The sequence below is a fragment of the Bacteroides sp. genome (assembly GCF_052357945.1).
Taxonomy (GTDB): domain Bacteria; phylum Bacteroidota; class Bacteroidia; order Bacteroidales; family Bacteroidaceae; genus Bacteroides.
Window position 1 is genome coordinate 9,952 of sequence record NZ_DAWCXD010000009.1, and the last position, 57,671, is coordinate 67,622.

Here is a 57,671-nt window from a genome sequence, read left to right on the forward strand (position 1 = left end):
GCAACCGTACAGCCGACAAGATATTCGACTTGCAGGAATCTACTTTCTGGATGACCGTGGACAATGTTCCTTATCCTCATCAGTTGGTGATTGATTTGAGTAAAGTAGAAACAGTAACTGGCTTCCGCTATCTGCCTCGTGCCGAAAAAGAATACCCGGGTATGATTAAAGAATATCGGGTATATGTGAAATCTGCAGATTTTGACTACTAAGCTGTTGATGGATAAGAATGAAACTGTTGGAGGACGAAACTTAAATTGTTGAAGAACAAAATTTGATTAATTGATAGACAAGCATTGAAATAATGATGAATATAAAGAAGAATATCACCCTTTTCGTACTTCTCTTCGTAGGAGTGTTGACTGGATATTGCCAGCAGTCTGCTTACCTGTTTGTTTACTTCACCGGCAATCGCATGAGTGAAGAAGCTGTCAGGATGGCTGTTAGTCTCGACGGATATAATTATAAAGCCCTGAATGGAAATCAACCGGTGCTTGATTCCCGTGTGATTAGTTCAACAGGCGGAGTGCGCGATCCCCATATTTTGCGTTGTGAAGACGGGAAGACATTTTATATGGTAGTTACAGACATGGTATCTGCCAATGGATGGAGCTCTAATCGCGCCATGGTATTGCTGAAATCGAAAGACCTTGTACACTGGACTTCCAATATCGTGAATATCCAGAAGAAATATCCCGATCAGGAAAACCTGAAACGTGTGTGGGCGCCACAAACGATTTATGACAAGGAGGCCGGGAAATACATGATCTATTGGTCCATGCAACATGGCAATGGTTCGGACATCATTTATTATGCTTATGCTAACAAGGATTTTACCGATATAGAAGGAGAATCAAAACCGCTGTTTCTTCCGAAAAACGAAAAGTCATGTATTGACGGAGATATCATTTATAAAGACGGGCTTTATCACCTGTTCTATAAAACGGAAGGGAATGGAAATGGCATTAAAAAGGCTGTTACTTCCTCTCTGACCTCTGGACTGTGGACGGAATCGGATGACTATAAGCAGCAGACAAAGGATGCAGTAGAAGGTGCGGGCATCTTTCCATTGATTGGATCGGATAAGTATATCTTGATGTATGATGTGTATATGAAAGGCAAATACCAGTTTACCGAGAGTTCCGATCTGGAACATTTCAAAGTGATTGACCATGCTATCAGTATGGATTTCCATCCACGCCACGGCACTGTCATACCGATTACCCAAAAAGAGTTGAAACGCCTCTTCAAGGTCTATGGTAAACCCGAAGGTTTCTGAACTAAAATATCTCGTGGGACAGGAGAAAAATACCTGTCCCTGATTTGTTAAACCAATTGTTTTTCAGGCGGGTAATCTTCGCTTCCCAGTGAGTATTCCCATCCTTTTGTTTTCTTTTGAGTTATTCTGATAAGATGGATTCAACTAGTTGTAATCCAGGAAAACAGTATACGATATGGGGAAAAGTGTATATTTTACCCTTGTTTACTTGTTTCTTATATATTTTTTAAGTGTATAATTACCAATTATTATATGAAACACGCTTGTTAGAATGATGAAAATCTTAACTTTGCGATTGATAATCTTAATGCAATATATACCATGAGAAAATTATTCCTCTTTTTAGTTGTCTTGTTTTTGTCGTTCCAGCAGCTCACTTTAGCTGCAATCAAAGAAATGACGAGTACACCCGATTCGGTTTATCTGTTTTCTTTTGCAACTTCCGGAGACGACGGACGCAGCGGACTCCGTTTTGCCTGGAGTACAGATAAAGAAAATTGGTTTGAAAGTGGCCGGAACTACGGATATCTCCGGTGCGATTATAGCCGCTGGGGATCACAGAAGAAAATGCTCGATCCTTATTTGAAACAATCGCCCGATGGCGAATGGATTTGTACCTGGAAACTGAATGACCATGATGGATACGGCCAGGCTACTTCCAAGGATTTAATCAACTGGACCAGTCAGAAATATCCCCGTACTACGCCGGATTTTGACGGAGTGAGAGTGAAAGCTATTGTTGCCGGAGAAGAGCAGAAAGGAAATATCAACCGGGTAGCTTGGACCTTGGTGGATGGATTGGATAAAAATTATGGCTGGAATCAATATCGGAACTCATTACATGGAGAACGTCCGGTACAGGATGGAGAACGTTTTGCCGGTTTGAAGCCTGTAAAAGCAACGGTCACTGTACAACCGGAAGGTGCAAAAGCCATTAGTGATGTATTGCTGGGCGCTTTTTTTGAAGACATCAATTATTCGGCAGACGGAGGACTCTATGCAGAACTTATCCAAAACCGCGACTTCGAGTACGACCCTTCGGACAGGGAAGGAGATAAGAACTGGAACAGCACTCATTCTTGGGCACTGAAAGGAGAGAAAACGACTTTCACTATTGATACTACCGACCCTATTCATATCAATAACCCACATTATGCCGTGCTGAATGTAGAACAACCGGGAGCTGCATTAGAAAATACAGGTTTTGATGGAATCGCACTGAACACCGGAGAGAAATATGATTTTTCCATCTTCGCCCGGGTTCCGCAGGGTAAATCAAATAAATTGCAGGTTCGTCTGGTAGATGGAAAAGGAAATGTGTGTGGAGAAACTTCTCTAACAGTGTCTTCCCGTCAATGGAAAACATATAAAGCGGTGATAACTGCTAAAGCTACTGCGGACACTCATCTCGAAATCATCCCTCAATCTGTTGGTGAATTGAATCTGGACATGATTTCCCTATTCCCGCAGAATACATTTAAAGGACGTAAGAACGGGCTTCGCAAAGATCTGGCTCAAGTGTTGGCTGATATTCATCCCCGTTTCATCCGTTTCCCCGGTGGCTGTGTGGCTCATGGTGATGGCTTGAAAAACATTTATCAATGGAAAAACACAGTCGGTCCGTTAGAAGCAAGAAAGGCGCAACGTAACCTTTGGGGTTATCATCAAAGCATGGGACTGGGATATTTTGAATATTTTCAATTCTGCGAAGATATTGGTGCGGAACCGCTTCCGGTATTGGCTGCTGGTGTTCCTTGCCAGAACTCTGCCTGTCACGGTGACTTGAGAGGCGGGCAGCAAGGCGGTATCCCAATGAGCGAAATGGGTGCTTATATTCAGGATATTCTTGATCTGATAGAATGGGCAAACGGCGACGCTAAGAAGACAAAGTGGGGAAAGGTACGTGCCGAAGCAGGCCATCCGAAACCTTTCAACCTGAAATACATCGGTATCGGAAATGAAGATCTCATCACCGATATCTTCGAAGAACGTTTTACAATGATATTTAATGCCATCAAAGAAAAATATCCGGAAATGATCGTTGTAGGTACAGTAGGACCGTTCAATGAAGGTACAGACTACGTAGAAGGATGGAAACTGGCCGACAAACTGGGTGTGCCGATGGTGGACGAACATTATTATCAGACTCCGGGATGGTTCCTGAACAATCAGGATTTCTACGATAAATACGACCGTTCGAAAAAGACAAAAGTATATCTGGGCGAATATGCGACTCATATCCCGGGACGAAAAGCGAATATCGAAACTGCACTGACGGAAGCTCTTTATCTTGCTGCCCTGGAACGCAATGGAGACGTTGTACACATGACTTCTTACGCTCCTCTTCTCGCCAAAGAAGGACATACCCAATGGAATCCGGATTTGATTTACTTCAATAACCGGGAAGTGAAACCGACCACCGGATATTATGTGCAGAAACTCTACGGACAGAATGCCGGAAACGAATATTTGCCGTCGAAGATCACTTTGGATAATAAAGACGATAAAGTGCAGAAACGTTTTGCTTCTTCCATTGTCCGCGATTCGGCAAGTGGAGATGTGATTGTGAAGTTGGTCAACTTACTTCCTGTAGAGGTGAATACTCATGTCGACCTTTCCGGAATCGGTGCGGTACAGCCTTCTGCAAAGAGAACCGTACTGACCGGTAAACCGGCAGATACTCCGCTACCTGTTGAAGATACGGTGGAAGTGGCAGAAAAGTTTGATTGCCAATTGCCTGCCTACTCTTTTACGGTGATCCGGATAAAAAAGGCAAATGAGAAATAACAGGAAATAAATGAAGAACATAATAACATGAATAATATGAAGAAGATAATAAGCGCTCTGATGGTGGCTGGTTGCTGTCTGACTTCGCTGATGGCACAAGACGTAGTCGTGAAAGGACCGGATGAAAAACTGCAATTGGTTGTCTTTACTTCCCCTACCGAAAAGCCAAGTTATTCCATTACCTATAATGGGAAAAACATGCTGGAGAAATCGCCTTTGGGTATGAACACGGATATCGGTGACTTTGCTAAAGGAATGAAACTGACAGGGCATACGGTCACCCCTATTGATACTGTCTACTATCAGGATCGTATTAAAACTTCACAAGTGCATTATCAGGCAAACGAGCTGAACTGTCATTTTGAGAACCCGAAAGGACAGAAAATGGATGTTGTCTTTCGTGTCAGCAACAATGATGTAGCTTTTCGTTATGCCCTGCCGCGTCAGGATGGAAAAGGAAGTGTAACGGTGACTGCCGAAGAAACCGGTTTCCGTTTTCCGCAACAGACTACTACTTTCTTGTGTCCGCAAAGCGATGCCATGATAGGATGGAAGCGTACAAAACCCAGTTATGAGGAAGAATACAAGGCAGATGCTCCGATGAGTGACCGTTCCCAGTACGGGCATGGTTACACATTCCCTTGCCTGTTCCGTATCGGTGACGATGGTTGGGTGCTGGTCAGCGAGACAGGAGTGGATAGTCGATATTGCGGCTCACGCTTGAGTGATGTGAGCGAAGGTAATTTGTATACGGTTGCTTTCCCAATGGCAGAAGAAAATAATGGCAACGGAACGGTTGCTCCGGCATTTGCCTTGCCGGGAGCTACTCCCTGGCGTACCATAACAGTTGGCGAAACTTTGAAACCGATTGTGGAAACAACTATTGCGTGGGATGTCGTGCGTCCTCTTTATGAAACAAAATATGACTACCGTTTCGGACGCGGCACATGGAGCTGGATTCTTTGGCAGGATGGTAGTATCAACTATGACGATCAGGTGCGATATATTGATTTTGCTGCCGCAATGGGGTATGAGTATGCGTTGATTGATAACTGGTGGGATACGAACATCGGTCGCGAACGCATGAAGTCTTTGGTAGAATACGCACGTAGTAAAGGCGTGGAACTCTTCTTATGGTATAGCTCTTCCGGTTATTGGAATGATATTGAGCAAGGACCGGTTAATCACATGGACAACGCCATTATCCGCAAACGGGAGATGAAATGGTTACAGAGTCTCGGAGTAAAAGGCATTAAAGTCGATTTCTTTGGTGGTGACAAGCAAGAGACGATGCGCCTGTATGAAGATATCTTGAGTGATGCCGACGATCACGGCCTGATGGTGATCTTCCACGGTTGTACAATCCCTCGCGGATGGGAACGCATGTATCCGAATTATGTTGGTAGTGAAGCCGTACTGGCATCCGAGAATATGGTATTCAACCAGCACTTCTGCGATAGAGAGGCTTTCAATGCTTGTCTGCATCCGTTTATCCGCAATACGGTGGGTAGCATGGAATTTGGCGGCTGTTTCCTGAACAAACGACTGAACCGCAACAATGACGGAGGAACTACGCGTCGCACTACTGATATATTCCAACTGGCCACTACTGTATTATTTCAGAATCCGGTACAAAACTTTGCACTTGCTCCCAACAACCTGGAAGATGTTTCTCCTGTTTGTATGAACTATATGAAAGCGGTTCCTACCACTTGGGACGAGACACGCTTCATTGATGGATATCCGGGGAAATATGTAGTCTTGGCACGTCGTCACGGTGACACTTGGTATGTGGCGGCCATTAATGCCGGGAAAGAAATAGTAAAGTTGAAACTGGATTTAGAAATGTTTGCCGGGAAAACGGTTTCCCTGTATAAGGATGATAAGAAAGGAGAACCGCAGCTTGTGCCGTTAAAAGTGAAAGAGAACGGTAAAGTGCAGCTGGAGATTCTTTCACAGGGAGCAGCTGTATTGGTAAACAATTAGTCTGCTAATGAAATTCATACTCTCTCGGAACGTTAAGTTTGGGATCGTTGGAAGGTTATAAAAGATGAATATCTAGCAAAAGTTTGGTAGAATCAATATTTATAGTGTAATTTGTGTAGCATAAAAAGTGCTACACAAATTACGCTATAAATAATTGCTTGAATATGAATGACGTAAATAACCCTTTTCTGATTTATGCCTATGCGGGACCTAAGTACTTCTGTGACCGGGTAGAAGACACAGAACGCCTTATTTCCGCTTTACGGAATGGAAGAAATGTGACCTTAATGAGTCCTCGCCGTATGGGTAAGACCGGATTGATACAGAACGCATTTTATCAGATCCGTCAGGATTATCCGGAGGCAGCCTGTTTTTATATGGATATTTTTTCTACTACATGTCTGGATGATTTTATCATTCAGTTCGGGCAGACTGTGATTGGTAAATTAGATAATTTATCGCAGAAGACGTTGGCGGCAATCAGCGGCTTTTTTAAAAGTTGCCGTTTAGTGTTTTCCCCGGATGTCTTAACGGGAGTGCCACAAGCAACTCTTGATTTTCAACCTTCCCAGGCACAAGCAACATTAAAAGAGATTTTTGATTACCTGGAACATTCGGGAAAGGAATGTTATATTGCTATTGATGAGTTTCAGCAGATCACTGAGTATCCGGAAAAAGGGGTAGAGGGCTTGTTACGTTTTTACATTCAGTTTTTACCTCATGTACATTTCATTTTTTCAGGAAGCAAACAGCATCTTATGGCAGAAATGTTTGGATCTGCAAAACGTCCTTTTTACCGGAGTACGGAAAAGATGAATCTGGCACCTATCCCTTTAGAACATTATTCCCTTTTTGCCATACGTTGGATGCAGGCAGGAGGAAAAGAATTGAGTGATGAACTTTTCCGGATGATTTACCAACGTTTTAATGGTTATACATGGTATATACAGTATGTGCTGAACCGGCTTTATGAACAAAGGGAAGCTATCTTGAATGAAACCATATTTGAGAAATGTTTGGCGGATATAGTTCGCTCCGAGGTGGATGAATATCAGCGTCTATATGGTATGTTGACCGAAAATCAGTCTACTTTGTTGCGTGCTATCGCCCGGGAGCAATTCGTCTCGGCCATTAATAGCTCTCTATTTATTAAGAAGTATGGATTGAAAGGATCGAGTAGTATTAATGCAGCTCTTAAATTTCTGATTAATAAGGAATATGTGTTTAAGGCAGAAGAGGGATATTGTGTGTACGATCGTTTTATGGAATTGTGGTTGCAGACATTGCCTTACGCTGGTATACTAAAATAATCATATTCAAGAAAAGACCCTTCACCTTTCACAATGCCCTGTTCATCGGCATTAGCGGGTGAAGGGCTGGCTTTCACCTTCCTTTCACCTTTCTACCCTGATTTTCACAGATTGTCTATTCTGCTAAATCCTTCATCTATCGTTGGCAGAAGAAGTGTTAATAGATAGTTTCCAAACTATTATAGGAAAACTTCTTTTCTATAAGGGATAAACTTCCTTTGTATAGGACCTAAACTTTTTTTGCATTATAAGAAAACTATAAATGCAAGCTTTGATTATATAAATGAAACTTTCATTTATATAATTGCAAGTTTTGTTTTTATAAACGCAACTTTCATTTATAGATTGCATTTAATGAAAAGTAAGTTTACATACTGGTAATAGGAAGTTTACCTATAATCAAAAGAAAGTTTGTTATTAATGAAAGAGAGGGCAGTTAGTAATGAATAAGGAAGCAGGTCAGGTGTGTCTTCAGTTGCATAGATAGATGTAGCGATGAATTAATTCAAATCCGTGAAAAACAAATAAGTAATAATGGCGTAGTGCGGTTCTCTTGATAGACAATAATCTAAAAACAGACAAAAAAGAATGATAATTCTCTCATTAAATAGATAAAAGTGTTTATTTTTGTTGCAATAAAACTACAAATCTACTATATGAAAAATAAACGATGCGTAAATATTGTTAATAGAAAGATTATACTTCTTTTATTTTTATTCTGCATGCAACCTTCTACTGCACTACTTGCATCAGGAGATAACCTTGTCGCCAATCTGAAATTCAAGCGGTTTCCTGCCTTGAATAATTTGCCATCGGACGAAATACAAAAAATATATCAGGATAAAGATGGATTTGTTTGGCTGGCAAGTCGTTATGGCTTCTATCAATATGACGGTTATGAAACTACTTTGTATAAATCAAACCTGTATACTCCCGGACTGCTGACTAATAATAATATCCTCTGTTTGGCGGACGACTATGACCATAACTTGTGGATAGGTACGCAGGAAGGTTTGAATATATTGGATAAGAAAACCGGAGAAATAAAGAAAATACTGTTTCCCGTCATTCCGAACAATGTGATATCTTGTCTGCTGGTGATGCGTGACCATTCCGTTTGGCTGGGTACGGATGCCGGATTGTGTAAGTACGATGCCGAAAATGGCACGTTTGTGGTTTATAACCGGGAACTGACCGGAGGAGTGTTGGATTATACCGCTATTAAATCATTGTTGGAAGATTCGGAGGGGGATTTGTGGATAGGTACCTGGTCGTCGGGGTTATATAGATATGTCCCTTCCACCGAAAAATTTTATGCTTATCCTACCATGAATGAACGTAATTCTGCACATGTCATTTATGAAGATACAAATAAGAATATTTGGGTAGGCAGTTGGGACTGTGGGCTTTTTAAACTTAACAACCCCAAAAATCTCCGGACGGTATCTTATGTGAACTATCGGCATAAAACAGGTGACAGTACAAGTTTATCCGATGATATTGTGTATGATATAAATGAAGACCTGAATACCGGGACATTATGGGTAGGGACCCGTAGCGGACTAAGTATTATGAGTAAAAATATCCCCGGCCGCTTCATTAATTATAAGTCCCGCAGTTCTTCCCATTACATCTTTTGTGATGAAATCAATACAATTCTGCGCGATAAGGCAGGAATGATGTGGATTGGTTCTATCGGTGGAGGCGTATTGGCGGTTGATACAAATCAACCGATGTTTGCTTTCCATAGTCTGGATTTTGCGGACAATGATATCCCCATTACTTCCGTACGTGCATTGTTTGCGGATTCAGAACGTAATATTTGGATGGGGATTGGTACGTATGGGTTGGCTTGCGTTGAATCTGTGACCGGTAAACTGAAGTCTCATTCACAAATGCCGGAATTTGCAGGCATAACTGTTCCGACCGTTTACTCTGTGATGCAACGGCGGAATAGCGGGGAAATCTGGTTTGGCACTTACGATGGGGGAATTTTTATTTATCAGAAGGGGGAGAAAGTCAGGAACCTGACGGTGGATAACTGTAAATTCTTGGGTAACTCCTGTGTCTTTGCACTTTATGAGGATGAACATGGAAACTGCTGGGTAGGAACTCGTGGCAGTTTGGGAGTATTGTTGGCTAATGGAAAGAGTTTTTTGTTCAGTAATATAACATTTACGGACAATACACGGCTTGACTGGTTTTATGTGCGCGACATCATCACCGACAGTGAGAATAGTGTGTGGATAGCGACTTCAAACTACGGGATAATTCATATTCAGGGGGATATTCAGCATCCTTCCACTTTAAAGTATAGCAATTACAGCTTTTATAACGGAGCCTTGACGACAAATAATGTGTTGTGTCTTTATGAAGACAAGGCCGGATGTTTGTGGGCAGGGACAGAAGGAGGAGGACTTTATCTTTACGACCGTAAAAATGACCGCTTTGATGGGAAAAATCAGGAATATAATATTCCCGGTGATATGGTCGGCAGTATTGAAGAAGATAAAACTGGAAATCTGTGGTTAGGTACCAATGCGGGGTTGGTGAAGTTGGGTGCACAACCGATAGAACGGGATGCAGTGGTTCGCGTATATACTGAAGTTGACGGGCTGCAAGGGAATTTCTTCATTTCCCAGTCTGCATGCAGCCGCGACGGAGAATTGTTTTTTGGAGGATACAGGGGATATAACTGTTTCTTTCCGGAGAATATGGAAGAGAAACAGAGAGAGGTGTCGCTTGCTATTACTGATATTAAGATATTCAACCGCTCCATAACTTTGTTGCCATTGGATATACAGCGAAAAATATCTAAGTTCACTCCGGCTTTCACTCAAAAAATAGAATTACCTTACCAATACAATAATTTTAGTATAGAGTTTGCCACACTTACCTATAAGAATCCGGAACTGAATCGATATGCCTATCAGTTGGAAGGATTTGATAAAGAATGGGTATACACGAATGCCGACCGACGTTTCGCTTACTATAATAATTTGGAAAGCGGAACTTATACATTCCGTCTGAAGGCAACCAATGAAAATGGAATATGGAGCGGTTATGTCCGAGAATTGACGGTTGTGGTACTTCCCCCGTTTTGGGCAACTTGGTGGGCGTACATCTTATATGTATTGTTGGTTGCCGGAGCAGTTTTCTGGCTGTTCCAAATCACGCGCAACCGCATTTTGTTGCGTAATGAGCTTCGGTTGCGCGAAATGGAAAAAATGAAGGCGGAGGAATTGAATCATGCCAAACTGCAATTCTTTACCAATATAACTCATGAATTACTGACACCGCTTACCATTATTTCTGCCACGGTGGACGAACTTAAAACTCAGGCTCCCTGGCATACCGACTTGTATGCGGTGATGCAGAGCAATATCCATCGGTTGATACGTTTGCTGCAACAAATTTTGGAATTTCGTAAGGCAGAAACAGGGAATTTAAAGCTTCGGGTCTCTCCCGGAGACATAGCCGCTTTCGTGAAAAAGGAAGCGGAAAGCTTTCAGCCTTTGATAAAGAAATCGAAAATACATTTCTCTGTATTGTGTAACCCGGAGTCAATCACAGGTTATTTTGATACGGACAAGTTGGATAAGATTCTATATAATTTACTGTCTAATGCGGCTAAATATACAGTAGAAGGCGGCTTTATACAAGTCACTCTGTCGTATGCGGAAGATAGAGACCATGTACTCCTGAAAGTGAAAGATAACGGAAAAGGAATTTCAAAAGAGAAGCAGACAACTCTTTTTCAACGTTTTTATGAAGGAGACTATCGCAAGTTCAACACGATTGGGACGGGAATCGGACTGTCGCTGACCAAAAATCTGGTAGAACTGCATGAAGGTACGATCTCTGTAGAGAGTGAAACCGGGCAAGGTGCGGAGTTTATTGTTTGTATTCCTATTGACCGCTCTTATTTCAGAGAAGACCAGATTGATGATGAAGCTATCGTGCCGATACAGAAAATGATGACTTACGCTGAAGAAGAAGATACGCAGCCAATGGATGATTCGGAGGTAGAGAAGAAGAAACATTCGGTGTTGGTGATAGAAGACAATGAAGAGTTACTGCAACTTATGACAAGACTGTTGAAACGTGAATATAATGTATTTACTGCGGAAAACGGGAAGGAAGGAATTTCCGTGTTGGAGAATGAGGACATAGATTTGATAGTGTCGGATGTGATGATGCCCGAAATGGACGGGATAGAGTTTTGCAAATATGTGAAAAGTAATCTGGAGATCAGTCATATACCTGTGATACTGTTGACTGCCAAGAATAAGGAAGAAGACCGGGCGGAAGCTTATGAAGTGGGGGCGGATGCTTTTATCAGCAAACCATTCAATCTGCCTGTGCTTTATGCACGTATCCGTAATCTGTTGAAATATAAGGAAGGAGTAGTACGCGACTTCAAACATCAGTTGGTATTCGAGTTGAAGGATTTGAATTATACAAGTCTGGATGAGGATTTTCTGCAAAGGGCTATTGATTGTGTGAATGGGCATTTGGAAGATGCTGAATTTGATCAGCCACAGTTCGCTGATGAAATGAAAACCAGTAAGTCTACCTTATATAAGAAACTTAAATCTTTGACAGGGCTGAATACGTCGGCCTTTATTCGTAATGTCCGCCTGAAATCTGCCTGTCGGATCATGGAGGAAAAAGGTAGTAATATCCGTATCTCCGAATTGGCTTATGCGGTGGGATTCAATGATCCCAAATATTTCAGTTCCTGCTTTAAGAAAGAGTTCGGAATGTTACCTTCAGAGTATATTGAACGCTTCTTGGCTGTTCCTGCCAAGTAAGAGGGAAGAATCTTCGTATTCACAGGTTGAATTATCATTCAATTTGGTAGAGTAATTAAAATTCACCCTAAGATAAGTATTATTGGAGCCCTGCTGATAGGAGGGTTCTTACATTTGCATTGGTTTTTCTACATGGATGATAGAATAACCATATAGTTCACTTAATGTTTAATCTTAATATTTATACTAAATGGAAAGACAAAAGCAATTCTATGAAGGACAAGCGGGAAAGAAATGTCGGCTATTGCCGATAGCACTCTCGTTGTTTTTGTTTCTTTTGATTCCTCTGAAAGGATATGGTGATGACAGGCCCATGTCAGAGGTAGTGCAACAACATTCCAAAGTGACAGGTACGGTGGTGGATGCCAATGGTGAGCCTGTGATTGGTGCTAATGTAACGTTAGTGGGAACGACGCTGGGGACCATTACCGATATAGACGGGCGTTTCTCTCTCAATGCGAATTCCGGTGCGAAAATTAAAGTTAGTTTTATCGGTTACAAGGAAAAAGTGGTAACCATTAAGAAAGGTATTAGTCTCAATATAGTTTTGGAAGAAGATGCACAGTCATTGGGAGAAGTTCAGGTAGTAGCTTATGGTGTACAGAAAAAGGTGTCCATCACGGGAGCTATTTCTTCTATGAAGGGAGATGATTTGCTGAAAACTCCGGCAGGGTCTTTATCCAATGTGTTGTCCGGGCAAATAACCGGTATTTCATCCGTACAGTATTCGGGTGAGCCGGGAGCGGATGCGGCAGATATTTATGTACGTGGTGTCGCTACATGGAACAATGCGAAGCCGTTGATTCAGGTAGATGGTGTAGAACGTGACTTTTCACAGATTGACCCGAATGAAATAGAGAGTGTGACTGTGTTGAAAGATGCTTCAGCTACAGCAGTATTCGGTGTGCGGGGTGCCAATGGCGTTATCTTGATTACTACCAAACGTGGTGCGGAAGGAAAGGCTAAGGTTTCTTTCTCCACATCGGCGGGTGTCAATGTGCGGACGAAAGATTTGGAGTTTGCCAATTCCTACCAGTACGCTTCCTATTATAATATGATGAAAGTCAATGATGGTGGAGTGGCTACTTTTAGCGACGAACAGTTGGAAACGTTCCGTAATCACTCTAATCCGTTGCTGTATCCGGATATTAACTGGATTGATTATTGTATGAATAAGGCTGCTTTTCAGTCTCAACATAATGTGAATATATCAGGTGGAACCAGTAATATGAAATATTTCGTCTCTGCCGGTTTGTTTACACAGGGTGGTATGTTCAAACAGTTTAATGCGACGGATGACTTTAATTTTGATTATAAGCGATACAATTATCGCGCTAATTTGGACTTTGATGTAACGAAGACGACCTTGCTTTCAGTGAATATTGGCGGTCGTATAGAAACCAAACGTACTCCGGAATCAGGTGAAGACCAGAACCAGTTGTTCCGTAAGCTTTATTGGGCGGTTCCTTTTGCGGGTGCAGGTATTGTAAACGGTGAACGGGTCGTATCTAATTCTGAGATTCTTCCTTTTACGGGAGTGGACGGATTGAGTTCTTATTATGGAAAAGGTTTTCAGACAAAGACGACAAATGTTCTGAATGTAGACCTTGCATTGAACCAGAAGTTGGACTTCATCACAAAAGGACTGTCCGTAAAACTGAAAGGTGCTTATAATTCAGAATATGCCAATACCAAAAAGGCAAGTTCATCCAAGGCTTATTATACGCCTGTTGCAAATGCGGATGGTTCTATTTCTCTTCGTAAATATGGAACTGATTCTCAATTAAGTTACGGGGAACCTGACAATGGCTTTTCTAAAGCACGTAACTGGTATATGGAGCTGGCTTTGAATTATGCCCGTAAGTTTGGTGACCATAATGTGACAGGATTGTTATTGTATAATCAGTCGAAGAAATATTATCCGTCAGAGTACTCCGACATACCTACCGGATATGTAGGTTTGGTAGGACGTGTGACCTATGATTGGAAAACCCGTTATATGGCAGAGTTTAATGCGGGCTATAATGGTTCGGAGAACTTCCGTCCGGGAAATCGGTATGGTTTCTTTCCGGCTGGTTCATTGGGGTGGGTTGTAAGTGAGGAGTCTTTCTTCCAGCCGATTAAGAGCGTAGTGAATTATTTAAAGTTGCGCGCCTCTGTAGGAATGGTGGGTAATGATGTATCACAACGATTCTTATATTTGCCCGATTCCTATCAATATGGTGATGGTGGATATTATTTTGGACAGAATGTTGGAAATAAAATGCCTGGTGCCAGTGAAGTCAGCCGTTCTAATCCGGATGCCAAGTGGGAGACTGCTATAAAGCAGAATTATGGAATGGATGCCACTTTCTTGGCAGAGCGTTTGACGGTTTCTTTAGATTACTTTAGGGAAGATCGTAGTGATATCTTATCTAAACCGGATTATTTGCCGGGTATTTTGGGAATGTCACTTCCTTCCGTGAACGTTGGAGAAACATTGAATAGAGGATTTGAAGTACAGTTGAAGTGGAATGAAACTCTGAAGAATGATTTCAGATACTGGGCAAATTTCAATATTTCTTTCTCAAGAAATAAAATCGTCTATAAAAATGAGGTAGAACAAAATGAACCTTGGATGTATGAGACAGGGCGTAGAATCGGTTCCCGTTCAATGTATAAGTTTTGGGGATTTTATGATGAAACGGCGGATATGCGTTATCAGGAAGAGTTTGGACATCCGATAGCTAATCATGGTATTACGTTGGTGCCTGGTGACTGTGTTTATGTGGACTTGAATGCCGATGGTGAAATAAATTCCAATGATGCTACGCGCGATATAGGATATACGGATATGCCGGAATATACTGCCGGATTGAATACCGGGTTCAGTTGGAAGAACTTCGATTTCTCTATGCAATGGACAGGAGCTTGGAATGTGGATCGCATGTTGGACGAATTCAGACGTCCGTTGGGTGATACGAATGAAAAGGGATTGTTGCTCTATCAGTATAATACGACGTGGCGTTCATCGGCTGATACATTCACTGCTAAATTCCCGCGTACTTCCAGTTTGCATGCTTCCAATAATTATGCTGGGTCTGACTTGTATCTGATTAATGCCAGCTATTTGCGTCTGAAAAGTGTGGAAATAGGCTATAATTTCAATTTCCCTTTCATGAAGAAATTGAAAATGGATAATTGCCGGTTATATGTAAATGGATATAATCTGATTACTATTACCGGATTCAAATGGGGAGACCCGGAATCTCGTCAGAGTTCTCGCCCTAATTATCCTTTGACACGTGTGTTTAATGTTGGATTGAAACTTGGATTCTAATGCTTTATGAATAATATGATGAAACATTTTAGTAAATGGTTTATAGCGGCATTTGTGGGAGTAGCTTTGTTTGTCTCTTCTTGTGTCGATCAGGTAAAATTTGGAGATAGCTTTCTGGAAAAAGCTCCAGGTGTGGCAGTAACGCAAGATACAATCTTCGGAAAAGCTACGTATGCCCGTGCTTTCTTGTGGGATACTTATAGCAAACTTTATTACGCACTCCCAGTATATTGGAATACGGTGGAGGGAAAAATGAATACCGGAATCTTTGAAATGATGTCCGATTGTTGGCATAGCCATACAGACTGGAATGGAATTAACCGGAAATACTATTCAGGCTCTTATAAGGCCGGAGATGAGGATAGTAGCGATGATACACGCTTCGGGTATACGAAAGAGAACTGTTGGGAGGCGATTCGCGCTGCGTTGCTTTTTGTGGAGAATGTAGGTCGAGTTCCGGATATGGAGGATGCAGAGAAAAAGCGTTTGGCGGCAGAGGCTAAGGTGATTGTCGCATCTCGTTACTTTGATTTATTTCGTCATTTTGGAGGACTTCCTTTAATCAAGGAAACTTATGACGTACAGCCTTCTTATGAATTGCCTCGCGCTACGGTGGAAGAAACAGTGAAGTATATGGTTGATCTTTTAGATGAGGCTGCTGCTACTCCCGAACTCCCGTGGGATTTGGGTACAGATGACACGAACTGGCAAGGACGTTTCACCAAAGCGGCCGCTATGGGACTAAAGTGTAAGATTCTTTTGTTTGCAGCCAGTCCGTTATTTAATGATGATGAACCTTATTGTACGGAACCGCCACAAGATGCTGTGACTAATCATCAGGTGTGGTATGGTGCTTATAAGCCGGAATTGTGGGAGCAGTGTTGGCAGGCTTGTGATGATTTTTTTAAGGAACTTCAAGCAAAAGGATATTATGAACTGACGCAGGCGACAGAAGCTACAGCAAAAGGTTACAGAGATGCCTACAATAAGGCTTATTTTACTCGTGAGAATAATAAAGAACTGTTGATTTCTACGCATATTTCCCGCTTTAGTAAATTTAATTCATGGGATGAATGGCAGTATATTTTTGTCAATAGCGGAAATGGTACGGTTATTACGGGTGGACTAACTCCTACATTAGAATTTATGGAGATGTTTCCAATGAGTAAGGGTGAACCTTTCCAGTTGAATTCTACCACAAATCCGTTTTATACGGACAATGATTATAACAAGCCGATTCGTGACCCGCGACTGTATGAGACGATGCTGGTGAATGGAACACAGTTTGGCGATCATGCTGCCGAATTATGGATTGGAGGACGTGACAACATCAATGATACGGAGAAAGAGACTGGTAAATATGCTACTGGATTCGGATGTTATAAATTCTATAAAGAAGGTGTCAACTCACTGAAAGATAAATATCTGCAATGGCCGTATCTGCGTCTAGCAGAAATGTATCTGATTTATGCGGAGGCATTGCTAAAGTCTAAGAATGATTTAACGGGGGCTATCGAGCAAGTAAATAAGGTACGTGCCCGTGTTGGGTTAGGTGACTTGGCGGCTTGCAATCCGGATAAGAATCTGACGAACGACGCTAACGCTTTATTGGAAGAGATTCTTAGAGAGCGTGCTTGCGAACTGGGATTGGAAGATGTACGCTTGTTTGATATGACACGATATAAAAGAGATGATCTTTTCAGAAAACAACTCCACGGATTGAAGATTTATAGAAACGATGGGGGAGGAAACACGCCTTGGTCAGGAAGTACCGGAAACAGCAGCACTTATCCCAAACCAACGCAATTCACTTATGAAGCTTTTCCTTTAGTGAATCCTTCTCGTGCATGGTGGAGTAATTTTAGTCCGAAGTGGTATTTGTCAGCATTTCCACCATCAGAGGTGAATAAGAAATACGGATTGACTCAAAATCCGGGATGGAACTAATGTGGAATAACTACGATTAATGATAAGAATACAATGAAAAAATATAAGATATTAGCTTTAGCGATGTTCGCTTGTGTCACCTTGAACGGATGGGCGCAAAGTGAAGATAATGTGACCGGAAGGGTGCTCGATAAAGAAGGGAAACCGGTAGCGGGAGCTTTAGTCTCAGTTGAAGAGAATCCGTTGGTACGGGTAGCTACAGATAAAAATGGACGTTTTGAAATCATCGCGGTGAAAGGAAATCGGTTGAAAGTACAGACCGGTGATGATGCAACGAAGGTAGTGAAAGTAAACGGCGGCTCGGAACTGACCGTTGTCATGGATTACTCTTCAGAGAAAGTAAACTACGGATTTGGTCTGCAGCAAACGAATGCGGAGTCTACCGGTGCCGTATCTACTGTATATGCGGAGGATATAGACAAAAGTTCGGCTTTTTCAATCGGGAATTCCTTATATGGCAATGTGTTGGGACTGACTACCATGCAAAGTACCGGTGTGGTATGGGAACAGATGCCGTCAATGTATATTCGCGGACTGAAGACACTGAATGGCAATAATGGAATCTTGTTGGTAGTGGACGGGCTTGAGCGGGATAATAATTGGCAGGCTTTGAAATATATCACTCCGGAAGAAGTGGAATCGGTCAGTGTCCTTCGTGATGCGGCAGCATTGGCTCTTTATGGCTATAGGGGAGTGAATGGTGTAGTCAATATTGTGACAAAACGCGGTAAATACAATACTCGTGAGATTAATTTCTCCTATGATCATGCTTTTAATTATATGACACGTAAGCCGGAAATGGCGGACGCTTATATGTATGCTTCTGCTTTGAATGAGGCATTGACAAATGATGGTAAGCAGGTGCGCTATTCTCAGAATGAACTGAATGCGTTTAAGAATGGCACCTCTCCTTATCTTTATCCGAATGTAAACTGGTGGGATGAGGTCTTTCGTGATCGTGGAGCGTCAGATATCGCGACATTGAGTTTTCGCGGAGGATCTACCAAGATGCGTTATTATACGATGATGAATTTGCAGAACAATCGTGGATTTATCAAGAATTTCGATACAAATGCTGACTATTCTACTCAGGAAAAGTATTCAAAAGCTAATTTCCGTACTAACTTGGATATTGATTTGTCTCCGAAAACAAAGATGCAGGCCAATATCATGGGGATTTTGAATGAATTCAGTCGTCCGGGTATGGGCAGCGATAATTTGATAGCCAAGTTGTACCAACTGCCTTCGGCAGCTTTCCCAATTCGTACGGAAAGTGGCTTGTGGGGAGGAAACACTACTTGGGGCGAAAACTGGAATCCGGTAGCGTTGACCGAAGGACGTGCATACTCAAAAGGACATACCCGTGGATTATATGCTGATATGTCTTTGCGACAGGACTTATCTTCTTTGACAAAAGGTCTGGGGGCTTCTGTCCGTATGGGATATGACAATCTCGCTTCTTACTGGGAGAATCATACAAAAGGATATAAATATGGTATGGTATCTGTCGCTTCCTGGGAAAACGGGCTGCCGGTAGCAGGTGAGGAAATAACCGGAGGAAAAGATACGGAAATGTCGGGCGACAGCAAACTTGACTGGCAATACCGTGCCTTTAACTTTCAATTGAATGTAGACTGGCAACGTCAGTTTGGTGCGCACAGTCTGTATTCCATGTTGCTCTATACCTATAAATATGATAATGCTAAAGGCATTAATAATACGTTCTACCGTCAGAATGCGGGTTGGTATACTCATTATGGTTTTAAGAACCGTTATTTTGCGGATTTCACATTGATGGCTTCTGCTTCCAACCTGTTGGCGCCTGATCATCGTTGGAATGTATCTCCTACAGTTGGGTTGGCATGGCTTATCTCTAATGAGAAGTTCATGCAAAGTCAGAATGTGGTGAATTTCCTGAAACTACGGGCTTCGTTCGGTATGCTGAATACTGATAATATTCCCGGTAACGGTTATTGGAATGAGACCGTAGGCGGTGGTAACGGTTATCCGATAAATAACAATTTTGGTGGTGACGGAGGCTGGCATGAAGGTCGTTTGGCTTCTGTTAATGGAACCACAGAGAAAGCCTATAAATATAATGTAGGCGTGGATGCTACCTTGTTCAAGGGGTTGACTTTGACGGTAGATGGGTTTTATGAAAGACGTTCGGATATTTGGGTTAGTTCAGACGGACAAAACTCGGCGGTGCTCGGCGCAACCAGTCCCTATGTAAATGCGGGTATCGTAGATAGTTGGGGTACGGAAATCGGTGCCAATTACTGCAAGAAGATTGGTAACGTGGAATTCAATCTGGGAGGAACGTTCACTTACAACCGAAGCAAAATCATAGAGATGCTGGAAGAACCTGCCGCTTATGACTATACTCGTTCTACGGGCAACCCGGTGGGACAGATCTTTGGATTGCAGGCTATTGGATATTTTGTGGATCAGGCGGATATAGATAATAGCTTGCCGCAGCAGTTTGGACCGGTAAAGGCCGGAGATATCAAATACAAGGACATGAACGGTGATAAAGTCATTAATTCGGATGACAGAGTAGCTATGGGATATAATAGTACGTGCCCTGAAACTTATTATTCGTTCAGTCTTGGTTTGGAATGGAAGGGATTAGGTTTTAGTGCTCAATTCCAGGGAGTGGGAAATTATACGGCGATTTTGTCAGGAACTTACTATCATCCTTTGGTGGATAATACGACAATTTCTAATTATGTTTTCCGGAATCGCTGGACACCGGAAACTCCGAACGCTCGTTTTCCAAGGTTGACAACGGAGACTGTTGATAACAACTTACAGACAAGTTCTTTGTGGCTGGCAGATCGTTCTTTCTTAAAGTTGCGCAATTGTGAAGTGTACTACAAGCTCCCTTCTTCTTGGTTGAACAAATTCTGGATGAAAAATGCGAAAGTATATGTAAGAGGAGTCGATTTGCTTTGCTTCGATAGTATTGACCAACTGGATCCGGAAGCGATGAGTACTTCTTATCCTGCTACTCGTTCTATTCATGTTGGTTTGTCGGTAGGATTTTAACGTTTAACGCTATAAAAAGAAAGAAACTATGAAATTGAAAAATATATGCTTAGGAATAGCTTGTATAGCGGTGGTGTCAGCTTGCAGCGATAAAATGGATTATCATGAATACACATCATACGATAAGGGCTATGTCTTTTCGGACTTTTCCCGTACGGCAGGATTTGTGAATAATATCTATAGTTATCTGGATTCTGATTTACCAAGTTATCAGTCAATGGCTTCCGCTTGTGATGAAGCAGAAATGGCTGTTACTTATTCATCCGTTCTCGACTATACGAATGGTGCTTGGAGTGCATTGAATCCTAAATCTCTATGGGGGTATTATTCTGGTATTCGCGCGGCTAATTATTATCTGGAAGAAAGTAAAGAACTGGATTTCTATGATCTACGCTATGCACAGGATTATGAGGCTCAAATGAATAGGTTCAACCGTTACCAATATGAAGTTCGTCTGCTACGGGCATATTACTATTTCTTGCTAGTGCGTGCGTATGGGGATGTGCCTTTTACACAGAATGTATTGACAGAGAAAGAAGCCAATTCTCTTTCACGTACTCCGGCATCAGAAATATTTGATTTTATTATCAGTGAATGTGAGGAAGTGGCACCGGAATTGCCTGTTTCTTATTCTGCTTTGGACAATGACGCTGCAGGTGGCTCCAATCCGGAGGCTGGTCGTGTCACACAGGGAACGGCTTTGGCTTTAAAAGCCCGTGCCACATTATATAGAGCAAGCAAGTTGTTCAGTGGTGGTGAAGATCGGAATTTATGGCGTGAAGCTGCTATGGCTAATAAGGCTGTTATTGATTATTGTACGGCTAACGGCATCCGGCTTGGAAAATATACGGATATTTGGGGTACTGATAATTATCAAGCTTCTGAAATGATTTTCGTTCGTCGTATCGGAGATACAAGTAGCCCGGAATATACAAACTTCCCGGTTGGTATGGAGAATGCCAATTCTGGTAATTGCCCGACACAAACATTGGTGGATGCTTATGAATCTAAGGCTAATGGAGATAAAGATCCTCGTTTCAGCATGACAATCGCTTGCAATGGTGACAAATGGCCGAATACGAATCCGAATCCGTTGGAAACATTTATTGGTGGTAAGAACGGCTTACCTCTTCCTTATGCTACCCCCACCGGTTATTATTTGAAGAAGTATTTGGATGCGTCTACTGATATCAGTGCGGAGAGTGGTAGTGGAGGTAAAAGGCATAACTGGGTCATTTTCCGTTTGGGAGAATTCTATCTGAATTACGCAGAGGCAATATTCCGCTATTTGGGCTCAGCCGGTGCCACAGACAATGAATTTAAAATGTCGGCTTGCGCAGCTGTCAATAAGGTGCGTCAGCGTTCGGATGTACAAATGCCGGATTTTCCTGATGATATTTCTAGAACTGATTTCTGGGAACGGTATAAAAAAGAAAGAATGGTAGAATTGGCTTTTGAACAACATCGTTTCTGGGATGTCCGTCGATGGAAAGAAGGTGGCTTCACTAATATCGGGCGTATGGAGATTACTAAAAATGCGGATGGGAGCTTCCGTTATAATCGAATAAATAAGCCATTGGTTTGGGATGATAAGATGTATTTCTTTCCGATTCCGGCTTCGGAAATGCGTAAGAATCCGAATTTGAATCAGAATCCGGGATGGTAAGTTTAGTTAATGAAAAAGATAAAAGCTATGAAATTGAATATTAAACATATGATTGCAGCCTTTACTTTTCTGGGAATGGTTGGTTGTGATAAGAATTTTGAAGAATTCGATATAGTAGGGGGAGGAGCTCCGGCAGCCGTTGAACTTTCGACTGTCATACCGGAGGCTTTACCGGGGCAGATAAAACTGTCATGGAAAGCACCGGAAGGAGATTATGCTTATATGCAGATTCGCTATTATGATCCTTTGCAAAAGAAAAATGTTTGTAAGATTGCTTCTAAGGGAACAACGGAAATGTTGATAGAGAATACTCGTGCACGTTTCGGAGACTATACGTTCTATTTGCAGACTTTTAATGCGGCTCATGAAGCTGGAACGGTTCAGGAATTAAAAGCGCGGTCGGGAGCGATGCCAGCATCGTATACGGAGAAATCTCGTGCACAAGTTAGCCTGACGGTAGACCAGTTATCTTGTAATTATCCGGATGCGTCTGAGGGATATTTCGATCGTCTGATAGACGGTAAAACGGCGGATCCTTCTTTCTTCCACACTAACTGGCATTCTCCGCAAGTCGATCTGCCGCATTATATACAGATTGATTTAAAGGAAGAACATGAAAATTTTGCATTTGAATACTATACACGGGATACCGGAAATTCGGATGGATTTCCTACTTCCGCGGAATTACAGATTAGTACGGATGGTGAACACTGGGAAACCGTTTCTACTTTGACCGGATTGCCTACAACACGTCAGACAAAATACGCTTCGGATTTTGTAATGCCTGGTAAGAAGTTTAAATATTTCCGTTTCAATGTGTTAACAAGTTCGCAGAATAAAAAGTATTTCCATATTGGAGAGATTGCCTTCTTTGATGCGGATATTGAAAAGTATGACCCGGAAACTGTTCCTTTGGATTAATTTAAAATGAAACGTATGATGAAAATGAATAAAATATGGATGGTCGCCTGTATGGCGACCGCCTTCATCGGTGGAGTGTATGGCTGCGACGATGATAAAGACTTTAGTTATGAAGGTCAACTGGATTTGAATTTGTTGAACCTGACGCAGGCCCGTGATGTGTGGGATGGTGCGGAGTGTAATGTGACTACGGCTTTACAGCAAAGTGAGGATGAGACGACCGTTAAAAACTTTACTTATAAGTTGAATTTGTCTCTTTATCAAGGACGTAAAGCTGAACAAGAAGCTAAAGTGAACTTAGTTGTAAATAAGGATACGTTAAATAAAGTACTGGCTAAGGTGCCCGAAGGAGGTATTTATGCAAAATATGACGGTGCGGAACTACTTCCGGAATCCTATTATCATTTATCTTCTCAGACATTGACATTACAGGCTGGTGAAACAAAATCGGATGCCGTATCAGTAACAGTCTATTCTAGTGAACTGATTACTGCTTGTCAAGAGGCAGAGAGAAATCTGCTGTATGTACTTCCGTTGACGATTGAGTCTTCATCATCTTATGGAGTTAATTCTAAAACAAATACATTGATGTTACTTTTTAATGTGACCTATGTAAAACCGGAGGAACCAGAAGACCAAGAAGCGTACATGCCCGACAAGGTGGGGATACCTGATGACCATGAACTGGAAAACGGAATGAAATTGTTATGGCATGACGAATTCAATGGGACGGGAGAGCCGAATCCGGATATTTGGCAGTTTGAAACAGGTTTTGTTCGTAATGAAGAAGATCAGTGGTATCAGAAAGAGAACGCAAAAATGAAGGATGGGGCTTTACTTATTGAAGGAAGAATAGAGGCTGTGAAGAATCCTAATTATCAGAAAGGTAGTAGTGATTGGAAAAAGAACCGTGAATATTCGGAATATACATCTTCATGTATCTTGACGAAACCTGGGTATGTGTTCAAATATGGTCGTATGGAAGTGCGCGCTAAGATACCTGTGGAACAGGGGGCGTGGCCTGCTATTTGGTCTACAGGAAACTGGTGGGAATGGCCGTTAGGCGGTGAAATAGATATGCTTGAGTTTTATAAAGAGAAGATTCATGCTAATGTTTGTTGGGGAGGTAATAAACGTTGGGAAGGAACATGGAATTCCAAGAACTATCCCATCACTAACTTCACTTCCAAAGATAAACAATGGCCTGACAAGTATCACTTGTGGGTGATGGATTGGGATAAGGATTTTATGCGAATTTATCTGGATGGCGAGTTACTGAATGAAACGGATTTGACTTTGACAGTGAATAAAGGTGACAATGGTGCCGGACAAGGTGGATACCAGAATCCTTATTCAAACGATTACGAGGGGTTTGGACAGCGTATGATGTTGAATCTTGCAATCGGTGGTATTAATGGAAGACCTGTGGATAACACTGCGTTCCCTTTGAAATACCATATAGACTATATACGTATCTATCAGTCTAAAAAATAAACGGTAGCAATATCCTGTATTGCTGGCTGATTTAGAATCGGGCAATGCAGGATTTGTTCAACTATAGACATCTATTGATAATGAAAAAGAATAATGTATATATACTATTGTTATTACTGTTAACCCTACCTTTGCTTGCAACTGCACGGAATGACGATTGGCGGCTGGTTTGGAGCGATGAATTTAATACAGAGGGGAGATTATCCCCTTCCGTATGGAATTATGAACAAGGTTATGTCCGCAACGAGGAGGCTCAGTGGTATCAGACGGATAATGCATTCTGCAAAGGGGGCTTTCTTGTCATTGAAGCCCGGAAGGAACAAGGTCGCCGAAATCCTCTTTATGTGTGTGGTAGTAACGATTGGCGCAAGAAACGGGAGTTTGTAGAATATACTTCTTCATCGGTGACGACTGCCGGAAAGAAGGAGTTTCTCTACGGACGCTTTGAAGTACGTGCTCGCATACCGGTGGCGAAAGGTGCATGGCCGGCTATCTGGACGTTAGGTAGTAATATGGAGTGGCCCTCATGTGGAGAGATAGATATCATGGAATATTACCAAATCAAAGGGACTCCTCATATTTTGGCAAATGCAGCGTGGGGCACGGACAAGCAATGGGGGGCTAAATGGAATAGTAAGGCTATACCTTATGTTTATTTTACGGAAAAAGATCCGAACTGGGCTTCTAAGTTTCACATTTGGCGGATGGATTGGGATGAAGAAGCCATCAAACTCTATTTGGATGATGAATTGTTGAATGAGATTCCTTTAAAGGATGCTGTAAACGGAAGTATCGGCAGGGGAACGAATCCTTTTATGAAACCGCAATATCTTTTGTTGAATTTGGCTATTGGCGGCATCAACGGTGGACCGATTGATGAGAGTGCTTTGCCGATGAAGTATGAGATAGATTATGTACGGGTTTATCAGAAAGAGAAAAATATTGTTTCTGGTAAAGTTTGGAGAGATACGGATGGAAATGTGATTAATGCTCATGGTGGAGGCGTTTTGTATCATGAAGGAAAATATTATTGGTTTGGTGAACATCGTCCCGAATCGGGCTTTGTGACCGAAAAAGGAATAAACTGCTATTCTTCTATTGATTTGTGCAAATGGAAGCCTGAAGGCATTGTCTTGGCTGTATCCGGCGAGGAAGGGGCTGATATTGAAAAAGGGTGCATCATGGAACGTCCGAAAGTGATATATAATAAGAAAACCGGGAAGTTTGTGATGTGGTTTCATTTGGAAAAGAAAGGGAATGGGTACGGTTCTGCATGTGCAGCCGTTGCTGTCAGTGACTCACCAACCGGATCATATAGGTTTATTCGTTCTGGTCGTGTCAATAAGGGTGTCTATCCGTTGAATATGGATACAAAGGAGCGGGAAATCGAATGGGACTTTTCTAAATATAAGGAATGGTGGACTCCGGAATGGTATAGTGCTATTGAAAAGGGATTGTTCCTGAAAAGAGATATGGAAGGCGGACAGATGTCCCGCGATATGACTTTGTTTGTGGATGATGATGGGAAAGCTTATCATATTTATTCTTCGGAAGATAACTTGACTTTGCAGATTGCTGAATTGTCTGATGATTATCTCGGTCATACAGGCAGGTATATACGCATTTTTCCCGGCGGACATAATGAAGCTCCCGCTATTTTCAAGAAAGACGGAACGTACTGGATGATAACTTCCGGTTGTACGGGATGGGAGCCTAATAAAGCCCGGTTATTAACTGCTACTTCGATTCTTGGAGAATGGAAACAACTTCCGAATCCATGCGTCGGAGAGAAAGCGGATAAGACGTTCGGGGGACAGGGTACATATAGCTTTCCTTTGCAAGGGAAGGAAGACCGGTTTGTTTTTATGGCAGATAGCTGGTGTCCGGAGAGTTTGTCGGATTCACGTTATATTTGGTTGCCTATTCAATTTAATGAAAAAGGGATACCTTTTATTGAATGGATTGATAGGTGGAAACTTTATTAATTTCGTATATATAACTGTCTCTGTATTAAATTTGGTCTTTAAGTATCCCTTTTTTGACATAAATTTGGACGTTATTCTTGTGAGTATAAAGTATCTTTGTAAATGAAAAACCTAAATAATATCATGATCTTGAATAGACATTACGTATTGTTATTGCTTATGGCAATCTTGATGATTCCGTCACAAGACTTGTCGGCAAAAAAAAAGAAACAAGTGAAAGAACCGACCGACCGAGAGTTATGGGCGGAAGTATTGTATCGTATGGCTGAACCGGTGCTTAGTAATATGAGTGAAGGCAAGCTGCAACAGAATATGTTGGTTGAGTTAAGTCCGACATGGGATGGAAGAAATAAAAAGGTTACTTATATGGAATGTTTCGGACGTTTGATGGCAGGACTGGCTCCCTGGATTTCATTGCCGGATGATGATACATCCGAAGGTATCTGGCGGAAACAACTGCGTGAATGGGCGCTCAAGAGTTATGCGCAGGCTGTCGATCCGGAAAGTCCCGATTATCTGTTGTGGAGAAAGGAAGGGCAAACTTTAGTGGATGCTGCTTATATCGCGGAAAGTTTCATAAGAGGATATGATGCTTTATGGCTTCCGTTGGATAGCGTGACGAAACAACGTTATATTACCGAGTTTACACAGCTTCGCCGGGTAGACCCTCCTTATACGAATTGGTTATTGTTCTCTGCTACCGTAGAAGCCTTTCTGCGGAAAGCGGGTGCGCCAAGTGATACTTACCGCATAGCTTCGGCGTTGCGCAAAGTGGAAGAATGGTATGTTGGTGATGGTTGGTATTCGGATGGAAAGGACTTTGCTTTCGACTATTACAATAGTTTTGTATTGCATCCCATGTATATAGAGCCACTGGAAATAATGACCAATGGCGGAAAGAATAAAGTTTGGAATATGCCTGAATGTGACTACAACCGTGCGGTAAAACGAATGCAACGTTTCGGAATGATTTTGGAACGGTTCATCTCTCCCGAAGGGACACTCCCTGTCTTTGGGCGTTCTATTACCTATCGTACAGGAACTTTGCAGCCTTTGGCATTGTTGGCATGGAGAGAATGGTTACCCAAGGAATTGCCCGACGGACAAGTGCGTGCAGCCATGACGGCAGTTATTAAACGAATGTTTGGAGATGACCGCAATTTCAATGAAAAAGGATTCCTTACTTTGGGTTTCAATGGCAAGCAACCGAATATATCCGATTGGTATACAAATAATGGTAGCTTATATATGGCATCACTTGCTTTCCTGCCGCTTGGACTTCCGGCTGACCATCCCTTCTGGACATCTCCTGCCGAAGACTGGACAAGTAAAAAAGCCTGGGAAGGGAATGACTTCCCGAAAGACCATGCTTTTCATTAATAATGAATTAACCAACAAATATTGATATATGACTAGACTATTATTACTGTTTGTAGCTTGCATAGGCTTGCTTCCAATATCCGTACAGGCTCAGAAGAATACGGCGTTTACCCCCGGACAAGTGTGGAAAGATACCGATGGAAATCCGATAAACGCTCATGGTGGCGGACTTCTTTATCATGATGGCACCTACTATTGGTATGGTGAATATAAGAAAGGAAAAACGATTTTGCCGGACTGGGCTACGTGGGAGTGTTATCGTACAGACGTGACCGGAGTTGGTTGTTACTCTTCTAAAGACTTGCTGAATTGGAAATTTGAAGGAATTGTGCTTCCGGCAGTCAAAGACGATCCGAATCATGACCTGCATCCGTCCAAAGTGTTGGAACGTCCGAAAGTCATCTTTAATAAGAAGACCGGTAAGTTTGTAATGTGGGCGCATGTGGAAAGTGCCGATTACAGTAAGGCTTGTGCCGGAGTGGCGGTAGCCGATTCTCCTGTCGGGCCGTTCGTTTATCAGGGAAGTTTTCGTCCGAACAATGCGATGAGCCGCGATCAGACTGTTTTTGTGGATGATGACGGACGTGCTTATCAGTTTTATTCTTCAGAAAATAATGAAACGATGTATATCAGCCTTCTGACTGATGATTATCTGAAACCGAGCGGACGTTTTACACGCAATTTCGTAAAAGAATCGAGAGAGGCTCCGGCAGTATTTAAATATAATGGTAAATATTATATGTTAAGCTCCGGTTGTACTGGTTGGGATCCTAATATAGCCGAGATCGCAGTAGCCGATTCTATTATGGGAACATGGAAGACAATCGGAAATCCTTGTACGGGACCGGATGCAGATAAAACGTTTTATGCCCAGAGTACTTATGTCCAGCCTGTTGTCGGAAAGAAGGATGTATATATTGCCATGTTCGACCGTTGGAAGAAGAAGGATTTGGAAGATTCCCGTTATGTATGGTTGCCTGTGTTGGTAAAAGAGGGGAAAATAACTATCCCTTGGTATGAAAAATGGAACCTTTCTATCTTTGACAAATAAAAAATAAATATGAAACGGATACTGTTACTACTTTGCGGAATAGTGCTCGTTCCCGTTATTGCCTGTTCCCAGCATTTGGTTGAAGTGGGAAAGGGGTATAGCTGTACTTCGGTCAATACGACGGTCTTTCGGAATAACTCGCTGGTTACACACGGTGATGAACAATATATCAGTTATTACGATAACGATGGCTATCTGGTACTTGGAAAGCGGAAACTGGATTCGGAACAATGGACATTACATCGCACCCAATATCAGGGAAATGTGAAGGATGCTCATAATATAATTAGTATGATGATAGATGGAGAAGGATACATACACGTATCTTTTGACCATCACGGACATCCATTGAATTACTGCCGGAGCATTGCTCCCGGTTCTTTGGAACTGGGGGATAAAATGCCCATGACCGGAGTTGACGAAGGAAATGTCACCTATCCGGAGTTCTATCCTTTATCCGGAGGAGATTTATTGTTTGTTTACCGCTCCGGTTCTTCGGGGCGTGGAAATCTGGTAATGAACCGTTATTCGCTGAAAGAACATAAATGGACTCGTGTGCAGGATATACTGATCGACGGGGAAAATAAACGGAATGCCTATTGGCAGTTATATGTTGATGAGAAAGGGACGATTCATCTTTCATGGGTATGGCGGGAGACCTGGCATGTGGAAACAAACCATGATATTTGTTATGCCCGTTCTTTTGATAATGGGGTAACCTGGTATAAGACGAGTGGAGAACGATATGAACTCCCTATCAAATTGTCCAATGCGGAGTATGCCTGTCGTTTACCTCAAAACTGTGAGTTGATTAATCAGACGAGTATGAGTGCCGATGCAGGAGGAAATCCGTATATAGCTACTTATTGGCGGGAATCCGATAGTGATGTTCCTCAATACCGCATCATCTGGAATGACGGGAAGGTGTGGCATCAACGGCAGATAACCGATCGCCGGACACCTTTTACCTTGAAGGGTGGAGGTACGAAAATGATCCCCATTGCCCGTCCGCGTATTGTGGTAGAAGGTGGAGAAGTCTTTTATATTTTCCGTGACGAAGAACGGGGAAGCCGTGTGTCGATGGCACATGCGACTGATGTGGGTACGAGTAAGTGGACAATAACGGATCTGACGGATTTTTCGGTGGATGCCTGGGAACCCTCTCATGATACGGAACTTTGGAAAAAGCATCGGAAACTGCATCTCTTTGTACAACACACCCGTCAGGGAGACGGTGAACGCACAGCGGAAATTGAGCCTCAAATGATATATGTATTGGAAATGAATATGGATACAAATAAATAAAGATATGAAGAAACTATATGCAACTCTTTTTTCTGCACTCTTTCTAGGCGGTACAATCTGTGCAAGTTGCACGGATAAGAAAGATGCTTCTGCTGAAGAAGTGATAAACACCATTCATAAAGTGAATAATTATTGGCAGACGAATCATCCGGAACACGGACGTTCTTTTTGGGATAATGCCGCTTATCACACCGGAAATATGGAAGCTTATTTTCTGACTAAGCAGCCGGAATATCTGGAATACTCGAAAGCCTGGGCGGAACATAATGAATGGAAAGGGGCAAAATCAGATCATAAGGAAAACTGGAAGTACAGTTACGGTGAAAGTGATGATTATGTGCTTTTCGGTGACTATCAGATTTGTTTCCAGACGTATGCCGATCTCTATAATCTGGAACCGGATACACAGAAAATAGCCCGTGCCCGCGAAGTGATGGAATATCAGATGAGTACCCCCAATCATGATTATTGGTGGTGGGCAGATGGCTTATATATGGTCATGCCGGTCATGACAAAGATGTATAACATAACTAAGAATCCGCTCTATTTGGAGAAACTGCATGAATACCTCGCCTATGCTGATAGTATTATGTATGATGAAGAGGCCGGACTTTATTACCGGGATGGAAAATACGTGTATCCTAAACACAAGAGTGTGAACGGCAAAAAGGATTTCTGGGCACGTGGAGACGGCTGGGTATTGGCCGGATTGGCAAAAGTCTTGAAAGAACTTCCTGAAACAGATAAGTATCGTCCGGAGTATATAGATCGTTTCCGTACCCTGGCTAAGTCGGTTGCTGCTTGTCAACAGCCGGAAGGCTACTGGACACGCAGTATGCTCGACCCGCTGCATGCACCGGGACCGGAAACCAGTGGAACAGCTTTCTTTACCTATGGTTTACAATGGGGAATCAATAACGGTTTCCTGGATGCAGCAGAATATCAGCCGGTGGTTGAAAAAGCATGGAAATATCTCTCAACAGTTGCTTTGCAGCCTGATGGCAAGATTGGATATGTGCAACCGATTGGTGAGAAAGCGATACCCGGTCAGGTGGTAGACGCAAACTCCACTTCGAATTTTGGAGTAGGTGCGTTTCTATTGGCAGCCTGCGAACGGGTTCGTTATTTGAATAAATAAATACAGGCACGGATTACACGGGTTTCACAGCTCTTAGAGGCATGCCTTAATATAAGTCAACAGCGTAATCCGTGTAATCCGTGCCTAAAATTTAATTCAGCATCAAGCTCATATATGGCTTTAACGACTGAAGTATTCTATTGGTTAATTCGCTAATATTCATTTGTATATGTGCACCGGGCAGTCGCTCGGTATTATACATACACTTTCCTTTGCACAGGTAATAATAGCCGTTATTTACGGACAATTGTTTGTCTGATAATTCCAACTGCATTTCATCTTCAGGAAAAGCCGCGGCATAGATTTGCAGCACTTCTTTGGCATTGATGATGCGTGCCATGCCCAACGGATGTTGAGGCTGTTGATCTTCAGGAGGTAAGAGTTGAACCATGCGCTTATACCCGGTGTGTTGCCTGATAGCATATAATAGGCTATATTCCACATCTTTATCTTCAGCGCAAAGTTCATTGATAATGATATGTTTGTCTCCTTTATATATAATAGTCACCCCCTTGATTTCGTTTTCTTGTCTGGCTACAAATAAGTATCCTCCGCTGATGGCAAGATCAGTCATAATAACCTGAAAGTCTTCCAGCGTGTGCTGAATACAGCAAGCCCGTTCGGAAAGCTTCTTATTCAAATAAGAATAGATCTCCTCCTGAAACTCTGATACCACATTGACCACTATCTCTTTGGCAGGAATAAACTCCGGCAAAACAATCTCTTTAGTTGAATACTTGAATACGGAAGCATATCCCATGCGGGCATAATAATCGAACAACCAGGGCTCTGCCGGTATCAATGTACTGAAATGTACTCCATTCCGCAGCATCCGGGCGAAAGACTGTGATAAGAGCTCTCGCATGACCCCTTTGCTTCGGAAATCGGGATGCGTACAGGCTCCTGAAATATAGGAAGTCTGCACTGTTTCTCCGCCGAAAGTCATCGGATAAGGAAGCATCTGAAGCGCAGAGATTACCTCATCGCCACTTTGGATGGCGACATTCACCTCTGTTTTATAGCGCAGTCTGAAGTACATTTCAACGAATTCTTCACTATCGTCAAAACAGATTTTCCACAATGCTTTTACTTGCTCCTTTATCATCATATTTATAATGGATTTACCATTTAACCATATTCATGGGATGCTCTTTGAGGCAAGCCATATATTTTTCCAGAATCGTTGCCGGCTGGTAAGACAGTTTGGCTTTGCGCAAACCCTCAATACCTAAATCCTCTTCCCGGTTGATATAGATATATTGTTCGGGAATCCGGTTGGCAAATTCATAATTAATCATGGCATACGCACCTTCAATACTGGTATCCGCTTTTTCTACATGTACGCCGAACGTTTCATGGTTAATAGGCATACCGAATGTGAATGCGACGATTTTACCGTTCACATGCAAGATACCTCCCGTCAGTCCGAGTGCCTCGAAGTTGTGGAGAGCATAAATCAGGGCGCGACGTTCGTTGCCTGTCCCCTCCTGTTGGTCACAGTTATTCACTTTACACCACTCTGCTTCCAGATCCAGACATTCCTGAATACGGTCCGGGGTAATCGGTGTGTATTCATAATCCGGATAAGTGTTGCGGAACCGGTTGATATGATTTCTTTTCGCCTGGAATTTCTTCCCTTTCAGCGTAGAAAGATCACTTCTCAAATAAATATAATCCGCATAGTCGCGGTCTTCTGTGAAAGTGAACTGTTCCGGAAGGATGGTTTCGAGATCAGCGCGCATATTGCTGCACACTCCCAGCATACAGAAATGCTGGTTCTCTTTGCGGGCATCTTCTATCAGCTCCCACAATACTGCTTTCAAATCTCCTGTGCCTACGGGCATCATATAAGCAAGTTGTTCTCCCGCCCAGAACTTGAATACCAGAAAGTTGTCGACCACTGCGAATTGAGTGTCGTATAAGAACCTCCAGCTGCAAAGATTGGAGAATGAAAGATCGCAATTACGGCGATCACTTTTCATCGTGAATGAGGTGATTGTGTCTTTGTCTGCTAATGTGATATCTTTAAATGGAATCATAAAATTGCTTTTTGCGTTTAACTCTTTATATAACGGAAAATCAAGAGATTTTGTTTTTACAAGACACCTAATAATCGAAGGATCGTAGGTGTGAGCAGTGCAGTGAAGATTCCATTCAGTGTCAGGCCCAGGCTGGCGTATGCCCCATATTTGCTGCTGATATCCATTGCGGTGGAAGTTCCGACAGCATGAGCGGCTGTCCCCATCGAAAGCCCTTGGGCGATCGGACTGCCTACACGCATGATTTTCATGGTCTTAAAACCACAGATTGCTCCTAATAAACCTACTGCCACAACAACTGCCGCCGTCAGTGACGGAATACCGCCAATGGCTTTGGTTACTTCCATCGCAATCGGAGTCGTAACCGATTTGGGAGCGAGTGACAGGATTACTTCTTGGGAAGCTCCCATAAACTTCGCAATCAGCACTACTGAAATAACTCCGACAATGCAGCCTGCCAGTTGAGACAGAAGGATTGGCAATAACTGCTTTTTTATCATCTCCAATTGAAGATATAAAGGTACGCCTAAAGCGACAACAGCCGGACGGAGCCAGAATTCGATCAGATGTCCTCCTTTATTATAGGTCTCGTATGAGATATTTGTCATTTTAAGGAAGATGATTAATAGGGCGATGGTCAGCAATATAGGATTTAATAATACCAGTCCTGTTTTCTTCTGAAGCAATTTGGCAAAGAAGAAAATCCCGAAGGTGATAGCCAGCAGGAAGAAATTATTCTCTAAGAAGCTCATTTGTCTTTATTCGTTAAGTTGATTTTATCTTTAAGGTGTAGTTTCTCCGGCAGATGGAAATCCGTCAGGTGAAGTTTGCGCGCCAGCTTAATCTGACGTGCCAGCCTGAACTTGCGGACGATTTGGTGCACCCATCCCGTAACGACAAGTACAAGCGCGGTGCTGACAATGGTCGCTGTCACTATCGGCCAGAACTCTGCCGCAATGACATCAAAGTACAGCATAAGAGCCACACCGGGCGGAACGAAAAAGAATCCTAAGTTGGCAACCAGAAAGTCGGACAATCCCTGTACCCAGTGTAGTTTAATCCAACCTAATTTTAAAAAGAGGGTGAGCAGCAGCATACCGATGATGCTGGAGGGGAGTTTGATACCCGTAAGATAAACTATTAATTCACCCAAAGCCAAACAGCCAAATAAAATGGCGCACTGACGTATCATATACTAATAACCTATTGATTTTGTTTGAAAACACTGCAAAGGTATGAAAAATAGGAGTACAGTGTTAAATATTATAATATTTTAGACTTGGGAGAGAAAAATAGCCGAAATTGTAATGTGGATATTGCAAAATTGAGTACTTTTGCACCGCAAATTACAAATTGTAAGGACGTTTTATAATAATATTCAATATATCTATGCTCAATTTAATCAACCAAATCGTGGCGCGTGCGAAAGCAAATCGCCAACGTATTGTTCTTCCGGAAGGAACTGAAGAACGCACATTGAAAGCTGCCAATATGATTTTGACAGACGAAGTAGCCGATCTAATTTTACTGGGTAAACCGGCAGAAATTAATGAACTTGCTACAAAATGGGGATTGGGAAACATCGGTAAAGCTACTATCATTGATCCTGAAACTTCTCCGAAACACGAAGAATATGCGCAGTTGTTGTGTGAACTTCGTAAAAAGAAGGGGATGACTATCGAAGAAGCCCGCAAATTGACGAGCGATCCTTTGTTCTATGGTTGTTTAATGATTAAGAGCGGTGATGCTGACGGTCAGTTGGCTGGTGCCCGCAACACTACTGGTAATGTATTGCGTCCTGCTTTGCAGATTATCAAGACTGCTCCGGGAATCACTTGCGTATCCGGTGCTATGTTGCTCCTGACTCATGCTCCTGAATACGGAAAGAATGGCATTTTGGTCATGGGTGACGTTGCCGTAACTCCGGTTCCGGACGCTAATCAGCTGGCACAGATTGCTATTTGTACTGCTCAAACTGCGAAAGCCGTTGCCGGTATTGAAAATCCGAAAGTGGCTCTGTTGAGCTTCTCTACCAAGGGTTCTGCAAAACACGAAGTAGTTGATAAAGTGGTAGAAGCTACTAAGATTGCAAAGGAGATGGCTCCTACGCTTGATCTGGATGGTGAAATGCAGGCTGATGCTGCTCTTGTTCCGGAAGTCGGTGCAAGCAAGGCTCCGGGTTCTCCTGTGGCTGGCGAAGCAAACGTATTGATTGTTCCGAGTCTGGAAGTTGGTAATATCTCTTATAAGTTAGTTCAACGTCTGGGACATGCTGACGCTGTCGGCCCGATCCTTCAGGGTATCGCTTGTCCGGTAAACGACTTGTCTCGTGGTTGTTCTATCGAAGATGTATATCGCATGATTGCTATCACGGCTAATCAGGCTATTGCAGCAAAGGCGAATAAATAAGTATTAGGTATAAAGTAGTAAGTATTAAATCGACAACGACATGAAAATTCTGGTATTGAACTGCGGAAGTTCATCTATTAAATATAAATTGTTCGATATGACCAGCAAAGAAGTGATTGCACAAGGTGGTATCGAAAAAATCGGTCTGAAGGGATCTTTCTTGAAACTGACTTTGCCGAACGGCGAAAAGAAAGTATTGGAAAAAGATATTCCTGAACATACAGTAGGAGTAGAGTTTATCCTGAATACATTGATTCATCCTGAATATGGTGCTATCAAATCTTTGGATGAGATTAATGCGGTAGGTCACCGTATGGTGCACGGAGGCGAACGTTTCAGCGAATCTGTATTGCTGAACAAGGAAGTATTGGAGGCATTTGCAGCTTGCAATGATCTGGCTCCGCTTCACAACCCTGCTAACCTAAAAGGTGTGAATGCAGTTTCTGCTATTCTTCCTAACATTCCGCAGGTAGGTGTATTCGATACGGCTTTCCATCAGACCATGCCGGATTATGCTTACATGTATGCTATCCCTCACGAACTGTATGAAAAGTATGGTGTGCGTCGTTATGGCTTCCACGGAACTTCTCATCGTTACGTGTCAAAACGTGTATGCGAATTCCTGGGCGTGAATCCGGTAGGACAGAAAATTATCACTTGCCACATTGGTAACGGTGGTTCTATCGCCGCTATCAAAGATGGTAAATGTATGGATACCACTATGGGCTTGACTCCGTTGGAAGGCTTGATGATGGGTACTCGCAGCGGTGACATTGATGCCGGTGCAGTAACATTTATCATGGAAAAAGAAGGCTTGAATACTACGGGTGTTTCCAATCTGCTGAACAAGAAGAGCGGTGTGCTCGGTGTTTCAGGTGTATCAAGCGATATGCGCGAACTTTTGGCTGCTTGTGCGGCTGGCAATGAGAAAGCTATCCTTGCAGAGAAGATGTACTATTACCGTATCAAAAAATATATCGGAGCTTATGCTGCTGCATTGGGCGGTGTAGACATCATCCTGTTTACTGGTGGTGTAGGTGAGAATCAGATGGAATGTCGCCGTGAAGTTTGTAAGGATATGGAATTCATGGGTATTGAGCTTGACAACGATGTGAATGCTAAAGTTCGTGGTGAGGAAGCAATTATTTCTACTCCTGCTTCTAAAGTGAAAGTAGTAGTGATTCCGACAGACGAAGAATTGTTGATTGCATCCGATACAATGGATATTCTGAAGAAATAATAACTGAATTGATTTATATTGTACGGGGATGTGCCAAGATTGGGACATCCCCGTCTTTTTTTGTCTTAGTTTTACCTCATCGCTCCTTTCATTTACTTCCAAGAAACAACATTGTTATTATTATTGTTATTTGTAACTTACAGGTTTGCTTGTTCTTAAAAATACCTGTATGTTTATTGTGTAATTAAATTAAGTAATAATAATATGTTAAAAGTAGTAGCATTTATGAGGCAAGTGGCTAACGGGCTACAAATGGGGGGAAACTTTGGGACGGCTCACGTATATCGTAGCAGTCTCAATGCCATTATTGTTTATTGTGGGAAAGGAGATTTCACTTTTGATAAAGTAACTCCGGGATGGTTGAAAGGTTTCGAAATACATCTTCGTAGCCGTGGTTGTAGTTGGAACACAGTTTCAACTTATTTGCGTACATTTCGTGCAGTATATAACCGTGCAGTCGATCTTCGAAAAGCACCTTATGTGCCGAACTTATTTCATTCGGTTTATACCGGTACTCGCGCTGATCGTAAGCGAGCTTTATGTGAGGAAGACATAAAAAAGGTATTTGCAAAATTACATTCATCGGTTGCAACTCCGGCTTTGCGATGTACACAAGAGCTATTTACTCTGATGTTTTTACTTCGTGGTTTACCTTTTGTCGATCTCGCATATTTGCGTAAGAGTGATTTGCATGATAATGTGATTACTTATCGTAGGCGTAAGACGGGGCGTACATTGTCGGTGACATTGACTCCGGAGGCAATGCTTTTGGTGAAGAAGCACATGAATTGTGACCCTTCTTCTCCATACCTTTTCTCATTGTTGAAAAGTCGTGAAGGAACAAAAGAGGCATATCGAGAGTATCAGTTAGCATTGCGCACATTTAACCGACAATTAATGTTGTTGGGTGAATTGTTGGGACTGGGTGATAAATTGAGTTCATACACCGCGAAACATTATGTGTTTTCTATCTAATTGAAAATAAAGAAGTTATCTGTTATTTTATTGATAACAGGTAACGATTTAGAAACGAGCGAATTACAATATTCTGTTTCCTTTTACCTCTGTCAAAGAACGATTTTTTCAATGCAAATATACATTTTACTTGTGGCAAAAGCAATCCTTTTCCGCATTTAATCAATTAAAAGTGAATCCCCAAGAAGGTATCTGATTTCACTTCACCCTGTCTTTTGAGATAAATAATATAACAATCTAATCCACAATTGTTTTTTGCATGGGATAGGTTTTGTTCATTCAATCCCTGCAAAATACGTTTTTAAAACATCTCAATCCGATAGAGTATTTACATAAATGTATGAAAACGAGATACGATAAGGGGATGTTATAGTCTTATGTAAGGGGGGGCTTAGGCCATTGGCTACGTATAGTCAGGTGTTTTATTACATAAAAACTATGAGTATAGCTGCCAGAACTTTAAATAAGCATAATACCAACCAGATGCTGTTCGCCCCTATTGCTTTAGGCAAGAGATAGATCTGAACAATAGAGCTAAGGTCTCTCCATTCCACGCTCTGATAATATCCTATAACGGTATGGTTAAAGATAAAGAATATAAAAACGGTAGATAAATAGGGATACCCTTTGATGGCTATAGACGGTGGTATTATCCAGATTTATAAGGACTTAACGATAATATTCTCTTCGGAAAGCAGTAGAGCTGCACTGATAAACTGGGGCTGTGTGACCGCAGTTTAGTAATGATTACCTCTCTTATCGTCAGGACATCACGGATAATCCGCTCGTATTCCGGCCTCTGGCCGGCAAAGATGAACAACATTACCCGTGATGACATCTACTTTTCCATTAAGCCTGCATGAACCCCGTCTGTCATCGGGACGGTGTCGATACCGGATTTTCAGATACCGGACGCACCGTCATGGCAAAGTTTTTACCCTGTATCCATGTATCCACATCTATATCATCGTTATTCTTTTCCAGAACCAACATGTCTGTATACGATAAATTACTATTTCCATCTCTACATACAAAAAACAGTCGATTTCCAAACAGGCTTTGCACAAATTTACCATCATCAGCAGACCGTCACCCGGTTGCCGGAGAAAACAACTCGACATTATGCCCCTCTTCGTTTTGAACCGTGAGATACACTCCTTTCATGTGAACGTTTGATGTATTGTTATCGTTCATTCCATCCTCCCATCTGCCTAAAACCTTTCCGCTTCTTATCCTATAGGGAAGGTTCGGATTTGTTTCCCATTTTTCCGTTCCGGGTTTGATGATAAAGTTTATGGCTTTTTGATCAATGACAGTGAATCCGTAGGGAGATGGATCGTAGGGTGTCTTGCCTAAACCCTCGTTTTTCCACAAATAATTTTCATGTTGAACCTGTGTTGTTGCAAACTTTTCGGGATGTTGGATTCTAATCTTTCTATGATTAGCATAATTGTCAGTTTCGCTGTAAACCTCAAACGGTACAATCTTTCCTTCTCCATCATATAAAGTCTTATCAACAGCGGTAGCAATACCACCCAACAAAGCATTCTCATCGTTGGGACATATCGGGTCTTTGCGCCCAAACTGATAGAAAGGGATACGGATGCTCTTTGCAATGTTCGACTCCATCTGGTAGATGCGATACTCTTTTCCCGAATATTTGCCGCTGTTTGTCTGTTTGAAACGAACCCATATACTTCTGTGGGGATAATGATCGTATACACCTTCAACGGAGCCCAAGTCTTTGGACAATACTTCGTAACGCTCTCCTGTCAGTTCCTTATTGCCCAAGAAATATCTTCCGTGTGTGCCGATGTCGGTACACCAAATGTGCCAACTCCACACAACGACATCTCCGGCAGGATCGGGATTGGGAGCTGCGTCAGTCTTGTCAAAACTTCCTATGATAGCGATAATGGCATTAAACTGCTTCATTTGACTTGCTGCAAGATTTGCACCTACTTTAAACTTCAAATAAGCTTTCGCACTTCCTCCTCCCACATCCGTCAGGTTTTCGAACGTCAGATCGGTAATCATTCCCTGTTCGTCCTGCCATATCACCTTAGCATCTTTTATATGCACACTTGGCGTATATCCTGCCGGATAGCTGCTGGAATTATAGATACCGTGTGGACCCTTGTTTTTCCAGTACGAGTTGATGCCTCCGTCTCTCAATATCTCGCCGTCCGCCCCCCAAAGCTCGAAGTTAGTGAAATCCACAACCTCTCCGTTCTGCAAACCGTTTCCGTAAACGAGCGGCAGTTTATAGTATCCTTTGGCATCGACAATGTAGCAGTTGGCGGAGTTGGCACTCGGCATTTCTTCACGAGTAACAGGGTTGATGAGCGAAAGGTCAATGTAATTATCCTCACTACCTTTTATGCCATTGTATTGTATGATCTTGTCATGATTCTTTGTGTAGCGGATTTGACCAGCAACCGTAAAAGGCACAGATTCGGCAGTTGTCGATCCGTTTCCGCTTACGAATGTGGGATTGTCTCCGAATATCCGGGCCACGTTCCAGTCGGTAGTGGAACTTTCAAGGGTAACGTCAGTTCCATCATTATCATGATTTAAACGCTCGTATGTCGTTTGGAAGTCTTTCCACGAATACCACTGCTGTCTGTCGTAACTGAATTCCGCCGACCAAGGCTGGTCGATATCCTTGCTCTGGCTTCCTGCCGACTGCACCGAATAGCTTGTTACTTCGAAAGGAATCGTCCCACCTGAGTACAGTGTCGAGATATCCCCGTCCTCGCTGACAGTAACATCCTTCGAAAGGTTCACGTCAAAAACAAACTCCTCCTCAATCTCCGAAGTGGAAATCTTGTAGATGTAGGTTTTGCCTGCCTTCCATTCCGTACCCGCCAGTTCATGCGTAATCGTCCTTTCCCCATAGAAGCTGTCATCGAACACCACTTCGATGGCGGGGGATATGTTATCGCTGTTTTGGTACGTTGTCGGCAACACCATAAACGTTTGCTCCTCGGTCATCAGCGAATCTACCGGAACTTCCACACCGCCGTCGTCCAATTCCAATGTGAAGGTTTCGGAGTTATCAGCCATACTGCCGAAACTCCATTGGTCATTTCTACTCGTATAAGTTCCTTTACCCGGAATTCCTTTCAAGCTGGCACTCTTGAACGTGCCCTTGCGGATATCATCCGCCACAGTGAATTTCACCGCAGCGAGGAGATGCCGGAACCCGTATCGTGGACGGAAAAATGCAGCTCGCCCTTCCTGTACTCCGCCTCCAGCCGGATGCTTCCCTCTCTGGTAAACTTCACGGCATTCGAGAGCAGGTTGTTGATGATCTGCTGCAGATGGCCCTTGTCGCCGCTGACCACCACGTCCGTGCCGGAAAAGCCGGTGGAGAAACGCAGGTTCCGCTGTGCGAGCGGGGCGTAATTTTCCACCGTTTCCCTGAACAGGGATTCCAAGTGGAAGATACAGGCGTATAACTGCACCTGCCCCGTGTCGAGCAGGTAGAAGTCCATCAGGGTATTCACCAGCGAGAGCATGTATTGCGAGGTATGCCGGATATTCTCCACATATTTCGTTTGGCCCGGCCTGTCCTCTTCGCCCAGCAGCAGGTCGGCCGCTCCGCTTATCGTGGCCAGCGGGGAGCGAAGGTCGTGGGCGATGGTGAGCATCATGTCCTTCCTCGATTGCAGGAGCTCCGTGTTCTCATGGTTGGAGGCTTCCAGCTGACGCTGGTACCGGTTTATCCTATTCAGATCCCGGTGGATGATGAGATACAGGAGGACGGTCAGCGACGAGACGAGAACGGCCAGCAGGGAAACCGTATGGAACGAGCGGTCGCATGTGGAAATGAATTGCCTGTAACGCTCGTCAAGCCGTACTTCAGCATCCGCCTCAAAGTCCCTAACAATCCGGCGTAGCCTGTGGTTCAGGTCTGTGTTGTTGCCGTACAGGAGGTCCATCTGTTCCAGCAGCCTTTCCCGTTCGGTCTCCTGCATGTCGGTCACCTCCCTGTCAAGAGAATGCAACATGCTCGCAACAGATGCGGTACCCTGATGTTTATCACCGGACTGTCGCCGACGTTCCAGCTGTTCCTTCTATTGCAGATAGGCCGATTTTTTCCTTCCGGACCTGATGAATGACCAGAACCCCTTCTTCGGGGTTTCCTCCTCCTTCTTTTCCTCGGTCGGAAGGACATCCACCTGCCGGATACGGGACACAATTGCCGGAATCTTGCGGTTCACGATTTCGCCGGTCTTGCGCAGATGCCCGAATGTGTTCACGACCGTATCCAGTAACAGTTCCTTTCTTTCCAGCAGCAGACATAACGAATCTATGCGCGACTGTTGTCCGGGGGAATTCACATACCTTTTCAGTTCCTGCAGTGTGTTACAGACACTGTCCTTTTTTACTCGGTAGAGACCAAGGTCGCTTTCTTCCCAGATGCTGACCGTTTCACCGTAAGTGGACAGTTCCAGCAGACCTGCATATGTTTCTCCAGCCAAACGCCGGATACAGGCCAGTTCCTGTTCATCCTGTTGCAAGCTGTTCCGTCTCGTCTGTTCCCTGCGGAAGATATGAATGGTCAAGGCAAGCAGGAGAATCAAAACTGCGTAACCTGAGAATATTCTACATTTTAGCCACATCTATATTAAACAGAAAGGAGAAAAACTTTGTTTCAATAGTCATGTGAACGATACTTCGATAGGAATAATGACTTTAAAACAGCTGCTTATTTTCCTCTATTTTTCTTAATCTTAACAGCGCTTCTATATAATAATAGTCTGCATATATAATAGACGCATCTATCTCTGACTTAGCCGGCCAATGCCCGGTAGAATGAAGTAGGAAAGAAGGTTTGCTTTTGCGGCTTTGATATTTATCAGAGCTAAGATTTTTTAATGTTTCTAACGCGACTCTCCTATAATTCATTCCTTTATCGGATAGCAAATAAGTAGACAATTCCAATAAAGCGGATGCTACTACGGCTGCAGCCGATGCGTCACGCGGAGAATTCGATATATCAGAAACCCCAAAGTCCCAATAAGGAACATAATCAGCCGGAAGTCTTTCTATATAGACATCAGCAACTTTCTGCACAAAATCCAAATAGCGAGGGTCTTTTGTTTCCCTATATATCATGGTATATCCATAGATTCCCCATGCCTGCCCACGTGCCCACATCGAGTTGTCCGCATATCCTTGATGAGTACACCCTCGGATAAAATCTCCCGTCAGCGTGTCATAAACCGCTACATGATAAGAAGTATAGTCCGGACGGAACTGGTACTTCATGGTCTTGTCGGCATGGGAAACGGCAATATCTGCCAGATATGGATTACCACCATTCTTGGCTGCCCAAAACAACATTTCCAGATTCATCAGATTATCCATAATCGTATTATGCCCACCGAACATCGCCACATTGCGCGGCCATGAAAGGATGGTACCTACACGTGGATTGAACAAGGTGGCCAACGAATCGGCCGTGTCCAGAATCACCTGCTTGTACTCGGGATTATGGGTCAGCCTATAACCGTTCCCATAGCTGCAAAAAACCAAGAAGCCCAGGTCGTGGTCAAAAGCTGGTGTCTCAGACAGGAACTTCAGGGGCGCAGTGAACCTCTCGGCCTCTTCCTTTATCCTCTCATCGCCGGTGTACTCGTAGTCGTACCACAAGATACCGGGCCAGAAGCCGCTGCACCATTCCTCTTTCGTGGCTTTGCGGCAGTGCCAAGTGTTCAGGCTGTCCATGATGTTGCGCGGCATCATCGTGTAGTCGATGCTGCCGTTTTTCCCTTTCAGTTCCTCCAGGGTGCGGTGCACCTGAACATCGCAATAATCAAGAGCCTTTTCCGCATCAAATTCCTTTTCAGAAGAAGAGGAACAGGCAGAAAGCAGACACAGCCCTAAGCCTGCTAATAATATTTTCGTTTTCATCTGTTTTTATTTTTTTTATTTCTTTTCCATATGAAACCAATCGGCATCTACCCAGCCTCTGTCGCTACCGTAGGGAACCGTGCTAAACAAGCCGACTTTGGCACCAATCCACTTGCCTTGGCGTGCGGTAAACGGTTCACCAACCGATTGATATTTCTTCCCGTTTAAACTATAATAGAAATGGCAAATACCGCCCTTACCGACCTTTACACGCAGATAGATATCCCGTTCATAATTAGGTAATAGTCCGGCTTCGAACCTCCGGCTCATTGGCAGTTCTGCTAAACGAGTAGCGACCTCCTTGTTCTGCTGCTCGGCATCCTTGCAGACCACCTGTTTCAGCACAAACTTGTCGCCCTGTTTCTCCACTCCGATGTAGCAATAGTCCCAGCCCATCACAATCAGTCCGGATTGCTGTCCATCGGCTTTGGCCACCACTTTCAGTTTGGTTGTGACCGTAAACTCTTCCGCAGGGAATTTCTGTAACAACAAGTTCGGCACTTCCCAGAAGTTCACGAACTCATCGGACAGCACATGCCCATAGATGCGTATATAACCCAAGTCGGAAGTAAGGCCGAAAGAATCCTGATAGTTGGCATGCCATTCCCATTGCAGTCCCAGACTGCGCGAATTGAATTCATCGCTCTCTGCCGGTGTCTCTACCGGATAAGTCCTACCTACATTCGGTTTCCGGTACCGCGCCACCGGCTCTCCGCAGCCGTCACCGTCCTTGTCCTCGCCAATGACGGGCCAATCGTCGACCCATTTCATCGGATTCAAATGGACGACACGCCCGTACATTGCCTTGTCCTGAAAATGCACAAACCAGGATTCGCCCGCATTCGTCTCTACCCAGGCTCCCTGGTGCGGTCCGTTGATGTCCGTATTTCCTTGTGCCAACACTCTCTTCACTTCGTAAGGGCCATAGACATACTTTGAGCGAAGTGCCAGCTGCCAACCGCTGACCACTCCTCCGGCAGGAGCCAATATGTAGTAATACCCATTGCGTTTATAGAACTTGGGCCCCTCTACCGTATGGTTCACTCCGTCGTTGCCATCGAATACCAGCACCGGACTGCCAATGACTTTCGTTCCCTCCGGATTCATCTCGCATACCGTAACTACACTGTTAAACCCAGCACGACTTCCGGCCCAAGCATGAACCAGATAGACCTTCCCGTCTTCATCCCACAAAGGCGCAGGGTCTATCATGCCTTTTCCGGCCTTTACCAATACAGGCTTCTCCCATTCACCCAGCGGGTCTTTGGCCTTCACCATAAAAATACCGAAATCCGGGTCTCCCCAATAAATATAGAACTCACCGTTATGGTAACGGATGGAAGGAGCCCACACACCCTTCCCGTGTCGGGGTTTATTGTAGAATTCTTCCGGTTCGAGAACCTTCAGCGCATAGTTCACCAACTTCCAGTTTACCAAATCCTTGGAATGGAGAATGGGCAACCCCGGAGTACAATTGAAACTGGAAGCAGTCATATAGAAATCATCGTCCACCGCACATACATCCGGATCAGAATAGTCGGCGTGTAGAATCGGATTAGTATACGTTCCATCTTTCCTATCAGCTATCCAAACTTCCGAAAGAGACTGAGCATATCCCCATCCATAAATAATATTCACGAAGAACATTATTAAGCTTATCTTTTTTTTCATGTAAACCAATCTTATTTGTCTATTCTAACTTTCACCGAACGGTTTTTGTAAATAACCGGAACCGATTTCTTGTTTACCCGAACAGAGGCCGGTCGTTTGTCACTTCTGAAACTGGCATTCAGCCGGGATTGCCCCTCTATCAGCAGTTCCAACTGTTTGCCTTCGCTTTTTTGCATGACAAACAATTTGGAGAGCGAAGAGAAATAAGAGACCTTTTCCTGGCGCAACGAACTGCCGTAGGCAATGAAGAAATCCTTTGCATCGGCAGGGGATGTTCCTTCCTCGTAAGTCACGGCCAGCAGATAGGCATCCGTCGTCCAACCGTCTGCCTCTATCCATGAGTTGCTGTGCATCAGCCGCCCGTCTGCCAATTGGTTGATGTAGATATCCGTTACCTTACCATTATTGCGTACACGCAGTCCTATCCAGTCCTTACCTTCACGCCGTTCCATGTGCGGCAGTTCCTTGTCGGCAGGGCTATCCCTCAGGATGATGGCGGTCATTCCTTTCACTCTGTTCACCTCTCCCGGCAAATGGAAGGCATAATAATTCTCTTTGCCCTTCATTGTCTCCTCCGGAACTTCCACTATTTCCCAATAGAGGTCTTCCGGATAATCGTGTACGAAGTCGGACTTGGCGAGCATCTTGGGATAGAGCGGACGTACCACGACCGATGAGTTCCCGTTCGTAATATTCAAGTCATACCCCCTCTTCTTCGCCTCGCCTCCGGGATGCCACAGCCATTCAAAGTGACCGTTCTTGTGGGTTTTCAAATCGTCTATTACATAAATCACTTTGTCTATCCACAGGAAATGGCGGAAGTTGCGACTGAAATGGTCGGAATAAGGTCCTGTGCCGTCGGCAAGGATATATTTCATGTCGCCCGCATCCATCAGATAATGGAGATATCCCCGCAGCGGGGAGCCGTGGTATTGCTGCTCGCGCGGCTGTCCCTCTCCATTGAACAAGACCACATTGTGTGCCCGGCTTTGGAAAAAATAGTTCCGATACGCCGGAATAGGATATGAACAGTTGCCGGCATCTTTCAGGATGTCAACCCCCTTATGGAAAAGGATGAAAGAATTGGCATCGGCATGGGAGTGGTTCCAAGTATAGCCGGATTTCACAGCAAGCATCGTGGCATCTTTCTCCCACGAAGAACGCATAGTGGCCCAGCCGAAATCGGAAAACAGTTGGGCACGATCCAACCGGGGAACGGCGGGAGCTTTGTCCAGTTTCGGCGTATAAAGGAAACCCATGGGGCGATTCAGGAAATAGCCGTCACGATGCTGCCCCTGCTCAACCTGATTGAAATACCACAACATATTGTCGTTGCGTATCCCCATGGCATAAAGTAACATCAGGCTGCTCTCTGCAGCTATGTTCTTATGGCTGTCGCCGAAGTTGATGTCATAAAGCATGCCTGTGCGCGGATAGCATACGTGCATGAAGAAGTCCGGCAGCAGTTTGAGCTGGGGAATTTCCGGCAACGGGTGTCCAGGATTCATGTTGCTCCAGGCAAGTCGGAACTGTAAAGCTTCTTGTATGCCGAAATTGGCATAGTTCAAGCTTTCGTACATGCCTCCCGCGCGGTCGAATGTCCGGGGTTTATACTGGAGCACATCTCCCTCGAAGGCGAACCATTCCGGCAGGAGGTCGTTCACCAGCTCCGCCTGTCCGCGTGCTTCGGGAAGTTCGTTTTGAAGGCTCAGCGCCAGAATACCTCCCATACAGACGCATGAAGTCCACCAGTTATGTCCCATGGAGTTCAGCGAATGGATGCGGGTAGGTTCCAGCAACCAGTCGCCCAAACAAGGCTCCAGGGCAAGGCGTTCCAAGTTTCGGGCAATATCCTTCCTTTCAGCCGCAGACAAATCGTTATAAACGGCATCGTAGGCAATGGCGGAAAGGTAAGCCTTGTGAGCCAATCCCAAGTCCCCGCGCCACACGGGGATGCGTGCCAGCATCTCTTCGCTGCCCCAGGTCTCGTCTTTGATGACATGCAGCAGAATTTCCTTCAATTTGTCGGCATACTTCTTCTCACCGGTCATCAGGTATGCCAACGAGAGATATTCCGCGTCCTTCAGATTCCGCTTTTGCAATTTATTGTCGGCAGCTTCCTTCAGTTGTCTCCAAGCCTCTGCCATCTGCGGCTCTTCCGCTATCCGCTGCTTGACCAGCTCGATACGTTTTGGGGTGTAGAGTAACGACGGATGCTTCACTTTTTGTGCCCTGAGCGAGGGGCACAGAAGGCAAAACAATGCACATAGGAGTAATGCGTGTCCTTTCATAATCAATCTATCAAAGTCAGTAATCTTTTTTTCTCAATCAATTGCTTCCAAATCCCAGTAAACTACATAGCGTTGACGGTGTATGTCGTACAGCGGTCGGATGATGTCGCCCTGCGCAGTGGTGAATGTAAGGTCTTTCCCTACGCGCTTCACGGCACGCTCCGGATGTTTCACATCTATCGGCAAGCGGGTTTTCAAGGATGCCGGAACATGATAGTCATACGTATAATAGTCGTTATACAACTCCGGATTGGAGAATGGTGCCGGTGCTTGCATGCCTTCCGTTCCTCGTTCTCCGGCGAGAACAACCGGACCGTAGAGCAGCGTTCCCCGCTTCGGATTGTCCGGGGTGGTCTCAACATCGATGTGCATGGGGAAACGGGCGGTAATGCGGTCACCGTCTTTCCAACGGCGCATCAGATTAATATAAGAACCGGGCTTTTGCCGCACGGATATCTTCTTGCCATTGACGCGTATTTCCGCTTTGCCGCTCCACGATGGATAGCGCAAGGAAATGGTAGCCTGCACCGGACGCTCCGTTTCAACGGAGAAAACGGTCGTTTCTTCCGAGGGGAATTCCGTTTCCTGCTTTAAAACAATGCCCTTCTCCTTCCAACGAACCACGGAAGGTATGAATAGATTGACATAGATGCTTTGGTTATCCTTGTAATAAATGGCCTCCCCATACTTGGCGTGGCTCTCGAAACCGCTTCCCACACAGCACCAGAAGGATTTCTCCGGAGTGCTGTACACTTTATAGGCTCCCGACAGCATAGGCAGGAAGTAGCACACCATGCCCGACTGCGGATCCTGCTGTCCCAAAATGTGATTGTAGAGTGCCCGCTCATAATAATCCGCCACTTTCGCATCGCCCGTCCAGCAAAACAGATGACGGCTTAGTTTCAGCATATTATAAGTACAGCAAGTTTCTCCCGTATAACCGTTCAGAAACTTGGAAAACTGTTTCGAATCGAAGAAATGTTCCTTCTGACTGCTGCATCCCGGTGCGAAAGTGTGATGATTTATCATGGTGTGCCAGAAGAAATCGGTCAGCCAACGACTCTCTTCGCTTCCGGTCAGTTCATAATTGCGGGCTTCCGCCAACACTTTCGGTATGAAGGTATTGGTGTGCTTGGTGCCCAAATCGTCTTTCTGTTCTTTCAGCGGATCGATGACATCGTTGTGATAGAAATAGGTGGCAAGCCAGCGGTACTTTTCATCGCCGGTCAGGGCATACAGGTTGTAGAACGACTCATTGATGCCTCCGAACTCGTTGCGTATCATCCGGCGGCGCGTCTCTTCGCTTTGCGGTTTCAGTTTCCGGTAAGCCCAGTCGCCCATCTTCTTAACTATTTCCAATGCCTGTTCATTGTCGGCATAGAGGTATTGGTCTATCAGACCGGAAAACAGTTTGTGCTGCGTATACCACGGTGCCCATACGCCGGTTCCCCGTAGATTGCGGTTGATAAGTTCTTCGGGATAGGCACCGAGGTAGCCGTTGCCGAGGGCTTTCTGTACCTCGCTAAGTCCCGACACGATGCTGTCGCCTTTCAGCTTGAAAATCTCACTTCCGGTAGCGGCATACATCAGCCCATAAGCCGAAAGCAAATGACCGGTGGTATGTCCCCGCAGTTCGCAGTCCAGCGACTCCCAGCCGCCCAGTTTTTTCACGGTCATATAGCCGCCTTCCCGTCCGGCAAACACACCGGCGTTGGTACGGAAACTGTGCAGCAAGCGGTTCGTCTGGATAGAGACCATCCAAGCCGAGTCGCGCATCATGTTGTCCTTGAAACGGCTCGGCAGCAGCCGCACGTCTTTCAAATCGAAACTTTCCATTTTCATGGATGCGAGATCCGCCTTACGGAACTTTCCCTTGTGTTGTCCGGGATATACAGATTGGGCGGACAGACTTCCTGCTCCCAAAAGGCAGCCCAATGAGATGGCTGCAATCGTCTTATATTTCATATATTTATCTTTTAGCAAGTAACCATATTTAAAATACGGATAAAAGAAACATTACACTTAATTTCCTCTCCTGATGTTATACTCTCCACCAGCCTTAGTTGCAAGGTCGTACTCATAAACCTTGCGCAGAATGGGATACTGCGGAGTGAGGGCTTCCGATACTTGTGGCTGCTTGATTTCAGCACATTGATAGAACGGATTGGAGTTATCTCCCTGCGCCACTTCAGCACCTTCTATACGGAGTGGTACATACGAACGGATACGCAGGTTGCCACCTAAGCGTGAACGGATAGTTGCCGAGGACAACTGACCGTCTTTCCAGTCCATGTCTACCACAAAACCACCACGTGCCACCAGTCCCTGCACTTTCCCTACACTCCATGCATCGGGCAAAGCCGGCAACAGATGCACCGCTCCGTCATGACTCTGCAAGAGCATTTCGGCAAATCCGGCGGTATAACCGAAATTACCGTCTATCTGGAAGGGCGGATGTGCGGTGAACAGGTTCGGGTAGATGCGTCCATCCGGATACTCCTTTGCCATGCTGTCGTTCGGAAGCAGTTTGAACAGGTTCTTAATGATGCCAAAAGCGTGATTGCCATCCTGCAACCGAGCCCAAAGATTGATTTTCCAACCAATAGACCATCCGGTAGCCTCATCACCCCGTTGGATAAGAGTGTTCCTCACGGCCTGTAACAGTTCAGGATGACGGTAGGCGGAAATCTGATTGCTGGGATAAAGCCCATAGGCATGTGAGATGTGACGATGCTGGTCTTTTGGATTATCCACATCCTCCAACCATTCCTGCAATTGGTTATACCTACCTATGCGCATAGGGGCAAGACGGGCAAGGACGGCATTCAATGAATCCTGATACGTCGTGGATTCACCCAGTAAGTGGGCAGCTTGCAACGTATTGTTCAGCACATCAAACACTATCTGGTTATCCATGGTGCAACCTGCTGTGATGGTCGTACTCTTCAGCTTGTCCTCCCCATCCGGGCCATGTTCAGGCGACATGGATGGAGCACTGACCAAATAGCCGTATTTCGGATGTTCCACTAAGAAATCGAGGAAGAAATCGGCGGCACCTTTCATCACGGGATACATATCTTTTAGGAAATCCCTATTCCCCGTGTAGAGATAGTGCTGCCACAAATGGGTAGTCAGCCAAGCACCTCCGTTGGGCCACGTGCCAAAGAACGCATTGTCCACAGGGCCAGTTGCCCGCCAGATGTCGGTATTGTGGTGCGCCACCCAGCCACGGCATCCGTACATGTCGCGTGCGGTAGCCCTGCCCGTCACCGAAAGTTCCTTTATCATGTCGAACAGCGGATAGTGTGTCTCGCTCAGGTTGGTTACTTCCGCCGGCCAGTAGTTCATCTCGGTATTGATGTTGATAGTGAACTTGCCATCCCATGGGGCAAGCAGCCTGTCGTTCCATATTCCTTGCAGATTGGCTGGTTGCCCACCCGGCTGTGAGGAAGAAATGAGCAAGTAACGCCCGTATTGGAAAAGTAATGCTGCCAAAGAAGAGTCTTTCCCTTCTTGGAAATGTCGTACACGCTCCACCGTTGCTAACGGTTGTAACGGTTCTTCGCCCAATTCAAGCTTCACCCGGTCGAACTGGCGACGGTAATAGGCGATATGCTGCGCCAAAGCTTCGTCATACGGCTGCTTCATCGCTGCGGTAAGCAACTTTCCGGCACGCTTTCCTGCATTGCCGTTTACATGGCAGTAGTCTGTAAAGTTGGTAGCTGCCGACACATACACCGTGGCAGACGTGGCATCCTTCACATGGATAAGTTCATTGGTGACAGTCGTTTTTCCTCCTTCCGCCACCACTTGCGCCTGCGTTTCCATGCGGATGGCGGCTTTTACGCCTTCATGGTCTGTCGCACGACCTGAAAGCCTCAACGTCTTCCCCTGCCTCGACACTTTATGATGAGGTAAGGGCGACCGATATCCAATCTTGAAATTCAGCTTGCCCGGCACATCAGCCGTCAGGCGCACCACAATCACCTTGTCCGTGAAAGAAGCAAACACTTCGCGCCGATAGGTCACTCCACCCACTTTGTAACGGACGGTGACGACTGCCCGCTCCAAATCCAGTTCGCGGTGGTACTCCGATGCCGCCTCGTGTCCGTCGTTCTCTATCAACAGGCTGCCGATGGTCTGGTAAGGCATGCCATTCTTGCCGGTATAGAACGTTTTCTGAACGAGACGCTCCGCCTCTTTCGCCTTTCCTGCGAATATCAGCTCACGGATTTCGGGAAGTACACCCAACGCATGCGGATTATTATTGTTATAAGGTCCACCTCCCCAAAAAGTGTCTTCGTTCAGCTGTAGTTCTTCTATGCCAGTTCCACCATAGACCATGGCACCCATACGTGAATTGCCGATGGGCAATGCTTCCGTCCAAGCCCGTGCGGGACTTGTGTACCACAGTTTCAAGTCCTTCGCACGGAGATGAAGCGCAGTCAGCAGAATAAAGAAGGTGATATAGACAAATTTGCCTTTCATAATCACTTGCCTGTTTTTCTATTCACGATAAAGCATCAGCGTACCCCAAGCCAGCTGGTCGAACGTGCCACCTCTGGACGTGTAGCGTGTTCCGTCAGGTCCACATTCAGGACGGAGCTTGTCGGCAAACATCTTGCAATACTTATATCCGCTGCCCTGTCCTTTTTCCTTAGCATAGTGCATATAGAGTATTTCCCATCCCGGACGTATTTCGCCACGACCGTTCTTTACCTCCTCGCTCAGGTTGACCACACTCTGCACCACTCCGTGACTCTTATCCGGGCAACTGCAATTAATGCAATACTTATATTCCTCGAAAGGCATATCACCAGCATTGACCAGCCACGAGCCTGCCTTGTTCTTGTCATCGTCTCCACTACGCAAGTTGCAGAGTGCCACATATTCAGCCATTTTCAGCACGGCATTATCGTGGGCGGCAAAGAAGTCCAGTTCAGGAACAGACTTATTCCCTTTATAAAGGGTATAGGCTATTTGGCAAAGATTTGCCGTCACCATGGTAGACATCATGGAGTGTCCTTGGTCACGTCCGCTTTCCTGATTTTGGAAAAGAGTCTCTCCACTGCCTAATGGGTCGGCATGATTGCCCCTTGCCAACTTCTTGATACAGCCATTGCCACCTCCGTCATAGAAATAGTTTACCACATAGTTCACCATCTCGTCATTCTCAGTCAGAATGCCGATGGACAGATAAGAACACATGTTCACCAGATCCCAGTTGGACCAATAGTGGTCTTCGCACATCATATATTGGCGTGACCAATGTAAATCCATAAATTGTCGGTTCTTCTCGGCAAAGTTTTTCACTATCCAGTTCTTGAACGCCTGCTTGTCGCTCTCTCCCCAGCCAGTGTATGTCTGCATGATTTCAGCGGCATTGGCAAAGGTATATCCCTGAATGCCGGCTGTCAGCATTTGGTTGGCGTTCCCGTTGGGGTCGAATCCTTCACACTCATCTGCCCAAGCGTTCAGTATGCGGACAGAGGCATCTGCATATCGTGTGTCACCTGTCAGCTTCCAGAGCATAGCTGTCTGGTAGGCAGCAGCAGCATCTTCGTCAGCATCGTCATTGACATCGGCGGACGTACCACGCTTCATCAGCCTCACTGGATTGGGAGTGTAGTCGATCACGCCATACTTGCTTGCCTTCAATGCCTCGAATGCCGTTTTCACGACCTGTGGAGCGGTGCCGTCGGCCAGCATGTTCCTTACACGGGCAAAGTCATCATCATTGTACATGGCGCACGGATGATTGTAAGTATATTTGGCTGTCACATCCTCCCACTTTCCCGTGTTATCAGGCAGTGTCAAATCTACCTCACCGAACTTATTTTCCTGACAGGAAAGCAGCGTGGCAGCGGTGAAAATCACCCCTGCGATTGCTATCTTATTTATATTAAAAATCATGGTTATTATTGTTTGGATTTTCTTGCTATGTTATTTGATTATCTCGTAGGTAAGTCCTTCAGATTGGATATATCTCTGTAAATCGCCCAACGTCTTGAAGGTCTGCACCCAATAGACATTATATTCTATTTGGTGGTCGATGGGCTTCATGTCCGCATACTTGAACTGGAAAGTATTGAATGCCGCTACAGAAGTGGTAGGCAATATATCTCCAGTCTGGAACTTTTGGGCTGCCAGATTGTAGATAAACACATGACTGCCATCGCTGCACTTATAGTCGTGTACCCAAGCATTGTTTCCTCCCAAGCTACCCTTGAAATCCTTGCCGTTGCAGGAGCCGGAGGCATCGATATTGATATTCCTGCCCGTCACCTTGCCTGCGTATTTGTCTTTCACATCGTCCATGCGTATGGCAAAGATGGGATATTTGCCGGCATGAAGCCATGTCTTGGGACTCCAGCACTTGAAGTCGGCACGCTGCGTGGTGGCATTGACTGTATAGGTGGTGACTGCCAGCTTGCCATACGTCCACTTGTGTGAAGAGGAAGTACCGTTTGCCGACTGCTTGGCGTTATACCAAGAATAGTTGTCCTTGTTGTGGAAGAGTTCACGAACTAATCCCTCCGCCAAATTCAACGTAATGGAAGAGGAGTTGCCTGTTTCGGGGCATGTAGCCGTAATGACCACATCGCCGAATGCACCTTTTTGGTTGAACGTCACCACACCATTGTCTACAGTAGCGATGTCTTCATTGCTTGATGCCCATTGGATGACCGAAGCAGTGCTGTTTTCAGGAACGGTGGTGTAAGTCAGCTTAATTGTCTTATCAGCAATAGCGCATTCGTATCCGTTGCCTTTCGCATAAGTCTGATCCAACGTAATAGATTGTGGCTGCACCATTTTGATGACGGTTATTTCACGACTGGCGGAAACACCTGAACCGTCCAACGCCGTGGCAGTAATGGTTACTTTCGCCTGAGTGCCGGGAGCAGAAACTCCTGTGACAACTCCCTGATTATCTACCGTGGCAATGGTTTCGTCAGAACTGCTCCAACGCACGGTCTTGTAGGTGGCATTTTCCGGAGCAATGGTTGCCGAGAGCTGCATCGATTCACCTTCGAACAACTCGGAGGCTGGTGAAGTAAGCGTAATAGCTTCCGCCTTAACCAATTCATCGACTACAGCAAGGCGCAATGTGCTGTTGACTCCACTGCCCGAATAAGCCACGACAGGAGCCACTTGCAGCACTGCATAACCCGCTTTTAAAGCCTCTACGTCACCATCAGCTTCCACCGTGGCTACACTTTCATCCGTGGAACTCCATTTCGCTTCATTAAAAGTCACGTTTTCCGGGAGCATCTTATAATCCAAGGAGACCTTTTCTCCCTTTAGCAGCGGAAGTACCGAAGTGTTGGTAGAATGATCTACATATACAAGTTCCTGTAACTCGTCCGGCAATAGCATTTCTATTGATGAAGGATAGATAGCAGATGACAACTCTGTCTGTTCATCTGTATCATTGCAGGCTGAGAATGAAGCCAGCATGGCAACCAACAGAAGCCTACATACATTCTTTTTAGTAAATATCTGTTTCATAAATTTAGTTTTAACTGTAAAAAACTTTATTACTTCTCCCATCCTGGATTCTGTTTCAGCAGTGGATTCAGTTGCAACTGATCCGATGGCAACGGATAGAGGTAATTCTTCTGAGCCCAAGTGCGGCCTGTGTACAGGATGATACACCCTTCGCTGTTCAGCTGACGTGACTGTTCTGGCCAATTGTTCTCAAACCATGTTCCGGCAACTTTCACTCCCAACTGGTCTTCCGGCATCTCGGTTTCCGCCGTAGCCCAACGCTTCAAATCGTCTATACGGAATCCTTCGAGAATCAACTCCACTGTACGCTCACGTCGTATTTCCTCTCGCATGGACAAACCGTTGTCAGCAACAAATTTTTCACTTAGCTTGGGCATACCAGAATTGATGCGTTGACGCACCAAGTTCAAGGAATAATCCAATTCAGTATCAGTAATGCGGTTGTTCAGTTCGTAGGTGGCCTCAGCATAGTTCAAAAGCACTTCAGCATAACGGATAACAGGATAGTCCATCGCCTCATAGCTGCTCTCTACTTGCCGTTCCACTGCCCATTTATGGTTCTGATAGCCGCTGTTTGAACGGACATTGGCGGTCAGAGAGTTGTTCTGGTCATCGTTTGTCCAACTGGTACGCCACTTGCTGGCATTGTCCCAATACTTCTCGCCATGCTGCAACAGAGTGGTTGTCATGCGCTTGTCACGATCATAGAACTCATCAGTGACATTCGTATATCCCTTGAAACGTGTGGACTTGGAAATGGGAAGCCCGTCTGAACAAAGATACATATTCGCCATTTTGCGGGTGATGTAGCAGGCATTGGCAAGCATACCTTTGGTGATGTTCGTACCGAGATTATCCCCACTGCGATGACGGTGTGCAAAGATGTACTCAGTATTGGCATTCTTATTCAGGTTCGCTGGATTGCATTGTGCTCCATCTTCCAGAATGAACATGTAACGATAGCTGTTGCTGCCCAATGTTGGATGATAAAAGAGCTTGTATTGATTGCTCTTTATCACCTCGTCAGCGGCATTGCGTGCCAAAGTGAGCAGATACGTGCTGCGATCTGTATTGACAGTGGCATCAGGACCGTTGGTATGGAACTTCTGCCATGTACCTTCATACAAGGCTACTCGTGACAACATCGCCCATGCCGCATAGCGATTCAGTCGTCCAGCCTCTGCGGTGGCTGGCAAGGTTGCCGCTGCCTCTTGCAAGTCTTCGATAATCTGGTCGATTACCTCTCCCCGGTCATTGCGTGAGCCATGCAGTTGTTCCGAATCCAAATCTAATGGCCGAGTCAGCAAGATGGCATTCCCAAAAATCTGCACCAACTCAAAATGGAGATAGGCACGGAAGAACTTGGCTTCGGCAACAGGCACTTTGATGGCATCGGCATCACCGAACGAAGCTGCTTTTTCCAGCAATAGATTTGTATAATAAATGCGTTTATATAGTGTTGTATAGTTGTCGTCTTCCGAAGGAATGCCGTTAGTGCCTTGGCTGTATGGGTTCAGCGAGGAGGTGGCTATCAGGTCTGAACGGAAATCGCTGTGAGGACCGTCGTTCACTCCACATCCGTAGTTATCAGCCATCTGGAAGTCGCGACTCCAAGCATAGAACTGGTTGGCAAACAGCTGGAAATTGTCCGCCTTGTTCCACACAAGGTTGTCGCCCATCTGAGCCTTGGGTTCCAAATCTAAGCACGAGGTCACTACCAGTGCCAACAATGACATGGACATTGTCTTTATCAAATTCATGTATTTCATATTCTTGATTTTAGAAAGTTAAATTAACGCCAAATGTAAAATTGCGGGTAAACGGATAACGCTTCAAGCCGGAGGCAGGTCTCCCTTCACCGTCCCATGCCTGTGCCTCGGGGTCCCAACCATCTTTAATCCGGGTCGTCTCCCACAAATCCGTACCAGTGATATATACTCGTGCCGCTTGCAGATATTTTGTTTCCTGCAACAACTCCTTGGGGAAGGTATAGCCAATGGTCAGATTCTTCAGACGAAGGTAACGACCGTCCTGTGCCGTCAATGAAGAAGCCTGATAGTTATACTTGATGATGTTGGCATCAAGGGTGTAAGGGGCGTAATAGGCATCGGGATTCTCCACACTCCATACGTTGCCGATAGAAGAAGTAACGGTATTGGCATGTTTCGCACGGAAAGGAACCGTC

33 protein-coding genes and 3 pseudogenes (1 of these 36 running past the window's edge) are annotated in these 57,671 nt (G+C 44.5%); 21 read left to right on the plus strand and 15 right to left on the minus strand.

Annotated features, from left to right (window positions below):
- From ACT8YW_RS03970 to ACT8YW_RS04050, 17 genes are all read left to right on the plus strand, one after another.
- On the plus strand, positions 1-212 hold a 212-nt coding region (locus ACT8YW_RS03970), incomplete at its 5' end, for a discoidin domain-containing protein (protein ID WP_444104072.1).
- Positions 213-307: 95 nt separating this feature from the next.
- Positions 308-1,279 (plus strand): glycoside hydrolase family 43 protein, encoded by a 972-nt coding sequence (locus ACT8YW_RS03975; RefSeq protein ID WP_444104102.1) that lies wholly within the window; start codon positions 308-310, stop codon positions 1,277-1,279.
- Between the two features lie 321 nt (positions 1,280-1,600).
- Positions 1,601-4,066 carry an alpha-L-arabinofuranosidase C-terminal domain-containing protein gene (locus ACT8YW_RS03980; RefSeq protein WP_444104073.1) on the plus strand — a complete coding sequence of 822 codons (2,466 nt, stop codon included), beginning with the start codon at positions 1,601-1,603 and terminating at the stop codon, positions 4,064-4,066.
- 36 nt (positions 4,067-4,102) lie between these two features.
- On the plus strand, positions 4,103-6,052 hold the full coding sequence (locus ACT8YW_RS03985) for a glycoside hydrolase family 97 protein (RefSeq protein WP_444104074.1): 1,950 nt from the start codon (positions 4,103-4,105) through the stop codon (positions 6,050-6,052).
- A gap of 164 nt (positions 6,053-6,216) precedes the next feature.
- Positions 6,217-7,362 (plus strand): AAA family ATPase, encoded by a 1,146-nt coding sequence (locus tag ACT8YW_RS03990; RefSeq protein ID WP_444104075.1) that lies wholly within the window; start codon positions 6,217-6,219, stop codon positions 7,360-7,362.
- Between the two features lie 656 nt (positions 7,363-8,018).
- On the plus strand, positions 8,019-12,176 hold the full coding sequence (locus ACT8YW_RS03995) for a hybrid sensor histidine kinase/response regulator transcription factor (protein ID WP_444104076.1): 4,158 nt from the start codon (positions 8,019-8,021) through the stop codon (positions 12,174-12,176).
- A gap of 190 nt (positions 12,177-12,366) precedes the next feature.
- The gene (locus ACT8YW_RS04000) at positions 12,367-15,495 is read left to right on the plus strand and encodes a SusC/RagA family TonB-linked outer membrane protein (RefSeq protein ID WP_004314408.1); all 3,129 of its coding nucleotides are present in this window, start codon (positions 12,367-12,369) and stop codon (positions 15,493-15,495) included.
- Positions 15,496-15,501: 6 nt separating this feature from the next.
- Entirely contained in the window at positions 15,502-17,442 is a 1,941-nt protein-coding gene (locus ACT8YW_RS04005; RefSeq protein WP_444104077.1) for a RagB/SusD family nutrient uptake outer membrane protein, read from the plus strand.
- A gap of 33 nt (positions 17,443-17,475) precedes the next feature.
- Positions 17,476-20,490 carry a SusC/RagA family TonB-linked outer membrane protein gene (locus tag ACT8YW_RS04010; protein ID WP_444104078.1) on the plus strand — a complete coding sequence of 1,005 codons (3,015 nt, stop codon included), beginning with the start codon at positions 17,476-17,478 and terminating at the stop codon, positions 20,488-20,490.
- 28 nt (positions 20,491-20,518) lie between these two features.
- The gene (locus ACT8YW_RS04015; protein ID WP_444104079.1) at positions 20,519-22,156 is read left to right on the plus strand and encodes a RagB/SusD family nutrient uptake outer membrane protein; all 1,638 of its coding nucleotides are present in this window, start codon (positions 20,519-20,521) and stop codon (positions 22,154-22,156) included.
- 27 nt (positions 22,157-22,183) lie between these two features.
- Positions 22,184-23,077 (plus strand): discoidin domain-containing protein, encoded by an 894-nt coding sequence (locus tag ACT8YW_RS04020; protein ID WP_008016750.1) that lies wholly within the window; start codon positions 22,184-22,186, stop codon positions 23,075-23,077.
- 15 nt (positions 23,078-23,092) lie between these two features.
- Positions 23,093-24,571: a BT_3987 domain-containing protein gene (locus tag ACT8YW_RS04025; RefSeq protein ID WP_444104080.1), complete on the plus strand. Its 1,479-nt coding sequence runs from the start codon at positions 23,093-23,095 to the stop codon at positions 24,569-24,571.
- Positions 24,572-24,615: 44 nt separating this feature from the next.
- Entirely contained in the window at positions 24,616-26,556 is a 1,941-nt protein-coding gene (locus ACT8YW_RS04030) for a family 43 glycosylhydrolase (RefSeq protein WP_444104081.1), read from the plus strand.
- A 123-nt stretch (positions 26,557-26,679) separates the two neighbouring features.
- The gene (locus ACT8YW_RS04035) at positions 26,680-27,936 is read left to right on the plus strand and encodes a DUF2264 domain-containing protein (protein ID WP_444104103.1); all 1,257 of its coding nucleotides are present in this window, start codon (positions 26,680-26,682) and stop codon (positions 27,934-27,936) included.
- Between the two features lie 28 nt (positions 27,937-27,964).
- Positions 27,965-28,987, plus strand: coding sequence for a glycoside hydrolase family 43 protein (locus tag ACT8YW_RS04040; protein WP_444104082.1), 1,023 nt, complete (start codon positions 27,965-27,967; stop codon positions 28,985-28,987).
- Positions 28,988-28,996: 9 nt separating this feature from the next.
- The gene (locus ACT8YW_RS04045) at positions 28,997-30,292 is read left to right on the plus strand and encodes a BNR repeat-containing protein (protein WP_444104083.1); all 1,296 of its coding nucleotides are present in this window, start codon (positions 28,997-28,999) and stop codon (positions 30,290-30,292) included.
- 4 nt (positions 30,293-30,296) lie between these two features.
- Positions 30,297-31,430, plus strand: a complete 1,134-nt coding sequence (locus ACT8YW_RS04050) for a glycoside hydrolase family 88/105 protein (protein WP_444104084.1) — start codon at positions 30,297-30,299, stop codon at positions 31,428-31,430.
- 91 nt (positions 31,431-31,521) lie between these two features.
- Here ACT8YW_RS04050 and ACT8YW_RS04055 read toward each other — a convergent pair whose 3' ends face one another.
- From ACT8YW_RS04055 to ACT8YW_RS04070, 4 genes are read right to left on the minus strand one after another with little or no spacing between them, the layout of a single operon-like run.
- A complete protein-coding gene (locus ACT8YW_RS04055; protein ID WP_444104085.1) occupies positions 31,522-32,538 on the minus strand; it encodes a GNAT family N-acetyltransferase in 1,017 nt (338 codons plus the stop codon).
- 13 nt (positions 32,539-32,551) lie between these two features.
- Positions 32,552-33,469 (minus strand): DUF2156 domain-containing protein, encoded by a 918-nt coding sequence (locus ACT8YW_RS04060; RefSeq protein WP_128859423.1) that lies wholly within the window; start codon positions 33,467-33,469, stop codon positions 32,552-32,554.
- Positions 33,470-33,525: 56 nt separating this feature from the next.
- The gene (locus ACT8YW_RS04065) at positions 33,526-34,221 is read right to left on the minus strand and encodes an LrgB family protein (RefSeq protein WP_004305057.1); all 696 of its coding nucleotides are present in this window, start codon (positions 34,219-34,221) and stop codon (positions 33,526-33,528) included.
- Positions 34,218-34,661 (minus strand): CidA/LrgA family protein, encoded by a 444-nt coding sequence (locus tag ACT8YW_RS04070; protein ID WP_444104086.1) that lies wholly within the window; start codon positions 34,659-34,661, stop codon positions 34,218-34,220. The genes ACT8YW_RS04065 and ACT8YW_RS04070 overlap by 4 nt, the downstream gene beginning before the upstream one ends.
- Positions 34,662-34,858: 197 nt before the next feature.
- On the opposite strand from ACT8YW_RS04070, the gene pta reads away from it, so the two are divergent.
- The 4 genes and pseudogenes from pta to ACT8YW_RS04090 form a co-directional block, all read left to right on the plus strand.
- Positions 34,859-35,878 (plus strand): phosphate acetyltransferase, encoded by a 1,020-nt coding sequence (gene pta / locus ACT8YW_RS04075; protein WP_008024419.1) that lies wholly within the window; start codon positions 34,859-34,861, stop codon positions 35,876-35,878.
- A gap of 40 nt (positions 35,879-35,918) precedes the next feature.
- A complete protein-coding gene (locus tag ACT8YW_RS04080; protein WP_151935212.1) occupies positions 35,919-37,118 on the plus strand; it encodes an acetate kinase in 1,200 nt (399 codons plus the stop codon).
- A 204-nt stretch (positions 37,119-37,322) separates the two neighbouring features.
- Positions 37,323-38,075: pseudogene (locus tag ACT8YW_RS04085) on the plus strand (tyrosine-type recombinase/integrase); the annotation flags it as partial.
- Between the two features lie 686 nt (positions 38,076-38,761).
- A pseudogene (locus tag ACT8YW_RS04090) lies at positions 38,762-38,932 on the plus strand (carboxymuconolactone decarboxylase family protein); the annotation flags it as partial.
- A 250-nt stretch (positions 38,933-39,182) separates the two neighbouring features.
- Here the strand turns inward: ACT8YW_RS04090 and ACT8YW_RS04095 are convergent.
- From ACT8YW_RS04095 to ACT8YW_RS04145, 11 genes and pseudogenes are all read right to left on the minus strand, one after another.
- Entirely contained in the window at positions 39,183-41,264 is a 2,082-nt protein-coding gene (locus ACT8YW_RS04095; RefSeq protein ID WP_444104087.1) for a hypothetical protein, read from the minus strand.
- Between the two features lie 20 nt (positions 41,265-41,284).
- Positions 41,285-42,721 (minus strand): annotated as a pseudogene (locus ACT8YW_RS04100) (sensor histidine kinase); the annotation flags it as partial.
- Between the two features lie 73 nt (positions 42,722-42,794).
- Positions 42,795-44,015, minus strand: a complete 1,221-nt coding sequence (locus ACT8YW_RS04105) for a glycoside hydrolase family 88 protein (protein ID WP_444104088.1) — start codon at positions 44,013-44,015, stop codon at positions 42,795-42,797.
- A 15-nt stretch (positions 44,016-44,030) separates the two neighbouring features.
- Positions 44,031-45,686, minus strand: a complete 1,656-nt coding sequence (locus ACT8YW_RS04110; RefSeq protein WP_444104089.1) for a glycoside hydrolase family 43 protein — start codon at positions 45,684-45,686, stop codon at positions 44,031-44,033.
- Positions 45,687-45,697: 11 nt separating this feature from the next.
- The gene (locus ACT8YW_RS04115) at positions 45,698-47,977 is read right to left on the minus strand and encodes a heparinase II/III domain-containing protein (RefSeq protein ID WP_444104090.1); all 2,280 of its coding nucleotides are present in this window, start codon (positions 47,975-47,977) and stop codon (positions 45,698-45,700) included.
- A gap of 33 nt (positions 47,978-48,010) precedes the next feature.
- Complete coding sequence (locus ACT8YW_RS04120; RefSeq protein WP_444104091.1) at positions 48,011-49,942, minus strand: glycoside hydrolase family 127 protein; 1,932 nt, start codon at positions 49,940-49,942, stop codon at positions 48,011-48,013.
- 57 nt (positions 49,943-49,999) lie between these two features.
- Positions 50,000-52,465, minus strand: a complete 2,466-nt coding sequence (locus ACT8YW_RS04125; RefSeq protein WP_444104092.1) for a glycoside hydrolase family 95 protein — start codon at positions 52,463-52,465, stop codon at positions 50,000-50,002.
- An 18-nt stretch (positions 52,466-52,483) separates the two neighbouring features.
- Entirely contained in the window at positions 52,484-53,890 is a 1,407-nt protein-coding gene (locus ACT8YW_RS04130) for an alginate lyase family protein (RefSeq protein WP_444104093.1), read from the minus strand.
- A gap of 30 nt (positions 53,891-53,920) precedes the next feature.
- Positions 53,921-55,486 (minus strand): Ig-like domain-containing protein, encoded by a 1,566-nt coding sequence (locus ACT8YW_RS04135; RefSeq protein ID WP_444104094.1) that lies wholly within the window; start codon positions 55,484-55,486, stop codon positions 53,921-53,923.
- Positions 55,487-55,515: 29 nt separating this feature from the next.
- The gene (locus tag ACT8YW_RS04140; RefSeq protein ID WP_444104095.1) at positions 55,516-57,255 is read right to left on the minus strand and encodes a RagB/SusD family nutrient uptake outer membrane protein; all 1,740 of its coding nucleotides are present in this window, start codon (positions 57,253-57,255) and stop codon (positions 55,516-55,518) included.
- Between the two features lie 10 nt (positions 57,256-57,265).
- Positions 57,266-57,671 carry the 3' end of a SusC/RagA family TonB-linked outer membrane protein gene (locus tag ACT8YW_RS04145; RefSeq protein WP_444104096.1) on the minus strand. 2,801 nt of this gene lie beyond the right edge of the window, so only the last 406 of its 3,207 coding nucleotides appear in the window; the start codon falls outside the window, past its right edge; the stop codon is at positions 57,266-57,268.

Bases quoted from the DNA above. Each gene is read 5' to 3' on its own strand.
- ACT8YW_RS03975 (WP_444104102.1), top strand. From the start codon at position 308: ATGAATATAAAGAAGAATATCACCCTTTTCGTACTTCTCTTCGTAGGA.
- ACT8YW_RS03980 (WP_444104073.1), top strand. From the start codon at position 1,601: ATGAGAAAATTATTCCTCTTTTTAGTTGTCTTGTTTTTGTCGTTCCAG.
- ACT8YW_RS03985 (WP_444104074.1), top strand. From the start codon at position 4,103: ATGAAGAAGATAATAAGCGCTCTGATGGTGGCTGGTTGCTGTCTGACT.
- ACT8YW_RS03990 (WP_444104075.1), top strand. From the start codon at position 6,217: ATGAATGACGTAAATAACCCTTTTCTGATTTATGCCTATGCGGGACCT.
- ACT8YW_RS03995 (WP_444104076.1), top strand. From the start codon at position 8,019: ATGAAAAATAAACGATGCGTAAATATTGTTAATAGAAAGATTATACTT.
- ACT8YW_RS04000 (WP_004314408.1), top strand. From the start codon at position 12,367: ATGGAAAGACAAAAGCAATTCTATGAAGGACAAGCGGGAAAGAAATGT.
- ACT8YW_RS04005 (WP_444104077.1), top strand. From the start codon at position 15,502: ATGAATAATATGATGAAACATTTTAGTAAATGGTTTATAGCGGCATTT.
- ACT8YW_RS04010 (WP_444104078.1), top strand. From the start codon at position 17,476: ATGAAAAAATATAAGATATTAGCTTTAGCGATGTTCGCTTGTGTCACC.
- ACT8YW_RS04015 (WP_444104079.1), top strand. From the start codon at position 20,519: ATGAAATTGAAAAATATATGCTTAGGAATAGCTTGTATAGCGGTGGTG.
- ACT8YW_RS04020 (WP_008016750.1), top strand. From the start codon at position 22,184: ATGAAATTGAATATTAAACATATGATTGCAGCCTTTACTTTTCTGGGA.
- ACT8YW_RS04025 (WP_444104080.1), top strand. From the start codon at position 23,093: ATGATGAAAATGAATAAAATATGGATGGTCGCCTGTATGGCGACCGCC.
- ACT8YW_RS04030 (WP_444104081.1), top strand. From the start codon at position 24,616: ATGCAGGATTTGTTCAACTATAGACATCTATTGATAATGAAAAAGAAT.
- ACT8YW_RS04035 (WP_444104103.1), top strand. From the start codon at position 26,680: ATGATCTTGAATAGACATTACGTATTGTTATTGCTTATGGCAATCTTG.
- ACT8YW_RS04040 (WP_444104082.1), top strand. From the start codon at position 27,965: ATGACTAGACTATTATTACTGTTTGTAGCTTGCATAGGCTTGCTTCCA.
- ACT8YW_RS04045 (WP_444104083.1), top strand. From the start codon at position 28,997: ATGAAACGGATACTGTTACTACTTTGCGGAATAGTGCTCGTTCCCGTT.
- ACT8YW_RS04050 (WP_444104084.1), top strand. From the start codon at position 30,297: ATGAAGAAACTATATGCAACTCTTTTTTCTGCACTCTTTCTAGGCGGT.
- ACT8YW_RS04055 (WP_444104085.1), bottom strand. From the start codon at position 32,538: ATGATGATAAAGGAGCAAGTAAAAGCATTGTGGAAAATCTGTTTTGAC.
- ACT8YW_RS04060 (WP_128859423.1), bottom strand. From the start codon at position 33,469: ATGATTCCATTTAAAGATATCACATTAGCAGACAAAGACACAATCACC.
- ACT8YW_RS04065 (WP_004305057.1), bottom strand. From the start codon at position 34,221: ATGAGCTTCTTAGAGAATAATTTCTTCCTGCTGGCTATCACCTTCGGG.
- ACT8YW_RS04070 (WP_444104086.1), bottom strand. From the start codon at position 34,661: ATGATACGTCAGTGCGCCATTTTATTTGGCTGTTTGGCTTTGGGTGAA.
- pta (WP_008024419.1), top strand. From the start codon at position 34,859: ATGCTCAATTTAATCAACCAAATCGTGGCGCGTGCGAAAGCAAATCGC.
- ACT8YW_RS04080 (WP_151935212.1), top strand. From the start codon at position 35,919: ATGAAAATTCTGGTATTGAACTGCGGAAGTTCATCTATTAAATATAAA.
- ACT8YW_RS04105 (WP_444104088.1), bottom strand. From the start codon at position 44,015: ATGAAAACGAAAATATTATTAGCAGGCTTAGGGCTGTGTCTGCTTTCT.
- ACT8YW_RS04110 (WP_444104089.1), bottom strand. From the start codon at position 45,686: ATGAAAAAAAAGATAAGCTTAATAATGTTCTTCGTGAATATTATTTAT.
- ACT8YW_RS04115 (WP_444104090.1), bottom strand. From the start codon at position 47,977: ATGAAAGGACACGCATTACTCCTATGTGCATTGTTTTGCCTTCTGTGC.
- ACT8YW_RS04120 (WP_444104091.1), bottom strand. From the start codon at position 49,942: ATGAAATATAAGACGATTGCAGCCATCTCATTGGGCTGCCTTTTGGGA.
- ACT8YW_RS04125 (WP_444104092.1), bottom strand. From the start codon at position 52,465: ATGAAAGGCAAATTTGTCTATATCACCTTCTTTATTCTGCTGACTGCG.
- ACT8YW_RS04130 (WP_444104093.1), bottom strand. From the start codon at position 53,890: ATGATTTTTAATATAAATAAGATAGCAATCGCAGGGGTGATTTTCACC.
- ACT8YW_RS04135 (WP_444104094.1), bottom strand. From the start codon at position 55,486: ATGAAACAGATATTTACTAAAAAGAATGTATGTAGGCTTCTGTTGGTT.
- ACT8YW_RS04140 (WP_444104095.1), bottom strand. From the start codon at position 57,255: ATGAAATACATGAATTTGATAAAGACAATGTCCATGTCATTGTTGGCA.